Source organism: Salinivibrio sp. VGrn1 (assembly GCF_009377995.1).
GTDB lineage: Bacteria > Pseudomonadota > Gammaproteobacteria > Enterobacterales > Vibrionaceae > Salinivibrio > Salinivibrio siamensis.
On record NZ_SATA01000001.1, the window covers coordinates 459,893 to 517,563 of the forward strand.

Here is a 57,671-nt window from a genome sequence, read left to right on the forward strand (position 1 = left end):
GCCAGGACGAGATTGATACCTACTTCGCTGACATTTGGAAAACCATGCAGGCGTGTATGGCGCGCGGGATGGAAAACGAAGGCGTGTTACCCGGCCCGCTGCGTGTGCCGCGCCGTGCTGCCGCCTTACGTCATCAACTAAAAACCAGCGAAAAATATAACATTGATCCCATGGCCGTGGTCGATTGGGTGAACATGTTTGCCTTTGCCGTTAACGAAGAAAACGCTGCCGGTGGCCGCGTGGTGACCGCGCCCACCAATGGCGCATGTGGCATTATTCCTGCAGTGCTGGCCTACTACGACAAATTTATCGAGCCGGTTGATAAGTCAATCTACACCCGGTTTTTTGCCGCCTCCGGCGCGATTGGTGGTTTGTACAAGCAAAACGCCTCTATCTCAGGTGCCGAAGTCGGTTGCCAAGGCGAAGTGGGCGTCGCCTGCTCTATGGCCGCCGCTGGCCTCGCTGAGCTGATGGGCGGTAGCCCGCACCAAGTTTGTATGGCGGCCGAAATCGCTATGGAGCACAACTTAGGCCTCACTTGTGACCCGGTTGCCGGGCAAGTACAGGTGCCTTGCATTGAGCGCAACGGCATTGCGGCGGTGAAATCCATTAATGCCTCACGCATGGCACTTCAGCGTTCGTCCGAGCCGCGTGTATCACTGGATAAAGTGATTGAAACCATGATGGAAACCGGCAAAGACATGAACGCCAAATACCGCGAAACCTCACAAGGTGGGTTGGCCGTGAAAGTGATGTGTTAATCCTTCACTGTCAGGCTTAATCGCGGATAAAAAAAGCTCGGCCTCTGATGGCCGAGCTTTTTTAGATCTCAACAATGTACTAGGCGTTTAGTGTCAGGCGTTTACGCCGTTTGCGGCGCTAGCGCTGCTTTTTGCTCACCAACGGGCAACACAGTACGGCCGTACTCTTCGTTAAGCACCTGCGCCATCGCGAAGTAAATCGCACTCAAGCCACACACAATGCCCTCAAAGCCTGCAATGGTGCCAATCAGTGCACTGCCGGTAAAATCGCGCGCTGCCAGCAAGAAGAAAAGTACGGTCAAGCTAGCAAAGACAAACTGCTTAGCCAGGCAGTAACGGCGTGAACCGATGTACATAAAGCCGGTAAACACACCCCACATCACCAAGTACCAACCCATAAAGCCCGCTGGGCTCGGTTGAGCAATCCCCATTTCTGGCATGACGATTAGCCCTACTAGCGTCAGCCAAAACAGGCCATAAGAGGTGAATGCCGTGGTACCAAAGGTATTGCCCTTTTTGAATTCCATGATGCCGACAATCACTTGCGCCAAGCCACCATAAAAAATGCCCATCGCCAAGATCATGCTATCGATAGGGAAAAAACCCGCATTATGAATGTTCAATAATACCGTGGTCATTCCGAAACCCATCAACCCCAAAGGGGCAGGATTTGCCAGTTTGTTTTCCATCAGAGCCCTACTTCGTATAAAAACAATTTAATGTTGAAAATGAGCGCGGATAGTGTCAGATAAAAGTGATTATCACGCGCAAAAACGCGGCAATATTACGGTTTACAGGACAGATGTAAATAGGTTTTAGCGCTTAGAGGCAGGATTAGACAATAAATCCATCAAATCAGATAGCAAACTGGACAAAATGAGGCGATAAATAATAAAAAAGCAGCAAAACGCTGCTTTTTTATCCATCACGTTTAGGCGCTCTCTTAACGGATGCTAAACCCTTTGCTGTGCAGAAAGTCTTTCATAAACGGACGCGCTTCTTTTTCTAGCGTGGCGGAGATCTGCTCGCTCCAACTCATGTCTTTATTGCCGCCCGTGCGCGTTTGATAATACTCGCGCACTTGGTTGTCATAGTCGCTTAGCGCCGCCTCATCGATGGCTTGATAGCTGTTTTCGTGCACCAAAAGCTGTGCAGGTAATTTAGGCTTGGTTTCGGGGTCTTGCGCCGGCACACCCAAGCACATACCAAACAAAGGCATCACGTGATTCGGCATCGCCAACAACTCGGCCACCTTTTCCGGCTGATTGCGTAAGCCACCGATATACACGCCGCCAAGGCCCATCGATTCCGCTGCCACCATCGCATTTTGCGCCATAATCGCGCCATCAATCGCACCGATAAGCGTCTGCTCGGTAAAGCCCAATTTGGCATTAGGGTTGATTTGCTCGTGACGATGGAAGTCCGCACACCACACTAAGAACTCGGCACAATCGGCCACATACGCTTGGTTGCCCGCGTATTCTGCCAATAAGCGTCGTTTTTCTTTGTCCGTCACACGAATAATGCTGGTGCACTGCAAGAAACTTGAGCTGGATACCGCGCGTGCCGCATCAATAATCTGGGTTAATTGCTCGGGAGAAATGGCATCTTGAGTAAATTTGCGAATAGAGCGGTGAGAAAGAAGTGTCTCAATCGTTGGATTCATTGTGCTTCCTTATTTGACGTTGAGCCGTAAAAGCGGGACTTGATGGTTTTACACCTTTATACTCAGCGAAGCAATCACCCTGCTCTGGCGCTTTATGTCCCACTCACCCCACAAGCACGTGACCCCACGCACTGGCACGCCTTGACGCTTATCATCGGTTTTTCCTATTGGTGCGAGAGGGAAATTCATCTTTTCTAACGCGCGCCCATCAGGCATAGTAAGACCATTAACGCTAAAGGAGATGAATATGTTCGTCGTGATTTTTGGTCGCCCCGGCTGCCCATTCTGTGTTCGCGCTAAAGACCTCGCGGAAGAGCTAAAAACAAACCGTGACGATTTCAACTACCGTTATGTTGATATCCACGCAGAAGGCATCAGCAAAGCCGATCTAGAAAAAACCGTCGGCAAACCGGTTGAAACCGTGCCACAAATCTTTGTTGACCAAGAGCACGTTGGCGGCTTTACCGAGTTTGAAGCCTACGCCAAAGAAAACCTCGGCCTTTTCCAAGACTAATCTGCCGAGTGACCGATTTAAAAAAACCAGCTCATTGGCTGGTTTTTTTGATGATAGCCTTGTTATCAAACTTCGTCGTACACATTAATGATTGCGCACGTTATGTGTTTCAGTCACGTTTACAAACCATCGTTCAGCGTACTGGTTCATTGCTTGAACTTAACCGCTTACGCTTAACTCGCTTGCCGATGACATCAACTAACTTGCCCGTTGTCAGTCGTCTTTTCAGTAATACATCGTGAACGATATCATAACGGTCAGCGCCTACCTCTTCTCCCGTCAGTACAATGATCGACGCGGTCGGCTGTATCTTTTTTATCTGCGGGATTAAGTTCCAACCAACACCGTCGGGTAAACCAATATCCAATAAGATCGCATCATACGTATGTTGCGATATCAACGATTGAGCTTGGTCTAGTGTGAGCGCGTGATCGACGGTCATATAATCACTGACCATCGCATGAACGATTCGATGTAAATCCATATCATCTTCAACATGCAAAATAGTCGCATGTGTCGCGTTAAGCAACTGTTGTTGTATCAAGCTGATAAGGTGTTTGTGCTCGATGGGTTTAGCTAACCATTCAATATTTTCAACGTCACCATTGAGCGCTAGACGCCCCTCCTCCATTTTTGCAGACACCACGACGATGGGAATATCAGCCGTTTCAGCATGCTGTCTTATACGACGAATAATATCGAGCCCATCAATATCGGGCAGCATTAAATCGAGACTGATTAAATCATAATGCTTTGCTTCTAATGCGCTTAAAGCTGTTATGCCATCGTGACTGATCTCAACCCGATATCCCGAGTCTTCCAGCATGATTCTTAACAGGCTAGCGACGTCAGGATCATCCTCTACCACCAGGATATTATAAAAAGCATCCATATCTGGATCTGGCTTATCACCAACACTCGAGTCAGTCAGCCTATCCTGTACAGTCGGTTTCATGTTCGCCGTTTCATACAAAGGCAGCTGAAAGTAAAAACGTGACCCTTTGCCTTCTGTTGATTCAACGTTGATCGTTCCGCTCATATTCTCAATGAGTTCACGAGTAATCGCTAAGCCCAACCCCGTACCGCCTTTTTGACGAGTATCCGTACTGTCAGCTTGTGCGAACTTCTCAAACAGCTTGGGTCGGAAGTCTTCAGCAATCCCACAACCTTGGTCAGTGACACTGACGATAACTTGCTTTTCATTCACTGTGGAATCGATGACGACCGAGGCTCCATCAGGCGAGAACTTGATCGCATTGGATATCAGGTTAGCCATGACTTGCTTCAGCCTTTGTTTGTCTACCCGAACCTCGACATCCGCCGTTTCACTGTTCAAGATAATGTCGACTTGTCGCTCTGCACCGTATGCTTTATTTTCTTCTAAACATTGCTCAAGGATGGAATCAATAGGTTGAACGTGCATATCAAAATACAACTGGCCGGCCGCTATTTTTTCGATATCGAGTAAATCGTTGATCAGCAAGGTTAACCGCTCGCTATTACGATGTGCGGTGTCGAGTATTTTTTGGGCTTTATCAGGAATCTCACCCAGGCGTCCACTTCGCACCAAACTCAATGCCCCGGACACCGAGGTGAGTGGCGTGCGTAACTCATGACTGACCGTAGAGATGAACTCATTCTTCATTTGCTCATGGCGTTTACGTTCGGTTATATCTTGAGCAATACCGAGGAAGCCGGTAATCGTTTGACGATCGTCGTATATCGCCGTCACTGTCAACGTAACGGGAATATAATGGCCTTGTTTGTGGATGTAACACCATTCACATGTTTCTGCCCCCTCTAACGTCGGAATCGCCACGAAGGTATCGAACCCCTTTATCGGGCGATTCAACTGGTCTGTTAACGTCTGCGCCCTTTCTTCCACTTCTTCAGTCACATGGAACAGTGCAGGGCTAACTTTATCGACCACTTCTGAGGACTGGTAACCAAGCAGTCTTTCAGCACCCGTGTTGAATAAGGTAATCAGTCCTCTCTTATCGGTGGCGATAATCGCAATCTCAGTCGAAGCAGCCAATATATTGCTTAATAGATCAGAGGTTCTCGCCAGTTCTTGGGTGCGATTTTGTACTTCCTCCGTCAAATTCTCCTCAGCTTTCTCCAATTTACGGAAGTTATCGCTAAGCGCATGGCTCATATCTTGCAGCGATGTCGACAAGACAGCATATTCCGCCACTCGGCTTTGAGGCAGGACAACACTCGCTTGATAGCGTATTTTCTCCGGTAGGTGGCGACTTGCTTTATCCAGCCTAGATAGAGGCTGAATCAGGATACGGCTCAGTAAAAAAGCGGCAAGTATACTCAAAAAAGAAATACCCGATAGCACCATAAAGCTCTGATTTCGGGATTTTTCAATCTCGTTTATCAGTGGCGCAGCAGGCCGCTCTATAAGCAATGTGTTTGTATTTGGCTGGTCTGCTATAGGTAATTGATATCGATATAAACCCGCTTTCCAACGGTTAACTAAATTAGTCCCGGATTTGGGCAACCAAATAGACAGGTTATCGGCACTGGTCAGCGACTGAATTTCGCCTGGTAAAACAGAGTGCAAATCACCTACCTGCACTGTCGGTGTCCCGTTAAGGTTTAATATCGCCATACCAGACGCACCTTGAGACAGTGACCTTGATAAAGCCTCTTTTTGGCTTTCGAACGAACGATCAGGTTGTTGTTGGAGTCGCGCTACAGCGTCTTCAGCAACTAACTTAAGTTCGCCAGCGAGCCTTTGCTCGTTGTTTATTATATTATTTTGGTTGTTGATAATGATGGGTGCCATCCCCGCGATAAGGGTCAGGCACAACAGGGCATCAAAAAGCAGCTCCTGGAGCCGCACCTTTGCCGGTAACCAATTGATAGTGCCATTCTGGAAATACCAAATCAGCAGTTTCACCAATAGCCCTGCAATAAGCGCGTTGAATACGCCGTTCAACGCTTGCTTCAGAGCAATCATGATAGCGGAACTGGCCTCCATCCCGATGACTATGACGTCGAGTGGCATCAGCACTATCGGACTCACCACTACCCAAAAAGCGAGATCCGCGAGTACCAAGTTTTTTACGCCGCGGCGATATAATACACTGACCGCAAACGCTTCCAGTGCCAGTATTACTATCGCATAAGGGTGGCCCCAAAGTATCCAGGTGTAGGAACCGCCAGCTAGCGCCACTAACACCGCTGGCCATAGCCCGAGTAAATTTACGGCTAGCATCACAGCCACCGAGCCAAAGATAAAATGCACGCCAAAGAACAGCGGCAAACTGATCATGTTGCCGGCAAAGGCAACAACAGCTAATAACAGCGTTGCCATTGTCTGTTTAGCTAATACGCTCATTTTTCAACCTGCAACTGAATAAAAAACAACGCCCCACCACCCTCAGCATCGCGGTAACCCACATCGCCACCCATCTGTTGGCAGATTTCCCGAGTAATAGCCAGCCCTAGCCCTGTACCAGGTAACTTTCGATTATCACTGCTGTCAGCCTGACTAAAACGTTGGAACAGTCGGTTTTGAAATTCCTTGTCCACGCCGGATCCGTAATCTCGGATGCTAATTTCAACGCCTTTACGGCTTTTTGTAACAGATACGTCCACCTGCCCTTCTTCAGGGGAGAATTTGATCGCATTGGACAGTAAATTGGTTAATGCTTGAATCAATCTTGCTCCGTCAACATTGACCATCACCGTCGGCCAGTGATTTGGGGTGTGAATTCGTATCTGGTTTTGGTGCTGATAGGATTTAACAGACTCTATCGCGTCATTTAGTAGCGGGCCAAGCTCTTGTTTTTTTAATTGAATGAGCATTTTTCCTGCGACAAGCTTTTCCATATCTAACAAATCGTTTATCAGTAGGCTTAAACGTGTTGCATTCCGTTCAGCCGTATGCAATAGCTGATTCGCCTTCGGCGGTAAATCTCCAGTTGCACCGCCATTCAATAGCCCTAACGCGCCTTTGATCGACGTTAATGGTGTGCGCAGTTCATGGCTGACGGTGGCAATAAATTCATCTTTCATTTTGTCGAGTTTTTTACGCTCAGTAATGTCTTCGACAAGCGACCAGATCACCTTTCTTCCGTCCAACTCTGTGCTCAGCATGCCTTGTAGACGCACTGGATAACGACTGCCATCTTTACGGATGTACTCTTTTTCAAAGGGCCCGTAGCGACCTGTACTCTGCATACTTGCCAGTGCTTTTTGCTCCTCTGGCTCATATTCTTTAGGCGTGACATCCCAATAACTGAGGGAAACGAATTCTTCGCGGGTGTAACCCGTGGGGGCAATCAAAGCATCATTGAGATCAAGAAACTGTCCGGTGGCAAAATCGTTCAAAGCGATACCAATAGGGGAAAAGTCAAACAAGCTACGCAATCTCGCCTCGCTCTGCTCCAAAGCTAAACGCGCCTGATGCTGTTCGTGAACATCCTGCAAATAACCATGCCACAAGACACTGCCGTCAATCATTTTTTCTGGCTGCGCCTCACCCGAAATCCAACGGTACCCCTTTCCTGGACAATCACTCTGGTAGGTCGCTTGCCAATATTCTAACGTGTCTGCCGAATGCTCAATGGATTGCTGGATAGCCTCGATATCACCAGGATGGATACGTTCAAACGCGGGCGTGGCGTCTTCAGCGGCCTGCTCTGGTGTAATGCCGTACAAAGATTCTATTTGAGGGGAGCTATAGGGAAAAATCATCCGTCCATCGGGAAAGCGACGGAATTGGTACAGCGTTCCCGGTAGCAATGCCGCTAACTTGGTCAGCCGTTGCTGGCTCAGATTTTGGGTCAGTACATCAGATAACCAGTTGCCCAATAGACGCAGAAACAGCTTTTCACCATCATTGTAATCTTCCGAACGCGCACGAGAAGACGACACGTTCAATGTGCCCCAAGGGCGACCATAGACATAAATAACCACACCTGCATAACTGCCTAGCGGTGCCGCTTTATAGCACGGGTGTTGGTAGAATTCCGGACGGCAGGTGTCAGCGATAAACTGTTCCGTCACAGAGGTACGGGAATTTTCTGACATGAGCAGCTGGCACCACGTATCTTTTAACGCAAACTGCTGTCCTGCATCAATGACCGAGTCTGGAGGTCCGACTATCCAGTTAACTATATACACATCGTCTTTGGTTTCACTGACAATCGCCAGTTCAGCCCGCAAATACTGCTTGGCTTCTTCCAAAGCATGATTAATTCTATCATCCAAGCTACTATGGCTTGAAAAGGCAATGTCAGTCAGCACCGCTAACGCCTGATGATGCCGCTCCAGCTGCGTCAGGGCATTGCGCTCTCGAGTAATATCGATAATAAACCCTTCAAGCACCTGTGGATGCCTAGGGTCTGTGTCTATACATTTACCTCGTTCTTCTACCCAGCGAAAACCCAGCGTACGATGCCGAACACGGTACTCAATATGCCATCCTTCATTATTAGCCATGGCGTTAGTAACAGCGTCATCAACCAATGAAACATCATCAGGATGAATGAGATCTGCATAACAAACACGTTTATTGTTTATCAGATCGTCCGCGGCATAACCACTGATGGTGTCAACTTGGTTACTGATGTAAAGCATGGTCCAGCTTTTATCTGGCAAACAACGAAACGTGATACCTGGTATGTTATTAATCAGCGATGCCATTTCATCGTGGCTAGCCTGCAGTTGTTGCTGCAACGCTGTTGACTCACGCCGCTGATAGGTATCGCTCCAAATCAGATCCTCCACCATGCCAGCAAGGTTCTTTAGTTGCGCCACGTTTTCTTCACTAAACTGCCTTGGTTGGTTATCAATTAGGCATAGCGTGCCCAGTCGATAACCCTCGCTGCTGTGAATCGGCATACCCGCATAAAACCGAATATCTGGCGCCCCACAGACAAGTGGATTGTCACAAAAACGCATATCGTCTAGCACGTTTTCAATAATCAATGGTTCACTGCCCATAATGGCGTGCCCACAAAAAGAGATATCCCTTGAGGTTTCAAAGGCATCTAACCCCTGACGAGACTTAAAGTATTGTCGCTCACGATCGATCAGTGACACCAGCGTGATAGGCACAGAAAACAAGTCAAGGCATAAGCGAGTAATGCGATCAAAGCGAGGGTCGGCACTACCATTAAGCAGCTCCGTTTCGTCTAGTGCCTGTTGACGCTCGGTTTCGTTATCAGGGATAGGTGGCGTTCGCATACAAAAGCTCCCGTGTATTCGCGGTTAAGAAGTAATGACTGCTTGTACCACACAATTTCGACCATCATGTTTGGCGCGATATAAGGCTTGATCAGCGAGCGCTAATAGGGATTCACCTGTTTCTGCGGGAAAACGCTGATTGTCGGCAATACCGGCGGAAAGCGTGCAGGAAAAAGGTGTATCATTTGCTTTAAACTTGACCGCTGCAAAGTCTTCGCGTAACTGATTCACTAGTTTCTCAGCTTGGTGCATATCGCAATCGGGTAATACGAGTGCAAATTCTTCTCCGCCGTAACGGCCAAGCTTATCCGTATTTCTAAAGTGCTGACGTACCAGCGTGCCAATTGCCGCAATCACTTGATCGCCAATAGCATGACCGTAGGTGTCGTTGACGCCTTTAAAATGATCGATATCTAACATCACTACGCTAAAAACTTGTGACCGGCGCTGTGCCAATTGCCATTGCTTTTGCAACGCGTCTTTGATGCTCGCGTGTTTCAGTAAGCCGGTAAGCCCATCTTGATGTTGCGTGCGGTTAAACGCTCGAAATCGCTGTATTCTGCTTTGACACAGGCGCACCAAAAGGTCCGTGTCCACCGGTATCTCAAGAACGGCATCGCCATCTAGCAACAATGATTGGCGACGCAAATCTGCATTAGGGTCACGAGAAAGGAAAATAATCGGAAGGTGCGCCCAGTGTTCTGTCTGCGCCAGCAAAGTGGCCAATTCCGCACCAGTGACATGAGATAACCAGACACCAATGAGAATGACTTCAGGGTTGAACTCGCTGATACATTCAAAAATGTGTTCGGGATTAGGTACTACCTCGATGCTCATGTTTGCGTTTTCTAAAACAGATTGGCATTGCGAGACTAAAGCGGCGTCTTGATCAATAATCATAACCCGCCCAGGTTCTGTATCACTGTGCCCGAGGATATGCGCAAACTTCGACGCGAGCGTAGCCATGTCCAAAGGCTTTGTATAATAGCCAGAGCCTCCTGCACGCAATGCTTGCAACCTGGCTTTATAACTTTCCTCAGCGCCCATGAAAAAGACTGGGCATTGGAAGTCCCGCAGCTTGATTTTCCATAAATCCGCTAAATTGGTATCAGACGCGTCATTCTGAATGGCATGATGGTCCACCAGCATTAAGTTCAGTGCGTGGCTGGTTAATTGGTTTAGTTCGTTCGCATCTTTGACCCAATGCACCTGAAAACCAAAACGAGCGAACTGGGATTGGGCATATTGCGCTAAAATACTATCGCGCTCGACCAAGCCGATAACAGGCGCCCCTTCCATGACCAGTTGCTGGATTGTTGTGGTGCTCAGATTTGCTGATAGGCTATCTTTGTTATGCGCTGACTCCAGCGCTTTGATCCAATCATTCGGCAAACTGGCTTGCTGTTCAGCTTGAGATAAGCGGTTGGCAACCTGCCTCTCGAAATGACGAGCGGCCTCACCGAGACTAGGAAAGCCAAATGTTCCTGCCGCGCCTGCAATGGTGTGCAATCCAGCATGCAACGCTTTTAACGTTTCATGATCATCATTGCCTGATAACAACTTATCATTGATAGCATGAAGCCGTTTAAACTCTGAGGTCAGCCGTTTGGTATACGCTTCCTTTAGCTTCTCAAGGTGCTTTTCGGTGTCATTGTTCTTTTGATTATCGTCCATTGAATTCGTCCCAAAATGCCTTAATTTCGTCAGCTAATGTCATAGGGTCAAAAGGCTTAGAGATAACCTGACTCACTCCTAACGCTTTATAGCGGGCCACTTCTTCTGGATGAACTTTCGCAGTCATAAAAAGAACAGGTACCGAGTCATCAACAAATCCTCGTTCCCGCATCGCAGTGAGAGTTTCGGGTCCATCCATATTCGGCATCATGACGTCGAGTAGTATGAGCTGCGGCTTAAACTCTTCGACTTCCTGCAAGGCTCGTTCTCCTGACTCACAGGTTTTGAGTGTGAGTCCTCCCACGTCCTCGAGTGCTAAGGTAGCAATTTCGCGTATATCAGGGTCATCCTCGACATATAAAACTTTATCTAAAACAGACATATCCATTCCTTGCTCATTCGCTCAACGGTGTACAATAAATACGGCTACTCGCTCACTATTGCCAGCTAGATAAGGCTTTCTCTTTGAATTTTAGTACGTTGTACGTTTAGCGTAGTGCATACCGTCAGCTTCTGGTGGGAAAGACGGATCATTTTCGCGCGCCAAACATGGTGCCCAGTTCAAAGAACAACGCAATCAACAAGAGCAGCCAATAAATGCCTGTGCCAGTTACTGTTCATAATGGATCCAGAGCCTGAGCACTTTCACCACTTGTTCATTCTCGAGGACTTGATAGACCAAGCGGTGTTGAACATTAATACGGCGTGAATAGGCACCATTGATCACTGGCGAGCTTTTCAAATGATGGAGGTTTACGGTAGAGGTCTTCTTTGGAGAAGACTCAAAAAAACGACCAACCTCACACTTTAGGCTCTCTAATCGATAAAACACATCACCCTTTACAAAACCATTCAACTTCACGCAAGTATATATATTCAGGGTTGGGCCTTCCTACCCTATGAATTTTTATTTTATCTTTCGATGGGGTTAGCTCGTGTTTTCTATGCTTAGAAGTAACAAACCCTAATGGCTTTCCTCTTAGAGATTTAATAAAACCAAAAAGCTTATTCCGCGTCCACTTGCAGGAAAATCCGGTACTAGCCTCTAAATTCCTTAGCTCGTATTCCTTTCCTTCGATGTATAAAGAATATGCATCACCACGGATGATGCGCCCACCTTTTAGACAGATTTCATCCCAGGTTCTAAGTATCCCTATCTTATCTCCAATATTTCTGCAAACCTCTGAGTTAATACGCTTTGTCATTACAGACTCCCGGGCTGACTGTTTTTCCTCTTCACTCACCAAAAAGTGAATTAAGGCAGCGAAAAACTGATCTTCAACTCGTTTGAATATAGATACCTTAGGTATAAATGATTTTATCTGCTCATGAGTAACCACACGTGAGTCTCTAGATATCTCTGGAGATAGCATTAAATCTTTATAAAAAAGCACTCGTTGCTGAATGTATCCATCGGGTATTTTAAAGTCTTTTAAATAATAATTCAGGGCCTCGAGTTTCAGTTGATTCTTGTGTAAATTATCCTCATGTTCAACTTGCTCACCATTTCTGCGAGTCTGAACCCAATTAGAGCCCACCTTTGATAGAGAGCCACTATAATTTTTAACTTCGAGAACATATAAGTGTTGCCTAGTAAGAAGGATGATATCAATTTCATAGCGGCCAGTGCTGTCTGATCTTGGTACGCGTTTACCATTATAGATAAAAGACAATCCGTTTGCTGCTGATTTTATCTGTTTTGATATTAATCTTTCTGCTTCGTCACCGGCTATTTCATGGCCCATTGGCGAAAAATTACGTGCTGAACTAAGGCAGTTAAGCTCATGAAAATTCATAATAAATCTACTCTTCTATTCACCTAGATCAATCAGGTTTTTATATGGTGGCTTTTTTGTCTCATAAGCCTCCCACGATAATCTTTTATCCTTATAGCTTTTACTATTGATTTTCCTGACCATACCTTTATTAGACATTAGAAAATAACAAAGGAACACTGCCAAAACAAAACCTACTGGCCCACCTAAAAGTACTCCAAATAACACAATAAAGGGATAACGCACATCACACCTCGCGAGTAAAAATTCAAAAAACCTTTGTTTATCTTATCAAATTAATTATCTTTCGCATCTTTCAAGCTTTGTAGATTTTCGTTAATTTTAAAAATCACAATCATCAACTCACACCAAATCCTTGCCCCTACTGCACCGGCAACAATGGTAAACAGGCCAATAGCAACGTTTTCCAGCCGCATCCCGCCGTAGCTACCAAGCATAGTGCCCAGCCCAGAGAACAACGCAATCAGCAACAACAGCCAATACAGTCCGGTGACCAGTTTTGGCGTCAACATCGAATTAAAAAAGAAGATAGATTTCACAGTTTGTTCCTTAATAAAAATGAGAAAAGGCAATTCGAATTAGCCACTATTCATAATGGCTCCAAAGCCTGAGCACTTTCACCACTTGTTCATCCTCGAGGACTTGATAGACCAAGCGATGTTGAATATTAATACGGCGTGAATAGGCACCAGTGAGATCACCGACAAGCTTTTCAAACGGAGGAGGTTTACGGTGGGGATCGTCTTCAATCAGTGCTAACAGTTCTTGCGCTTTTGGTTTGAGGCCACTGGAAGCCAGCTTTTTTGCGTCTTTCTGGGCTTGTTTGGTGTAAACCAACTTCCATGTCACCAGTCCAACGCCTCATCGCATTCATCCGTCGGCGTGGCGATGCCTTCGCGAATTGACTCACGCATCCCTGGTACAGAAAGCAAATAGAGTGTTTCCTGAATTGCTGACCAATCTTCTTCTGAAATCAGCACCGCTTTGTTACGTTTGCCCGCAATAACAATGGGCTGATGTGATTCGGCGGTTTCATCAATGAGCCGATACAATTTGCTACGCGCTTCAGTGGCAGTGATCCCCGTCATAGCGCCTCTCCGGTGATTAACTTTTAAACAATTGTACGACATCGAGTACGTACGTCAAGACGAACGTAGTCGTTAATATCCGCTCACTCAAGCCGCCGCGTTGGCCGCTACCTGTGCAAATGCGGTTTCCAACACCGCTTTCGGCGGTTGCAATAAAAACACCTCATGAACCAACTGGGTTAATGCCTCGACGCTATCGATGCTTTTATCGGTAATAAGGTGCCCTGCCGCATCCCAGACCAAAAACTGCTGATTACGGATCAAATAGCGATGTGAAGCGGTGATCAACGACACCACAAGGTTATTGACGAAAACCGCATCGGAGTGTTGATGAGAATAGAAATGCGCCACTTCAAAGTCGGCTTCTACCACACCATAAAGCTCAACCTCGTACAGTGTTAATGGCGGTTGCTCGGGCTCGTGTAATACCACCGTCACTACATCGCCATTGCGCGTGATCTGATAGGTATCGTGCCCGATGGTGCAGGTGCGCTGATTGATATTGAGTAACCCGCGCGGGGTTTTATTGCCAAAACCCACATCAACTAAATAGGTTTCACCATCGAGCTCAAGCACATTCATACGGTGAGTGCGGGGATTGGTGGATTTACCATTAAGCATCACCCGCGCCAGCACACTGCGCACATCAAACCCCAAATGTTTCAGGGCAAGATAGGCAATTTTATTGTGCTCAAAGCAATAGCCGCCTTGTTGGTTCACCACCAACCGTTCAAACAAAGCATCCGTCTGTAAAGAAAGCGACTGCCCTGCCAAGACATTAAGGCTAGAAAACGCATACCGCGCCAAGTGCTTTTCAATAAGCTCAGTGACCAGTACCACGCCCTTCGCCTCACTCAACGCGAGGCGATGTAAATACTCTTCAATCATGGGTGCTGATGTCATCGTCGACTCCTTATGTGAATGGCACCAGATTAACACCTCAAGTTAGGTTGAGGTAAAGCCTCACGCAGGATTGCGACTAAAAGCAGAGCGCAGCAATCCTAATCCTGCCAGTGCAAAGATCCCAGACACTACTCGCTCGACCCAATGCGACACCTTCAGGTAGACGTTCATCACGCCGTTGATTGAAAACAACAGGGAGTACAACCTATTCACCAAAAAGCCGACCAGCATACAAGTCAGCACCGCAGCGACAAGAAACAGCCCATCACTGCTTGAGCCCATTCCAACCGACAAAGCCGCCATCCATGCCACCACGGTTTTAGGATTGGAGGAATTTAAAACCACGCCACGAACAAACCACTTTCGGTATCCCACTTCTTGGTTATACCGACCCTTGCAGCACCACCCCCAAGCCACTGGCGGCGACAATGCCCCAAAACAGCAGCCCAATGGATAACCCTGGGCCGTAAACAAGGCTGACTTTTCGCCCCTTACTCATGGCGACGGTTGCATTGGAGATGTTCGCCGGCCCCGGGGAGACCGCAACAACAAAAAATGCGAACCCTATTGATACGAGTGATAAAACGTCAGTCATCCTTGCTCCTTGTTATCGATACTGTGTTTAGAGTGGTTTTTCCATCGGCACGCAATCTAAACGGATCCCTTTTGGGGCGTGATACGTTGATATCTCATCGCCCACAAAGCCGCATGCGCGATAAAAAGGCGCTGCATTCAGCGTGGATTCGAGCGTTAGCAATCGCAAGCCCTGTTCTTTCGCTAGGTGCTCTAAAAACTGAAGCATCTTTTTCGCCGCGCCCCTGCCACTGTAATCTGGCTCTACGAAGATGGCATCAACCACACCAGTTTGTGTGTTGAGCTTACCGCTACCGATAACCTGCCCGTCTATTTCAGAGACGTAAAACGTATCAACCACGTCGGTAATAAAACGCTCAGACACGCTACCCTGCGCCCAAAGTGAAAGCTGCTCTTCCGTATAGTGTGCCGAACACTTAGCTAAAATAGCTCGGTTTCTTAAATCAAAAATAGCCTGCGCATCGTTTTGGTTGGCTTTTCTAATGGTGATCAAAGCGCATCCTTGTTTGTGTAAGCTGAGTAACTTTCTGTTATGTCGTGAAGGTAAAGAGTTTGTATTCTTGTCTGGCTAAGCGGAGTAAGTCTAGTGTCATCTTGATACCTTTGCTATGTTTGTAGCTAATTGAGGCTCCTGACCGTTTAAAAACTACGTCTACTAGATGAGACAAACTTCCTCAACTTAGATGCTGTAACACTTCAATTTGAATGCTTCGTAACAAGCTTTGAGTATGTTCTGACTGTAAATCGAGTTCGCACCAACCGTCAGTTCCCATGTATTCGGCAGAAATATATCTAATACTTTTAAGATCAATTTCATCGTTGATGACTCCAGTTAGCCTGAAAATACCTGACTTTGTATGGATTCTGCTAATTTTGAAATTTTCCATAAACCTCCGAGAACATAACGAATGACATGGACTCCCCCTCATTAAGATCTGCCACACACTTAGGTGCGGTCTTTAATACCGGAGGTAACCATGTCTACTCAATTCTTTTGTGGCGTTGATCTCTCCAAGTACCACTTTTCTCTCACGCGGTGAATGACCACGGAAAAGTCATTCTCCATAACACGATCCCACGCTCCTGCGTGGGAATGTATATGAATTTGAAGCATAGTCAGTGTTGGCCACAAGATCACCGAACTACACTTGATCGCTGTTCTAACAATAGCGGACAGCGTCAATACCTTTAGCGAACAAGCCAGATCAATGCCCTGGGCAGCATAATGTTATACTGGGTATGGTGCTGTTTGTGTTTGAATGATAGCAAGAGCTAGATATACATTCCCACGCAGGAGCGTGGGAACGAGAAAAAGCCAGAATAGTCTAGCCAAATCTATCTTATCACTTCCCTCAATACTTTTTTAAATATTGAAAAAAGACTTATGTCAAAACAATTAATAATTTCATGTCCATTATTTGTGGTTAACTCCACTCTTTCTTTGATGCATACCCCGACTTCCTTCTTCTTATAAGAAGTATGCCCATCCACAACATTTGACAAGTCAACATTGTAAATTAGATTATTAGCATTCTTCGGTATAGGCTTTGATCCAATTGGTATATTACTGAAAAGAGTTCCTATTTTATAAAGAAACTTTAAAACCCAATCATTAGTTGAATAACAATTTATAATCATTGACTCTGGATGGCTCGTACATGTCTCAGTCCATTTTTCAGTATTTGACATGGCACCGCCAAACAAATATATTGAGTGAATGCTATTCTTTCTTTCCAAATTAGATAATGCATTAAACGACACACTTGCCCCTAGCGAGTGCCCCATTAAAATAAACTGATTGGATTCTTGGTTATTGATATAATGAGCTAGCCATATGCCCGCATATTCAGCTCGGCGTATTGCCTTACTCCAATCAGAACCTATACTAGTTAGCACGGCACTTCCAGCTATTAAAATAGATACATTGGATGATAATATTTTAAATTCAATTGTTGGATCATTGCTAAACCCAAACATTTTTTTAAAATTACCGCTGGGCCAATCTAAATGAAGCACTCGCTGAAATGGATAAAGTTCATCAACTACAGAGAGCCAATCCTTAATATCTTCTTCAGACTCTGATAAAAAACCATTAATTACAATCACGGTAGGTTCTAATCCTTCTCGTATGTGCCTGATTTTATATTCACAACTCATCCAACTATCCGATATCGACTCAATATAATGCTTTAATATGGGACGCAAGTAGTGTGCGCGTCCCAACCTAACTTGTTGAACGAAGACGCTATGCGGCAGAATGCCGAATTATCGCCTATTTTTCTTCCTGCTCTGCAAGTGGCCAATGAACAGGAGGAATACCATGACCTCTCCACAACAAAAGGAATTCGTCATCCTTTATAACTCGTTCCCACGCTCCTGCGTGGGAATGTATATGAATTTGAATCATAGTCAGAGTTGGCCACAAGATCACTGAACTGTACTTGACCTCTGTTCTTACACTAGCGGACAGCGTCAATATCTGTAGCGAACAGCCAGTTCAATGCCCTAGGCAGCATTATGTTATAATGGGTATGTTGCTGTTTGCGTTTGAATGATAGCAAGAGCTAGATATGCATTCCCACGCAGGAGCGTGGGAACGAGAATAACATAAATATCAGCCACTCTCTATCAAGTAAAATTGAAACTAACGTGCGAAATGGAGTAGCTTTTGCATTTAAATGGAGCCCAGTAATGATGTTTATCACCTTCTAGATCAGAAACCAGTTTCTCCATCCATTGCTGCACTTCTCTTGACAATTCTTCTATTAGTTCTTGAGTATATCTAACTAGAGATGAGAACTTTCTGTAGCCTATATCATCAGTAAACTGCCCATGACTAAACTGATTACGATATCCAACAAGTTGATCTAGTTGACCTAGGTTCAATTTACTATAATCTAAGCCTACAACTTCCATATTCATTTCTGCAACAACCTTAACTCGTTCCCACGCTCCAGCGTGGGAACGAAACATAATGTCTAATGGTCCTCTCACAAAATTGGCAGGCAGCAGCGGTGAGACCGCAGTAAGAGATCTTCTATATGTGTTTGCCGTAAGCAATGACTTAATGGCGGAAATGACAGAGCGAAGTAGACGACTTTGTTGTTCGAGAGCATTGGCTGCTGCGCAGCCAAAAAAATGCTATTGCCTATTGACCGGAGAAGGGCTCATATGTGTTATGCCCGAATTTTTTCTACTATTTTTTCCGCTAACTCAGCCGGACCTAGTGAAGATTGCAAGCCAAACCGATCTAGTAAATCTGGAGAATAATTGTATACATCCTCTGCTGATACGTTATGCCAGATTGGCAAAATTACGTTATTTTTATCGAAGATTTCCCGCATGATGATTGAGTTGAACTCTTTCTTAGTCCAACCACTATTGCTTATGAAAGATGGCGATAAAACTAAAATACACTTCTTAGACTCTTTCAGCCCCTTCTCGATACTTTCTCGCAGACTATCACCTATTTTTAATGAGAACTCATCATACCAAACTGGGCAAAGTTTCTTGTTTAATTCGATAGCCAACTCACGAACCAAGTCGTCTTTGTCATTGAAGTCATGAGAGATAAATGCAAGTGGCTTTTCTAATTCTGCGCATTTTTTCACGTAGTTAATGTCCCGTATTTTGATATTAAACCCATAATTATCTCCAAGCTTGTGTATGGCTTGAATCTCGAAGTTAGAAAGTGCTTTATCGATGTAAATGTAAACTCTATTTGTAAAAAAAAATGCACTTAATTTTTGTCTCTCTGGTGTATGAACAAAACCGATTTCTTGTTCTAGTTCTCCATACTCAATCACACCCTCTGCTACATTAGGTTGAGACAAAATAAAGTCGATGCAACTAATGTCAGCTTTCGCAGGAAAGTAAAACGACCAATACTTAGAATTTTCTTCAATACTGTGTGAAAGCTTGCCATAAATGCTGATTCTAGATACCCCATTATCATCGCTTAACTCCCACTCTCTATTTGCATTAAGAGCTTTAGCAGTAACGTCAAAGTACTCTCTTACTGTCGCCATTTTAATACTCCATACTCAGTGGCATAACATTGTATTAGCGCGCACACTCACTTCCCCAAAACCGTTATACGCGCCTTTTCTTTCTTAACTGACTGTTATTAATAGTATCTATCGCTTTTACTATCTGCCTCTTCCCCGCGATAGCGTGCATCCGATTCGGCTTCTATCTCGATAAGCTAGTTAACTATCCAGCCATTCCCACGCTACCGCCCGCCAGTTTTGGGCACCCGATAGGCCATTTCCCTTTTTGTAGTAAGGATTAGCCTAACAGAGGCGTGATAACGTTTTCATTCCCTAATGTCCAAAATGTTAGCTAGCGCTAATTCTGTGAGATTGCTTCGAGGATTTGGCCGAGATCTTGCGGGCGTGTTGGTTGGGTCTAAAAAGCCAGTCGGGGCTGCCATTTTTTGTGGATGCTTCCAAAAAACGTGCAACTGGTGTTTTTTTACGCAAAATTAATCTTTATTTCACTAAATTTGTACAACAAAGTGTGATTAAGGTTGGTATAATTTTCACCACATTAACCCCCTGCACGCTCTGTCGGACATTTGTGCTGTGAATATAGACGTCAATAACCTCCTGCTCCAAAACGATATTTTACTCCTTTTTGTGGTTCTCGCCCTCGGCCTCGCGGTCGGAAAGATCAAAATTGGTAGTGTGCAACTCGGCGGATCCATCGGCGTGTTGTTCACTGCGATCATTTTTGGCAACGCGGGGTTCACCTTCTCGCCTGACACCCTCAGCATCGGCTTTATGCTGTTTATCTACTGCGTGGGCATTGAGGCGGGGCCGAACTTTTTTGGCGTCTTTTTCCGTGACGGAAAATCATACCTATTGCTTGCCTTGGCGGTGCTACTCAGTGCCATTGGCTTAACCCTGTTCTTCCAAAACCATTTGGGGTTGGATATCAGCATTGCCACCGGCATGATGGCCGGCGCGCTTACTGCCACCCCGGTATTGGTGGGCGCGAAAGATGCGCTTAACTCCGGCTTAACCGGCGCGGAAGGCGAACAGCTGGGGATGATGATTGATAACCTCAGTGTCGGCTATGCCATGGCTTACCTCACCGGCCTGGTGAGCTTGATTGTGCTGGCCAAATTGATGCCGAAGTTGCAGCGCCATAACCTTGAGCACTCCGCCCAACAAATTGCGATTGAGCGCGGCTTGGGCAGTGAATCACAGCGTAAGGTCTATTTACCCATTATTCGTGCCTATCGGGTCGGGCCTGAATTGATCGATTGGATTGATGGCCGCAACCTGCGTGAGCTGGGTATTTATCGCCAAACCGGCTGTTATATCGAGCGTATTCGCCGTAACGGCATTTTGGCTAACCCCGATGGGGATGCCATTTTGCAGCAAGGCGACGAGATTGCCTTAGTGGGCTATCCAGACAGCCATGCACGGCTGGACCCGAGCTTTCGTAACGGTAAAGAAGTGTTTGACCGCGATCTGCTCGACTTGCGCATTGTCGAGGAAGAAATCGTGGTGAAAAATGACAGCGTGGCGCAGAAAAAGCTGTCAGATTTAAACTTGTCTGAATACGGCTGCTTTTTAAACCGAGTGGTGCGCGCTCAGGTTGAGATGCCGATGGACCAAGGGATCATTCTTAACAAAGGCGATGTGCTGCAAATCAGTGGTGAGAAAAGCCGCGTAAAAGGCTTGGCCGACCGCATCGGCTTTATTTCGATTCATAGCCAGATGTCGGATTTGCTCGCCTTTTGCTGCTTCTTTATTTTGGGGCTGGGCTTAGGGATGATCACCCTCACCTTCGGTCAAGTGACCTTTGGCCTAGGTAATGCCGCTGGCTTGCTGTTGGCGGGGATCAGCCTCGGCTTTTTACGTGCCAACCACCCCACTTTCGGCTATGTGCCCCAAGGGGCGCTGAATATGGTGAAAGATCTTGGCCTCATGACCTTTATGGCTGGCATTGGACTGAGCGCCGGTAGCCGGCTATTTGATTACATCGCAGACATGGGCTTTTCGGTGATCTTGGCCAGCATTGTGATCAGTGTTATTCCAGTGATTGTCGCCTATTTGATTGGCGCGTATGTGCTGAAGATGAACCGCGCGCTCTTGTTTGGCGCGATCATCGGGGCAAGAACCTGTGCGCCGGCGATGGATATGATCAATGAGCATGCCCGCAGTACTATTCCTGCCTTGGGCTACGCGGGCACTTATGCGATTGCCAACGTTATTTTGACCTTAGCCGGCACCTTGATGATTATTTTGGTGTAACGTCACGCTGGAGACGGTCGCTGAGTCAGCCAAAATTCAGTTTATTAAACCTATAATAAAGGCGTCCACCTCGGGCGCTTTTTTGTTTTACAGGGGCTTTTATGCAGGTTCTTATTATTGAAGATGACTCGATTTTAAGTCATCACCTGAACACCGAACTCAGTGAACTCGGCCACCATGTTCGCTGTGCCAGCACTGCCAGCGAAGGGCTTTATTACGCTGACCAATACCCCAATGATATTGCCATTGTTGACCTTGGTTTGCCCGATCAAGATGGCATTAGCCTAATTCGTGATATTCGCGCCAAAGGGCTGCGCCTGCCGATTTTGGTGCTCACGGCGCGCGCCAATTGGCAAGATAAAGTCACGGGGTTAGATGCCGGCGCGGATGATTATTTGGTAAAGCCGTTTCAAAAGCCGGAACTGGTGGCGCGATTAAACGCATTGGTGCGTCGCAGTGCTGGTTTTGTGAAGCCCACTATCACCGCTGGCGATATCGAGTTAGATTTGTTGGCGAAATCGGTCACCGTCAACGGACAAGCGCTAGAGCTCACCGCCTTTGAGTATGATTTGTTTGAGTACCTGATTCGTCACAGTCGCGAAGTGATCTCGAAGCAACGCTTGCTCGATGTGCTGTATCATGACCAAGATGGCGACCCTAACACCATTGAGGTGATGATCAGTCGTCTGCGTAAAAAGCTGATCCAAACCGGACACGACAACCCCATCTCGACCGTGCGTGGCCAAGGCTACCTGTTCGAGATCCAAGCTGAGTAAACCATGAAACTAGGCCAACTTACCCTTTGCCAATGTCGCCCCCGACTGCGTACCCGCGTACTCGCCACCTCGATTGGCATTATTCTCCTTTTCTCGATTGCGCTCGCGGCCTTGATTAATAAGCTGTATCAGCAAAATTCAATGGCGGCTTACTCGCGCGATCTGGCCTCACAAATTCCGATGGTGATGGCGCAGCTCAGTAAAGACGGGCTGATCCGCGCTGACCAGCTGACAGCTTGGATTCAATCGCTTGACCCGTCCAGCAGCGATTATATGTCGGTGCTATGTACACCCGATAACCACACGCTATGGACCTCGCGCGATGTGCAAGCGTTTAATATCGACGATATCTGCACACATATTCCTAACGAAGCGAAAAAGCCGCAGTACCTTTCCATTGCTGGCTTTAACGTGGTGGCGCAACGGCTTTCATCAGAAAAGCAACCCGGTGATAGCGAAAACCGGCTGTTTGTGCTGCGCAACGTCGACAAACAAAAACAACAGTTAGCCGATTTAGAAGCAGAGACCTGGTTTTACATCAGCCTGCTGTTTGTCTCGGCGTCGGCACTCGTGGTTGCCGCGTGTCATTGGAGCTTTTCCCCACTGCGCCGCTTGGCCAGAGAGCTAATCGCGATTACTGAATCACGCCAGCAAACACTGGATAACGATTACCCTGACGAGCTGCAAGATGTCACCCAAGCGCTTAATCGGATGATCACCCAGCGGGAAAAGCAAAAATCCCGTTATCGCCACGCCATGGATGATTTGGCACACAGCTTAAAAACGCGTTTATCCGCCACCAATGCCCTGCTCGATGATAATCATCTGTCGCGCGAGCAGCTGAATAAGCGGATTTTGGAGCAGGTCAGCCAAATGGATGACATGGTGCAATATCAGCTCAAACGCGCATTGGTGGGGCAATGTGGACTGAAACGCGAAGATAGCCCACTGACCGCACCGATTGATAGCCTGACCGGCATGTTAGATAAGGCCTATCGCGATAAACCCGTGAAAGTAGTGCGAGCGTTTGATGAAAGTGCCTCTTTACCGGTGCACCGCAGTGATTTGATGGAGTTACTCGGTAACTTGCTGGAAAACGCCTATCGCTTTTGCCTTGAAACGGTGCAAATCCGGCTCGACGATCACGGCGAAGTGTGGCAATTGGCGATTGAAGACGATGGCCCCGGGGTGCCAGAGCAATATCGGGAAAGCATATTCCAGCGTGGGGTGCGTGCCGATCAGCTCAATCCTGGCACTGGCATCGGGTTAGCGGTGTGCGATGAAATCATTGCCAGTTACGATGGCAACATCCACGCCAGCGACTCCCCGCTGCAAGGGGCGGCCTTTGTGCTGACCATTCCTAAGCGCTAAGCCAGGCGGTCAGCTTAAGCGCGACGCCAACAAACACACCGGTGCTTTCGCGCTGCCACCAGCAGCAAACAAAAAACGCAGCCAAATCGTGGCTGCGTTTTTATGAGCAAGTAACAGGCGTAAATGCGTTTGCTGAGTGCCCGGTTTATTCTTCTTCCGGGTCGGCGAGCAAGTCGTCTTTGGCCGCCATCATGTACTGATACATCGACCAATAGGTCAGGCCTGCGGCGGCGTACAGCGCAATGTAACCTAACCATTCAATCCAAGGAGCGCCATGCCAAAGCAGCATGGTCAATGCAAACATTTGCGAGCCGGTTTTAAATTTACCCACCCATGAGACCGCGACGCTGGCACGTTTGCCGATTTCTGCCATCCACTCGCGCAGGGCTGAAATAATCACCTCACGCGCAATCATGGTTGCCGCCGGAATCGTGATCCAAATAGAGGCGTAGTGCTCAACAATCAGCACCATGGCAATCGCCACCATCACTTTGTCGGCGACGGGATCGAGAAAGGCACCAAAACGGGTCGATTGCTTTAAGCGACGCGCTAAATAGCCATCCAGCCAATCGGTGGCGCCAGCAATCACAAAAATCAATGCTGCCGCAAATGGCGCCCAAGCATAAGGTAGATAGTAGGCAACAACAAAGACCGGAATAAGCGCAATGCGCAAAAAGGTCAAAATGGTAGGTATATTTAGACGCATGCTCAGCTTTTTATTTTAGGATTAACTGGGTTATGGTGCCCCATTGCCACTAACCTTGCAATGAGGAATGAATTTTCTCTGCCAATGTAGCGCTGATCCCGGGCACCTTGGCGATTTCTTCAACACTGGCGTTTTTCAGCTCTTGAATACCGCCCAAGTATTTCAGCAAGGCCTGGCGACGTTTAGGGCCTACGCCATCAATTTGGGTGAGCACACTTTGCTTGCGCGCTTTGCCCCGTGCCGCGCGGTGTCCGGCAATGGCATGATCGTGGCTTTCATCTCGAATATGTTGGATAAGGTGCAATGCCGGTGAGTCGGCGGGCAGCGAAAACTCCTCGCCCGAGACCTTAATCAAGGTTTCAAGCCCCGGCTTACGGCTGGTGCCTTTGGCCACCCCTAAAATGAGTGGGTTAACCGGCCAATCAGCAATCAGCGGCTTAAGCACCTCCCAAGCACGGCTAAGCTGGCCCTTACCCCCATCAATCACGATGATATCGGGGATTTTTTCTGGCTCGACTTGTTTGCTATAACGGCGCGTCAGTACCTGTGCCATCGCGGCATAATCATCACCGCCGGTGATCCCTTCAATGTTGTAACGGCGATACTCTTTTTTCAGCGGCCCGTCTTGGTTGAACACCACGCAGGAGGCGACCGTTTTCTCGCCCATGGTGTGGCTGATATCAAAGCACTCCATCCGCTTAACCGGCTCTAAGCCCAGGGTTTCTTGCAGCGCTTGGTAACGATTCTGGATGGTCATCCGATGGTTGATCTTGCTGGTCAAAGCGGTACGCGCATTGGTGTTGGCCAGCTTCAAAAAGCGGGCTCTAGCCCCGCGCGGGCGGCTTTGTAGGCGCACATTGCGACCGGCTATTTCACTCAAGGTATTCGATAGCCAACCCAGATCATCACCGATATCGTCAGAAATCAGAATATGGCTGGGAATGGTTCGCCCTTCCGCTTGCGCCAGGTAAAACTGGCTGACAAAACTTGAAACCACTTCACCAGGGTCAGTTTCTGCTGGCATCTTGGGAAAATGGCTACGACTGCCCAGCACTTTACCCTGGCGCAGGAAGAGCACGTGAATGCACGCCACCCCGTTTTCTAATGCAAAGCCGATAACGTCGATATCATCATCGCTGTCTTGCGAGACAAACTGCTGCTCTTGTACCCGGCGCAACGCTTGGATTTGGTCGCGGTATTCCGCCGCCTTTTCAAATTGCAGCTGCTGGCTAGCGGTTTCCATTTTGGCGACCAAGCTGTCGATCACTTCGCGGTCTTTGCCTTGTAAAAACATACGGGCAAAATTGACTTGCTCGGCGTAGTCATCATCACTAATCAGCCCTGGCACACAAGGGCCAGAGCAGCGACCAATTTGATACATCAAGCAAGGCCGGCTGCGGTTGGCATACACCGAGTCTTCACACTGGCGAACCGGGAATATTTTCTGCAATAGGTGCAGGCTTTTGCGCACTGCATTGGCATCAGGAAAGGGACCAAAGTATTCGCCCTTTTTCTTTTTCGCGCCGCGGTGGATCGCTAGCCGCGGATGCTCGTGAGCACTGAGGTAGATGTAAGGGTAAGATTTATCGTCTCGCAGCAATACATTGTATTTGGGGCGATGCTGCTTAATCAGATTGTGCTCAAGGATCAGCGCTTCGGTTTCGGTGTGGGTCACCGTCACCTCTACATCGGCGATGTTACGCACCAAGGCTTTGGTTTTCTCACTGGAAACCTGGACCCGAAAGTAACTGGCTAGGCGTTTGCTGAGATCTTTGGCCTTACCCACATAGATAATCTCACCCGCGGCGTTCATCATGCGATAAACGCCGGGCTGGTGAGGAACGGTTTTCAGAAAACTTTTGGCATCGAAGGTGTTCGGCACTGCGCGGTCTCGTACTACATTACTTCGCGTTACAAGGTTTCGGTATCTAACATACCGTGCCTGATGGCAAGGTGGGTCAATTCCACATCACCATTAATGCCCAACTTGCTGAATAAGCGATAACGGTAGCTGTTCACCGTTTTCGGGCTCAGGCTAAGCTGCTCGGATATGTCGGTGACTTTTTGCCCTTTGGTGATCATTAGCATGATCTGCAATTCACGCTCTGACAGCTCTTTGAAAGGATTATCTGAAGAGGCAGAGAACTGACTAAGCGCCATTTGCTGGGCAATGTCCGGTGAGATATAACGCTGGCCACTGTTGACCATACGGATCGCGTTCACCACTTCATCGGCACCGGCTCCTTTGGTTAGGTAACCCGCGGCTCCCGCTTGCATGACCTTGGTGGGGAACGGGTTTTCTGTATGGATCGTGAGCACGATAATCTTGGCGTCCGGCGAGTAACGAAGCAACTTGCGTGTCGCTTCCAACCCACCGATGCCTGGCATATTCATGTCCATTAGGACAATATCGGCGTGATTTTGCCGGCACCACTTGAGTGCAGCTTCACCGCTGTCGGCTTCCCCTACCACTTTTATGCCACGAACGTCTTCTAAAAGACGTCGAATCCCTGTGCGAACCAGCTCGTGATCATCTACAAGGAACACATTGATCAATCTTGTATCTCCACTTGGTTTGGTTCGCCAACATGCTGCCACAAGGCAACGGTTGGACTTCTCTTACGCATAGTACTTGAGTTTTACCACGGATGAAAAGCCAACAACAGAGCGGATGTGGGCAAATGCAAATATTCATACACTAAGCCGCCAAAAAACAGTCAACCTGACTGAATTATCACCAATTTGGTGACGTTCGAGGCAAGTTGACTGCAATAAACAGCGTAAAACCCGCTTTACGTGTCAGTAATTTTTAACACTTAGCGGCTTAAACCGTCTAGATTACGACAGACCCAAACACAAGTACTTCATTTCTAGGTATTCATCGAGTCCCCAGTGTGAGCCCTCACGACCAAGGCCCGATTGCTTCACCCCACCAAAGGGCGCGACCGCGGTCGAAATCAGGCCGGTGTTGATCCCTACCATGCCGTATTCCAGTGCTTCGGCAACACGGTGCACCCGGCTAATGTCTTTGGCATAAAAGTAAGACGCTAACCCAAATTCGGTATCATTGGCCATGGCGATGGCATCCGCCTCTTCTTCAAAAGAAAACAGCGGTGCCACGGGGCCGAAGGTCTCTTCTTTGGCTATCCGCATCGCTGGGGTCGCGTATTTAATCACCGCCGGTTGGGTGTAGTTTTCTCCCAGCTCAGGGCACGCGCCACCCAGCTCAATCGCGGCGCCTTTTTGCTTGGCATCGTCCAGGTGGGCATTCACTTTGTCCATTGCCCCCTTATTGATGAGTGGGCCGATGTCCACGCCGTCGTCGGTGCCTTTACCCACCTGCAATTGACTCACCGCCTGGATAAACTTTTCTGCAAAGGCTTCATACACGCCCGATTGCACGTAGATGCGGTTCACACAGACACAGGTTTGCCCTGCGTTACGAAACTTCGCCGCAATGGCCCCTTCAACCGCGGCGTCAATATCGGCGTCATTAAACACAATGAAAGGCGCATTGCCGCCCAGCTCCAGCGAGAGCTTTTTAATGGTTGGGGCGCATTTTTCCATCAACTGTGCGCCGATTTCGGTCGAGCCGGTAAACGAGAGCTTACGGACACGTCTGTCAGCACATAAGGTATCACCGATGGGGCCCGACGCTCCGGTCACCACACTGATCACCCCAGCTGGCAGCCCGGCTCGTAACGCGAGCTCACCGAGGGCCAGGGCCGATAGCGGCGTGTCACTGGCAGGCTTCACCACCATGGTACAACCCGCCGCCAATGCTGCGGCCGCTTTACGGGTAATCATCGCCGCTGGAAAGTTCCACGGGGTAATCGCCGCGGTCACGCCAATCGGCTGCTTGATCACTGAAATGCGTTTATCCGCTTGCTCCGCGGGAATGGTCGCGCCATACACTCGCTTCGCTTCTTCTGCAAACCACTGTAAAAACGACGCGGCGTATTGGATCTCGCCCGCGGCTTCTTTTAGCGGCTTGCCTTGCTCAGCCGTCATGATTGCGGCTAAATCATCTTTGTGCTCGAGCATCAGCTCGTACCAGCGATAAAGCACGTCAGCCCGCGCTTTGGCGGTTAAATCTCGCCATTCGGGTAGCGCAGCATCCGCGGCATCAATGGCGCGGCTGGTTTCCTCCGTCCCCATATTAGGTACCGTCGCCAAGTGCTCTCCGTTCGCAGGATTGGTCACTGCGCGGGTTCGTTGGCTGTCGGCATCGACCCACTTCCCATTGATCAGTGCCTGTGTTTTTAAAAGCTCAGGATCCTGCAAATGCATAGTGGCTCCTTATTGGTTGAAGAAAAGATAATCTTTGAGGAAAAAGATGGTCATAGCGTGATAAGGGCACCTTGCCAGCTAAGACACAGTACGACAAGATAAGGCACAATACTGTTAATAATAAGCCAGTAAAGCCATCTTGCCTACGTGATTAGATAGTCAGTGGCGAGCTCGTCAGTGAAGACAATGAGTGACTCGGTTCGTTGCTAATCAGACAGTCACGCTCGGTTTTACAACATAAGGCTTACCTTCAGGTGCAAACACAGCTGGCCTCTCAAACCGATAAAGGATGCTCTATGCGTATTTTTAGCCAGTTCGACAGCGGGAATATTCGCGTTGTTAACGATGACGACATCAACAACATTCAACTTGCCATTCACCACGACAATCAGTCTGAGTTTTATCAGTGGTTCCACTTTCGCTTAGAGGCGCAAGTGAATCAGGCTCACACACTGCATATTCAGCAACTGGCAGGCTCAGCCTACCCTGAAGGCTGGAAAGATTATCAGGCGGTCGCCTCTTACGATCGCGATACCTGGTTCCGCGTCCCCACCGAATTTGACGGCGATACACTGACCATTAACGTAACGCCGCAACATGGCTCGATGTATTTCGCCTACTTCGCGCCGTATAGCTATGAGCGCCACCTGGATTTAATTCACCAAGCGCAGACCTATCCACAATGTCAGCTAGAAACCCTCGGCCAGACCTTGGATGGGCGCGATATTAGCCTACTGAAAATCCGTGCCGATTTAGGTGAATCCGTCCAACCGAAAACACCGATTTGGCTGATTGCTCGCCAACACCCAGGCGAAACCATGGCGGAATGGTTTATCGAGGGGCTGCTCGACCGATTGCTTGACGACACCGACACCACTGCCCGTGCGCTGTTGGAAAAGGCCGACGTTTACGTGGTGCCCAATATGAACCCCGACGGCAGCGTGCGCGGCCACTTGCGTACCAATGCGGTGGGCGCCAACTTGAACCGAGAATGGCAAGCCCCTACGCTTGAGCGCAGCCCCGAGGTGTATCATGTTCGTGCGCGTATGGAGCAAACAGGGGTGAAAATGTGCCTCGATATCCACGGTGATGAGGCCATCCCATATAACTTTTTTGCCGGTTGCGAGGGGATCCCTTCTTACGATGCGCGTATGGCGGATTTAGAGGACAGGTTTAAGCGTGCCCTGCTCACCGTGACGCCAGAGTTCCAAGACGAGCACGGCTATGACAAAGACGCACCTGGCAAGGCCAATCTGACCGTGGGCTCAAACTGGATTGGTGAGCGCTTTAAATGCTTGTCGTACACAGTTGAAATGCCATTTAAAGATCATAACGACCAACCGGACCCGGATTTTGGTTGGTCACCTGCGCGCAGCCAAGCCTTCGGTCGCGATATGCTCAGTGCCATCCTCAATGTGGTGGATGCACTCTAGCGCGCACTGAATCAATAACACCTCATGAAAGCCGGTGCCGTGTCATCGGCTTTTTCTATTTGAGTGATTGATAAATTCAACTTGGGCGAGCGACGTCACCCGCTTATATTAGACACAAATAATTCAACGAGGAAACCCAATGACAACCTTAACCTCACGCTGCCCTCACTGCCAAGCCATGAACCGCATTCCAAACGAGCGGGTGAATGACGCGCCCAAATGTGGCAAGTGTCAGTCTGATGTGCTGGACGGTAAACCGATTGAGGGCACCAGCGAAAACTTTAACGCATTGCTAAATAGCGATGTGCCTGTTGTGGTCGATTTTTGGGCCCCATGGTGTGGCCCATGCCAAAGCTTCGCGCCTGCCTTTGCGGCAGTGGCCGAGCAAGAAGAAGGCCGCGCACGTTTTGTTAAAATCGATACCGAAGCGCAGCAAGCATTGGCGGCTCAATATCGTATTCGTAGCATTCCGACGCTAATGGTATTTAAAAATGGCGAGCGCGTTGACGTACTCAACGGTGCCCTGCCACAAAATGCCTTTAGCGACTGGCTAAGCCAGCACCTTAGCTAATCGCCATTCGCTAACCACTATTTCACATTAATAGCGCGGCGCTACACCTTCAGCGCCGCGCCCTGTTTTACCGCGCGGATCGCCACATTGGTATTGATGTCTTTGACCATCGCCAAGGTTTGTAGCTGGCGCATAAAGGCTTCATAGTGCGGTAAATCTCGCGTCACCACTTCCAATAAATAGTCATAAGTACCTGAGATCACGTGGCCGTTGATGACTTCATCCATTTCCACCAATGCGTGCTCGAAGGTAACAATCGCCTCTTCTCGGTGATTGCTCAAACTCACGTTGACAAAAAAGGTCATGTTAAGCCCAATTCGCTGGCGGTCGAGCGTAACCTGATAGGACGCTATCACCCCATCGGCCTCCAGCTTTTTGATTCGTCTTGCACAAGGCGAAAACGACAACCCAACGGCATCAGCGATTTCCGCCGTGGTGCGGCGCGCATCGTCTTGTAACAGCGCCAGAATGGCTTTGTCTTTACTGTCCAAACCCTCTCCTTGGTAATTTTCATCAATTATTCACTAATAGCCGATGATAAACACTAATAGAGGATGAAACTACCCATTAATTTGCCACCAATCCCTCCCTTGACGCTGCCACACTAACTGCATCCATTATCAAGGAAGTGATCAACCATGCCTGCCACCTCTCAACGTTTATTAGGCCTCGCCGCCATGCTTGTCACCGTGACCATTTGGGCGAGCCTGTTTATATCCTTGCGTCAGGCCAGCCAGTCGGTATTAACCAGTGGCGATATTGCTCTACTGCGCTTTTTGCCTGCGGCGCTGCTATTTGGTTGGCTGAGCCGTCATCGTGTGCGCCATATTTTTGCCGTGCCCAAACGTTATCTGTTTGCGATTGCCTTCGGGGCAGGTTTACCGTTTTATCTGCTCGCCGCCACAGGTATGCAGTTTGCCCCTGTCGCCGATGGCGCCTCGTTAATTCCTGGGATCTTGCCACTGTTTGTCTCCGCCATTGCTTGGGGCGTGTATGGCGAGTCGCTCTCGGTGGGACGACGATTAGGGATTGGGTTGATCGTGATCGGCATTGGCGCATTTTTGTGGCATTCGCTGTTCTTCTCACCGTGGAGCGTCACCCAAGGTCATTTGATTTTGCTCGCAGCCAGCATCAGTTGGGCGTGGTTTACCATTGGCGTGCGTGTCACGGGCTTAAATGCCGCAGAAGCCGGAGCGGTATTAGCGATGTCAGCCGTCTTGCTGCTACCCGTGGGCGCGATGAGCGGGCTTATCTCGTTTAATCTGCTCCAAGCGCCTTTCGGTGAGCTGGGCTACCATGTACTGGCGCAAGGCTTGGGCGTGGGGATCATTGCCAATTACAGCTATGCGTTTGCGATTCGCCGTTTGGGCGCAGAAATGAGTGCCGCAATAGGCGCATTCACTCCTGTGGTGGCTGCGCTGATCGCGATCCCCGTCTTCTCAGAAACCGTCAGTGCGCTTACCGTGGTAGCGATGGCGTTGATTGTATTGGGTGCGGTGCTCGCCAGTGAGGGAATAAAGTGGCGTCGCACACAAACAAAAAGCGGCCCGCAGGCCGCTTAATCGATGACTCGGCGTAAACGCTATCCGATTATAGATAGTCGCCACGACGCAAGGCATCGATACGTTTTTCTAGCGGTGGGTGAGTCATAAATAGCTCACTCAGCGTTTTCTTACCGTTGATGCCAAATGCCATCATTGAGCCTTCTAGTTTCGGCTCGTGGCTGACTTTCAAACGCTCCAGCGCAGCAATCATTTTCTGCTTGCCTACCAGCTGCGCCGAGCCTGCATCCGCGCGGAACTCGCGATGACGGCTAAACCACATGGTGAGGATGCTGGCCAGGATACCAAACACGATTTCTAACACTGACGAGACGAGGAAATACATCATCCAGTTGCCGCCGCCTTCGCCTTCTTCGTCACTGTTCATGCCACTCACCGCACCGGCGATAACGCGGGCAATAAAGATCACGAAGGTGTTCACTACCCCTTGCATCAAGGTCATGGTGACCATGTCGCCATTGGCAATGTGGCTGATTTCGTGCGCCAGCACGGCTTCGGCCTCATCACGGGTCATGTTTTGTAGCAGGCCACTTGATACCGCCACCACAGAATCGTTGCGTTTCGCCCCCGTCGCAAAGGCGTTGATGTCAGGCGAGTTATATACCGCCACGGTTGGCATACCAATGCCGGCGCGCTGCGCCTGTTGACTGACAGTATTCATTAGCCAGTGCTCGGTTTCATTGCGTGGATGCTCAATCACTTGCGCCCCCACCGAGCGCAATGCCATTGATTTTGACATCAGCAACGATATGAGCGAGCCGCCAAAACCAAATACCGCTGCCAGTACCAGCAACCCAGATAAGCTCCCCGGTTGCATGCCTGTCACGGCATAAATGATATTCAGCACAATGCTAAATACGACCAGTACCGCAAGGTTGGTAGCGAGAAATAATCCTAAGCGTTTCATGGTGTGTCTCCGTCGCTTAAACCCAGTGTTTAGCGCTTATTTGTTGTAATGATAAAAATAGTATGGGCATTAATGATAAAAACAATCCTTTGATGCAATTTGTTACGAATAAATCCCAGTCGTCGCTTGTGGCGCCCGTACCATCCAGCTCTCTGCACCGACCAGTTAGTGTGGCACGTTATTTCGATCTGATCTAAACAAATTGTGATATCGCGCAACTCTTAATTTTTAACAATCCATTCAAACATTTAACAAGAATCGAGGCAGAAAAGCCCAATAAAAAAGACAAAAACAACCCAATATAGACTTTGGTCGAGTTGTCATCGCGGTTTACTCAGGCTAATTTATGCGCAGCTGTTTAAAACTATGACGCTGATGCACTGCGTAAGACAACAAAGTAATGGGCAGTCGGCGGTCATATCAACCATTAAGTTTATAACCACCCAGTGTGGACAACCTAACCTTAACAACGCAACGCGTTATCAATGGAGTGAGACCATGGCAGAGCAAGAAAACTACCGAGTCGCTATCGACATCTTAACCTGTCATCTCGGCATGAGCTTCGATGAAGCCTGCTCAGAGCTTGGGTTAGCGTCGGATGACGCGACAGCGGCGCGCCAAATGGCCGAGGTTCAGCAAAGCCTAATGGGTGTTCGAGACGACCAGAAGTAATTGTCTACCCGCATTGACTACCTGAATAGACAAAAAGCCAGCACAGCGCTGGCTTTTTTGATCGCTACATTCTCGCAATATGTTTACAACGGCTTAATATCTAAGTGGCTCGCGCATTGTGCTGGCGAGGCATCGGCAGCAAACGGCAAGCGCCCCAGACAAGGCGCATCTAAATGCGCGTCAAGATAGCGCACCATTTCGTCACTGTGCTGCGCCTTGGGATCAACAGCGTTTGCCACCCATCCGGCTAACGTAAGCCCACGTGCGCGAATGGCCTCTGCGGTGAGTAAAGCATGGTTTAAACAGCCAAGTTTAATCCCCACCACCATGATCACTGGCAGTTGGTGGGCAACCACCCAATCGGCCAGCGTTTCAGTCTCACTGAGTGGCACTTGCCAACCGCCGGCGCCCTCTACCAATACCGGACTGGCCTGCTGTTTTAAATGCGCGAGCCCATCGCTCAGCACCTGGGTGTCGATGGGCTTGTTGGCTAACACCGCCGCCCAGTGGGGCGAGCACGGCGTTTCCAACAACACTGGATTGATAGCGGCATACGGCAATGCGATCGCACTGGCGCGCTGTAAAGTGACAGCGTCACTATTTAGTTGGTGATCAGGCGCTAAATCGGCACCAGCAGCGACAGGTTTATAGCCCACCGCTTGATAACCTTGTTTGATAAAAGCGTGCAACAGCGCCGCCGTGGTATAGGTTTTCCCCACTTCCGTGTCGGTGCCGGTAATAAAATAACTGTCATGCATGGTGGTTAATCACTATGTAGCCAATCTGATAGGTCGCCGGTAAGGTGTTGGCGGCGAGTGCAAAACGCTGATACGCCTTTTCTACCGCGCTAAACTGCGCTCTTGTCGCCAGCCCTTGCTGCCCCGTACCTTGCGGGCGATAGGTGGCGCCAATGCCTTTTAAGCTTTTCATCACCGCATGGGCATTAGCAAACGTCAGCTGTTCGCTTTCTTGCAACACGGTTGCGTGCATCAGCCCAGCGCGTTGGGTCGCCTGCTGTAATCCAGATAACGTGATAAAGCGGTTCACCCGTGATGTGCCGCATGCTTGTTGCCACGCGCTGTCGAGTTCACACAGTGATCCGGTGAGCAGTGTCGAGACAAGAATTTTCCCGCCAGGTTTGACGACCCGACTCAGCTCCGCCAATGGCACATGCAAATCGTCACACCATTGCAGCGCTAACGAGCTAAATGCCAGATCGACACTATTATCAGCCAGCGGCAAATGCTCCGCATCAGCTTGTACGCCTAGCATGGCATCACCACAACGCGCTTTTGCCGTCGCAAGCATAGGGGCACTGAGATCCAGTCCAATTACCGTCTTGGCGTGAGTCATCCACTGCAGGGTGAAATAGCCGGTGCCACAGCCGACATCTAAGACGGTACCGAGACGGACAGCCTTTTGCTCTGACTCAGCCAATGCCATCAACCGATGGCCGACACGGCGTTGCAGCGTCGCACTGTCATCATAATGGGGAGCGGCTCGGCCAAACGCTCTGGCAATCGCTTGTTTATCGGCGACGGTCATGCTGTCACCCCACACGCTTTGTCGCTCGCTAATACCAGCTTAAGCGCCTCAATCAGTGCGGTGATATCTGTCTTTTGATGCTGTGCAGACAGGCTGATCCGCAGGCGTGCAGTGTTAGCGGGGACAGTCGGTGGCCGAATCGCCCCGACCCGAATATGCGCCTTCATCAAGGCGTGATTCACCTGCTGTAACGCTGCCAAATCACCGATAATCAGCGGTTTTATCGGGCTAGGCGTCGCGAGCAGTTGCGGGAAGGGCTGCCTATTACCAACGTGCTGTTCGCAAGCAGACGTCGTCTCTAACCAGTCGTGGAGCCCTTGCGTTAACTGTTCGGCATGAGCGCTGAGTGTTTCTCGCCGCCAGTGCTCTGTTCGTGCCAACCTAATCGCATCCTCAATGAGTGCCGCTTGCGCAGGTGGCATGGCGGTCGAATACACATAATGGCGCGCGAACTGACGCAAATAATCAATAATGGAGGGAGAAGCCAGCACTGCCGCCCCAGCCACGCCCAAGGCTTTTCCAAACGTCACAACTAATATATCCGGCCGTGCGCCACGACTGATACTGCCCTCGCCTTCTAGCCCCAACACACCAATCCCATGCGCATCATCCAGTGCCCAGAGCGCCCCCGATTGGTTGGCAATCGCGGCAAGGCTTTCGGTTGGCGACACATCACCATCCATGCTGAATACCCCTTCCGAGACAATCAGCGATGCGGAAGGCTGGATTTGCTTTGCGAGCAGTTGGCAAAGGTGTGCCATGTCGTTATGACGAAAACGCCGCTGCGTGGCAGGGCTCAATAAACCCGCCTCAATCAAGGAGGCATGGTTGAGCTTGTCTTGAAACAAGGCATCGTCTTTACCTAACAGTGTAAAGAGCAAGGCTTGGTTGGCGGCAAAACCACTGTTAAACAGTAGCGCTTGCGGGTAACCGAGCCAGTCACACAGCTGATCACAAAGGGATTGATGCGCCGCGGTAAAACCGGATACCACCGGCGAGGCCGTTGCACCCACCCCCCAGCGTTCAAGGTGCTGCTGCGCCCTTTTCACCAGTCGCGGGTCTTGCGCAAGGCCCAAGTAATCATTCCCCGCAAAGTTGCGCCATGACTCGGCGACGGTATTGTCACCACTTTGCCGCCATAAGCCTTGTTGCTGGCGTGCGGCCAGCTCGCCTTGGTAACGACGGATCAGCGCTGATGTTGTATCAGTCATGGGGACTTAGACACTGGCGTCGTAGAACAAATCGCCCTCTTGCGGGCGCGCTGCCACTCGCTCGGCCACTTGCTCAAGTAAGTCGTGCTCAGTGACTTGATCGGGTTTTTGGCTGACCGCTTCGCGATTAATACCCAGCTTTTTAAATAGCTGCATATCCGCGTCTTCATCCGGGTTTGGTGTGGTCAACAGCTTGCAGCCGTAGAAGATCGAGTTCGCGCCAGCCATAAAGCACAAGGTTTGCATTTGCTCGTTCATGTCTTCACGTCCAGCAGACAGCCGCACTGCCGATTTGGGCATCATGATCCGCGCCACCGCAATAATGCGGACAAAATCGAACGGGTCGACGTCATCGACGTTCTCAAGCGGTGTGCCTTTCACTTTGACCAGCATGTTGATTGGCACGCTTTCTGGGTGAGCCGGCATGTTGGCGAGTTCAACCAGCAAACCCGCGCGATCGCGAGCACTTTCGCCCAGCCCAATAATGCCGCCGGAACACACCTTCATTCCCGCGTCTCGCACGTTGGATAAGGTATCGAGGCGTTCTTGATACGTCCGCGTGGTAATAATGTTGCCGTAAAACTCTGGCGAGGTATCGAGGTTGTGGTTGTAGTAGTCCAAACCCGCCTCAGACAAGGTCTTGGCTTGCTCCGCATCCAACATGCCCAGAGTCATGCAGGTTTCTAACCCTAATCCTTTGACGCCTTGGATCATATCGAGCAAATACGGCATATCGCGTTGCTTGGGGTTTTTCCACGCCGCCCCCATGCAAAAGCGCGTCGCGCCTGAAGCTTTGGCTTTTTCTGCCGCTTCGAGCACGCGTTCCACTTCCATTAACCGCTCTTTCTCAACATCGGTGCGATACCGCGCACTTTGCGGACAATACTTGCAATCTTCTGGACACGCGCCGGTTTTGATCGATAACAGCGTGCTGACTTGCACTTGGTTGGCAGGATGGTATTCACGATGCACTTGCTGCGCTTCAAACAGCAAATCCATGAAGGGTTTATCGAACAATGCTTGCACTTCCTGTGCGGTCCAGTTGTGTCTTATTTCCACGCGGTTTTCCCCGTTGTTGTCGTTTTAATGCTTGGCTAGTCTACCCACAGACGTTAACCTGTCAACACAACAAGATCACACTGGTTTACATCTGATTTATTTATGAGCACAAGCACCCATTTTGACCGCGAGCATATCTGGCACCCCTACACCTCAACGCTCGACCCTTTGCCTTGCTTGCCCGTCTCACACGCAAGCGGCGCCGAGCTCCATCTTGAAGATGGCACTGTTCTGATTGATGGTATGTCATCGTGGTGGGCAGCCATTCACGGCTACAACCACCCTGCTTTGAACACCGCAGCGCATCAGCAAATCGATAAAATGTCGCATGTGATGTTTGGCGGCCTCACCCACCAGCCCGCTGTATCGCTTTGTGAGCGCTTGGTCGCGCATTCTCCCGCCCCGCTCACGCAAGTGTTTTTGGCCGATTCAGGATCTGTGTCAGTAGAAGTCGCGCTTAAAATGGCGATGCAATATTGGCAGGGACGCGGCGAATCGCGCGCACAGTTTTTGACCTTGCGTCATGGCTATCATGGCGACACGTTCGCCGCCATGTCGGTGACAGATCCTGATAATTCGATGCACAAACTCTACAAAGGGTTTCTGCCCCAGCATCATTTTGTGCCGTCGCCACAAAGCCGCTTTGACGGTGAGTGGGATCCTAGCGACATACAGCCTATGCGCGAAGCACTCGCCACGCATCACGGCCAACTCGCTGCCGTGATCTTAGAGCCCATCGTGCAAGGCGCAGGCGGTATGCGCTTTTATCACCCTGAATACCTACGTCAAGTGCGCGCTCTGTGCGACGAATTTGATGTGCTGCTGATTGTGGATGAAATCGCGACTGGCTTTGGCCGAACAGGAAAACTATTTGCCTGCGACCACGCGGGGATCAGCCCAGATATACTCTGCGTCGGTAAAGCACTGACCGGTGGCTACATGACCTTGGCCGCCACGCTAACCACCCGCCATGTGGCCGATACGGTCTGTAGCGGTGATGCAGGCTGTTTTATGCACGGCCCCACCTTTATGGGCAATCCACTCGCCTGCGCCGTGGCCTGCGCCAGCATTGATACCTTGCTGGAAAGTAACTGGCCGCAGACCGTCGCGCACATCGAGAAGCAGCTAAAAACCGGCTTAGCGCCTGCTCGCGCCCTCGAGTGTGTGGCGGACGTGCGTGTGCTTGGCGCAATTGGCGTGATAGAGCTGACCGATCCGGTGAGCCTGGCCGATATTCAGCCCTTAATGACCGCCCAAGGTATTTGGGTCCGCCCCTTCGGCAAACTGGTGTATGTAATGCCACCCTATTGCATCCGCGACGACCAACTCCACCAACTCACTCAAGGCATGATCACCGCAATTAAGCAGTTTTTTGGTGAGTAGATAGGGCGTCAGTCACGATCGGTGCCAAATTTAACCCCGATGTCGGATGGCGCGCGGCACACATCGTGATAATGATTGGCATCGTGCTGGCGCTTATGCCGACCTACGCGTACTTTAACGTCGGTGGCGCCATTGGCGTAGGTGACACAAGCCCCGGCATAGTGTTGGGTATGTGCAAATTTCCAACGGGCGCCTGTCACGTTCGATGCCAAAGTTAACCCCGATGTCGGGTGGCGCGCGGCCCAAATTGTGATACTTATTGGCATCGTGGTAGCGCTTATGCCGACCTACGCGCTATTTAGAATTTTTGAATACAGAGCGCTTCGCTTACGGAATACAGAAGAGAACAAATCGCGCTCGTATCAGCTCTTTCCGCATTCCGTATTCCGTATTCCGTATTCCGTATTCCGTATTCCGTATTCCGTCAAATTGTGTCATTAACGGCGATGGCGCTAGCGATGGTTGTCATCCTTTTCGGACCATGTATTTGTCATGATGCCTCACTCGGGGTACTGGCCACGTTGACTTTCGGTGCCGCAAAACCGCGGAAGATATTGTGTACGGAAAGCAGCGCGCACACACCCACTACCACACCAAGGTGCCATGCTTCGCTAACGCCCAAGCTCAATAGCGCCATACTCATCAACGCAGAAATAATCATCTGTCCACCACCGGAGAGCGCAGCGACGGTGCCGGCTTGGTTAGAGTAAGGTTGCATCACCTGCGATTGGGCGCACGGCAGCGCAATCCCGTTGCCAAACACCATAAAGAACTGCCCAATCATCAGCAGTAACGGGTCCATCGGGGTGAGCCATAACCAAACCGCAGAAATGAGCTGCATCACCGGTGCCATCAACAGCATACGCTTGGTGCCCAAACGCGGACGAATGCGCGAAACTAGCGCACTCCCCAACAATAAGCCACAGGTCGGAATAAGCGCCCACAGCGCATATTGATCCGAGGTCATACCGATGCGCTCTTGCATTAAAAATGGCATCAGCGACACCGTGGTGATCACCAAGGTAAAATTCACCCAGCTAATACTGGCGAAATAGAGAAAGTATGGCGTTTTTAGTAGTGCGCCATAACGGCCGAGGATCACCTTCACATTGGGCAACGGTGAACGAGTATGCATGCTTTCTTTAAACAGGAAAAACAGTACGCACCACACCAAGCTGGTGTACACCATCAGCAAAATAAAGATCGCCAGCCAGCCTAGATTGTGGTTAACAAACCCGCCAATAACGGGCGCCACAATCGGGGTCAACGACGCCACCATGATCAAATATGACATGGCTTGCGGTAGTTGATCCCCAGAATAAGAGTCACGGGTAAAGGCACGCGAAAGCACGGCACAGCAGCCGGTCCCCATTCCTTGGATGCAGCGGCCAATGACTAGGCCAGTGAAGCTGGCGCTAAAACTCACCATCACGGTTAAGCCAATCAGTGAAAGCAACACACCGGCTAACAACACGCGGCGACGGCCAAGCGCATCTGAGATAGGCCCATAGATAAACTGTGATGGTCCAAAGCCAAGTAGATAGGCAGAGATAAGCAGTTGGACATTGTCCATACTGAGGTTGAAATCTCGGGCGATCCAGGGCAAAGACGGAAATACTAAGCCCATGCTGAATTGCCCAATACTGACGGTCAGGCATGCCAGCAATACGGGCGACCAATTAAATGGGCGACTAGCCGATTGCATCCAGTTTCCTATGCGTTTTATTGATGTGGGGAGGTAGACGTCGCGATCCTAGCACATTGTGGATCACCGATAGATCACTATGGTAACAGTAATAACTGTATGAGTGGTAAACAAATAGTGACGTTTGGCTATCGGCCAGCATTGCACTGGCCGATTTCACTGGGTGACAATAAATTAAAACGCAGGCTCTATGGTGCCATTAAAGGTATCTTGCAAAAACTGACGTGTTTTGTCGGACTGGAATAACGCGAGTAGTCGCTGATACGTCGGGTTATCTTGATCGTCTTTGCGTACGGCCACCACCATAACGGCGAGAGGCGCATCTTTAGATTCCAAGAAAATGCCCTGCTCGCTCGGATCGAGCCCTGATGACATCACATAATTCATGGTAATCGCCGCGGCATCGACATCTTGCAAACTGCGAGGCAGCTGTGCCGCTTCTACTTCCACAAATTCGAGCTGTTTAGGGTTGGATTGAACATCTTGCAGCGTGGCTTTAAAGCCAACATTGTCAGCCAACGTAATCAATCCTGCGTCTTCCAGCAATAACAGCGCGCGACCCGCATTTGTGGGATCATTGGGGATCGCAATTTGTGCGCCATTCGCTAACGCCTCGACCTTGTCGACTTTGTCAGAATAAATCCCCATCCGCATTAAGATTGAGCGACCAATCGCTACCAACTCGCTATCGTGGTTTTGATTGAAATTGTCGAGAAACGGCTGATGCTGATAACTATTTAAATCCAAACTACCATCCGCTAACCCTGCATTAGGCGAGATGTAATCAGAGAACTCTACGACTTCAACATCAATCCCTTCCTCTTTCGCTTGCTCAGCCACCGATTCAACCACTTGCGCGTGGGGACCGACCGTTGCGCCAATTTTAATGGTTTCAGTTTGGTCGGAACACCCTGAGAGGAATACCGCCGCGAGAAGTATCGCGAGACTTGCGCTGAGTTGTTTTATCTTCATTCCCTTTACCTTGCTAATTGGCCATTTAGACATCCAGAGTGCCATATAGATGATTAATGTCAATACGATTAGCTTGATACAAGGGCCGGCTTGATCGCATCCATTGTCCTACGCGTAATGGAGGGCATGTTAAATCGATATAAGGAGGCATGAGTATGACTAAGCTGTTTCCTTTGCCCCTGTTTTTGTTACCGGGAGGCAGAGCCAAACTGCGCATTTTTGAACCTCGTTATTTACGCCTCGTCCGTGAGTGCTCAGCGAATCAAGAAGGATTTGTGCTGGCAATGATGCAGGGAAAGCGTCTTTACAAGTACGGCACCTTAGTCGACATCGTCGATTTCGAAACACTGCCCGACGGCTTGCTGGGGATCACGATCGCCGGTCGCCAGCGGGTAGAAATTATGTCGACGGACCAAGAAGCGGATAAACTTTGGGTAGGCGATGTGCGCGCCCTCAATGATTGGCCTCATGATGAGCATTTGGGTGAGGCGCAAGCCGACGACAAAGCGCGTATCGCCTCAGGGCTCAAACACGTCTTTGCCGCTCACCCTGAACACGCAGAACAATATGAAGCGCCTCATTTCGAAGATTTAACCTGGAGCTGTCAGCGCTGGCTCGAAATTTTGCCGCTTTCTAATGCGCAAAAACAATGGTTTATTGCTCAAGAGTCAGCAGAAGAAGCGAAACAATTTATCAGTCAGCTGCTCGAAGAGGAAGTCGAGTGATCCAATCACTGCTACCCACGTATTGGTAGCCAAATGGACGGCTACGACAGATAGGACTCAACTATGACTGCGCCACAAACCATGTATACTGAGACCACCATTTCCAGACGGGACACGCGTGCCAACATGACTGACGTGACGAAGGAAGAGTTGTCTGCATTATTATTAAAAGTCTCGGAAGACCGTGACCGTGTTGCTTTCGAGCGCCTGTTTCGGTTTTTTGGCCCTAAGATTCGCTCTTACGGCTCCAAGCATCTCCGTGCTGACGGGCAAGCGATGGAGCTTGTGCAGGAAACCATGTTGGTTGTGTGGCGAAAAGCGCATTTGTACAACGCCGATAAAGGCGCAGCGACGACGTGGGTCTTTACCATCATGCGTAACATTAGCTTTGACATGTTGCGTAAGGTGCAATCGAACCGGGAAGACAACTTCAGTGATGATATTTGGCCCGTGCTCGAATCTGGCCAGCAGGACAATGAGTCGGATGCTGGTGCGCAATATATGATGGATCAAGAGTTGCTGTCGTTCATTGATGAGTTACCCGACGTGCAACAACAAGTGGTGAGAGGCGTGTACCTGAAACAACTTACTCACCAAGAGTTGTCAGAACAGTTAAACGTGCCGTTGGGCACCGTAAAATCCCGATTGCGTTTAGGTCTGGAAAAGCTCCGCAATCACCTGGAGGTTAAACAATGATTAAATATCACCCATCGACCGACTTACTTGACGCGTTTGCCGCTGGCAAACTGCCCACCTCGATGGCGATTGCGTTGTCAGCACATGTTGAGCTTTGCCAGGAATGCCAGGCATATGTCGCCGCTGCAGAAGCCTCGCTTGCAGATTCAGCGTTCGACGAGGAAGAAATAACCGTTGCTGATTGGGATTATGCGGCTGAAGACGAAATGCTTGCTGCCATTTTCGAAGATGCAGCGGCCAATGATGGTGCCGTCGATGCGCAAACACCAGTCCGTTTAACACAAATCAGTGTGAGTAACAAGACCTACACGTTGCCACGCGCGCTACAGCGCTTTAGTGATTCTAACTGGTCATCTTTTGGCAAAGTGCAGCGCGCCCGGTTGAACCTTGATGAAGGGGCAACACGTGCCAGCTTCCTCCATATTGATGAGGGCGGCTCGGTGCCTGCGCACACGCACAAAGGCTATGAGTTAACTCTTTTGCTTGATGGTACGTTCGAGGATGAAAGTGGCGAATACGTACCGGGTGATTTTATTTTGCTCGATAGTCGCCATCATCATACGCCATTCACCAAACAAGGGTGTTTGTGCTACACGGTGGCCGATGCACCGCTTTATTTCACCAAAGGTGTGAGCAAACTACTCAATACCGTGGGACATGCGATTTACTAAAAAATTCTGTGTTAGTTGTTATCCTTCTGGCGGCTGCGAAGCCGCCTTTTTTTATGCTAAAGAGCCAACGGAATGCGTGCATTTGCTCGGCGATGCTCTCCATTATCGCCATTAATCTCGTGGCGGTAACAGAATAATTACACCTGGTAAACCTTTACTTAATGACAACTCTCCGGCTCAGTCCTACATAACTAGTGCAAAGTAGTAATTTTCCCTTTACATCGGGTGAATCAAACTGGTTTAATTCGTCACTTCTAACGATTCATTAACAGCCATTGATAATAAACACAGTGAAGTGAGAGTCACATGAGTCAAACACAACTCGCCAGTGTCAGCCGAGGCAACTCGTTGGTACTTCAAATCCTTGTCGGTATTCTTGCCGGTGGTGTCCTTGCATACCTGTCTCCTGAGTGGGCAGCGAATGCAGGACTGTTCGGACAACTCTTTGTCAGCGCGTTGAAAGCCGTTGCCCCCATTTTGGTCTTCGTTTTAGTGGCGGCTTCCATTGCTAACCAAAAACAAGGGCAGCGCGCCAATATGCGCCCTATTATTGGTCTGTACCTTGTCGGTACGCTTGCTGCCTCGCTGACGGCAGTCACCATGAGCTTCTTGTTCCCCACGACCCTGGAATTTGCGACCACAGATGCCAGCATCACACCACCTGAAGGGATTGGCCAGGTATTGAATACGCTGCTTTTCAATATCGTGGATAATCCCGTTAGCGCATTGATGAACGGCAACTATATCGGGATCCTAGCCTGGGCGATTGGTTTAGGGATTGCCCTACACCATGCATCAAACGAAACCAAACGCGTGTTTTCCGACGTGTCAGAAGGCGTGTCGATGATCGTGCGCTTTGTGATCCGTTTTGCACCTTTGGGTATCTTCGGCTTGGTCGCGAGCACACTGGCTAAAAGTGGTTTTGATGCCCTCGCGGGCTATGTGCACCTTCTCGGTGTGCTATTGGGTAGTATGTTCACCATCGCACTCGTGGTTAACCCAGCGATTGTGTACTTCAAAACAGGTCAAAACCCATACCCACTGGTTTTAAAATGCCTACGTGAAAGTGGCATAACCGCCTTCTTTACCCGTAGTTCAGCGGCTAACATCCCGGTGAATATGCAACTGTGCCGCCGTCTTGATTTGGATGAAGACACCTACTCAGTGTCTATTCCACTGGGTGCAACCATCAACATGGGCGGTGCGGCGATCACCATTACGGTATTAACGTTAGCGGCGGTCCATACGCTGGGCATTGAGGTGGACATCGCCACTGCGGTGCTACTAAGTATTGTCGCGGCGGTATCGGCCTGTGGTGCATCCGGTGTGGCCGGCGGATCACTGCTGCTGATCCCACTGGCCTGTAACTTGTTTGGGATCCCACAAGAGATTGCCATGCAAGTCGTGGGAATTGGCTTTACCATTGGCGTCTTGCAAGATTCCGCAGAAACAGGGCTCAACAGCTCAACGGATGTGGTATTTACCGCGGCAGCTTGCATGGCCGAAGAAAGAAAAAATAGTTAACATGGCTATTTAAAGAAACACTTTCAAAAAAGCAGGTGCACGTCACCTGCTTTTTTTATCGCTGGCCTAGGCGCTTAGGCCGTTATTGACTGTCGTCTTTCCAGTGTCCCAATCTCGCGATCTACCCCTCCAGAACCTTCATCAGTAAGTTGCCATCGTACATGGCTTGTTTGACCATCGCGGCGCCCGGCATGGTGGCCTGGGTATAAAAATAGCTTTCTTCCAACACGAGGTGCTTACTATACAGTGGGATGGTTTGCGTCTTTAAGCACTCCATAATCGCCGGATAAAGCACGCTCTTGGCACGATTAAACTCGCCGCCGAAGAGTATTTTTTCTGGGTTGAATAAATTCACCACAATCGCAATAGCCGTACCCAGATGATGCCCCAACTCCGTAATCACCTGATGTGCGAGTCCATCGCCTGCCACTGCCGCATCACAGATTGCTTCTATGGTTAACGGTTTCCCCTGTAACTGGCTCGCGTGCCCCTCATCGAGCAGCGTCTGTACCTGTTCATACACGGCAGAAAGACTGGCGACCGTTTCCAGGCAACCATAGTTACCACAAAAACAGCGTTTACCAAAAGGCTTAACCTGAATATGACCAAGCTCGCCCACATTGCCAACACGCCCCTGGAGTACCTTTCCCTCCAGCATGATCCCCGCGCCGACGCCATTGTGAACCGCAACCAGTACCGCGCTATCGGATTCTTTTGCGTTGCCAAATAACTTCTCTGCCAGCGCCCACGAGCGTGTATCATTGCCCACAAATACGGGCAGCCCGGTCTCACGATGCAACACGGGCCCCAGCGGCATATGGTCAACCTCAAAATGCGGCATTTGGATCACTGTACCTTGGGCGCTGTTCACCAAGCCCGGGAGCGAGACCGCAATGCTGGTAACACGATCAACCGTTTGTTGGTGGCGTGAGAAAAAGGCTTTTACGTATTCAACCACCGTGGAAAGCAAGGCATCCTGCGCCATGACATCAATTTCATGGCGTTCTTGAATAAGGATTTCACTACTCAGTGAGTGCAATGCCATAGTGAGATAACCACGGCCAAGGCGCATCGATAAGAACTGCCAGCCTTCATTGTCCAGCACCAGACCAACAGCGGGCCGGCCACGCATGCTGGTGCCCTGTATTTGTGTTTCTTTGACCAAGTGCGCATCCATCAACTCTCGGACAATTTTGGTAATACTGGCAGGCGCCAATTGACTGCGCTTCGAAAGCTCAATCCGAGAAATCGGCGCAAAGCGGTCGATCAAATTATAAATCGTGCCCGCATTTTTACGCTTAATGTGGTCGATATGTCCCGGCTGCCCAATAATCATGCCTTGTCCTATAACTGCTTGGCCATGGTGATACCCCTGATATCACCTATCTCCGTGAATTTTTTTACTTCGCGAACTAATTGTGAAGCAGCAAGCTGCTACCCCGTGATGTGGGTCACTTTAGATCGATGAAATCGCGCACAAACTCACAAAACCCGCTTAAACAGTAACGCTGTTCAAAGGCTAATCACGCGTGAAAAAACAAGATCTCAGTCGTATTCATTGGCATAATGTGGCGCTTTATATCTATCGCTATAAACCATCATGTACCGAGTCAACGAAATATTTGAAACCATTCAGGGTGAAGGCACGTTTACAGGGGTTCCCTCTGTCTTTGTTCGCTTACAAGGGTGTCCTGTCGGTTGCGCCTGGTGCGATACCAAGCAAACTTGGGAAACCGATGAGAAAGATCAGAAAGACAAAATTTTTATTATTGATAAATCTGAGGATTCTCCCGCTTGGTGCTGGCTTGATGGCAATGCGATTACCGCCGACATTTTAAGCCGCTACCACGCGCGCCATATTGTGATTACCGGTGGCGAACCTTGTCTTTATGACTTAAGGCCGTTAACCCATGCGCTAGAAGCGGCAGGGTGCCAATGCCAAATAGAAACGAGCGGCACCTACCCTATCCACGCATCCGCCAATACGTGGGTCACTGTGTCTCCGAAAATCAATATGCGAGGGAAGTTGCCAGTGCTTAAGGAAGCGATGGCGCGGGCGAATGAGGTAAAGCACCCGGTCGGCACAGAAAAAGACATCGATCAGCTTGATGCGCTACTCGCCGCCTGCCCACCGGCTGATACAGCAACGATTGCATTACAGCCCGTGAGCCAAAAAGCGCGCGCGACCCAGCTGTGCATTGATACTTGCATTCAACGAGGCTGGCGCCTATCGATACAGACACATAAGTATCTGTCGATTGCCTGAGCATGGAGAGCAACGGCTTGGGTCGCCGTTACTCAAAACCGCGTGACTCGCGCAGCGCCACGACACTCAGTCACCGTAATAGGTACAGCCGGCGGTGCAGGTCTCTTTCACCATCACTTTACTGAGTAAGGGTAAATTTGGCTTAACTTGTTGCCAAATCCACTGTGCGAGTACTTCGCTGGTCGGATTCTCTAGCCCTTCAATCTCATTGAGATAATAATGATCAAGGCGGTTATAGATAGGCTTAAACGCCGCTTTGATTTCCGCAAAATCAATTACCCAACCTGTGTGAGGATCCACCTCACCTTCTACGTACAAACGCACGATAAAAGAGTGTCCATGTAAGCGACCACACTTATGTCCCTCAGGGACATTAGGAAGGTGGTGTGCCGCTTCAAAGGTGAACTCTTTAAACAACTCGGTGGTCATTTTATCTCTTCCAACAACAATAAGAGGCCGCATGCTACTCAAATTAGCCGGATGACTCAATCGCATTCCTCACTGGCTAAGCGCACGTAACATTCCAACCTAGCATTCAGCCAACAATGCGGACTCGTGTCTCACTAACGGGACGATTTACGTCGATGAAATCACACATTTTATATGGGGACTCCCTTACTTGCGCACTCTGGGTTTAACATAGTGGCTACAGGCTATAACTGATAACTCTATAACTTAATAACAAATGGTTGACTCATGCGCATGACCCTTGCGAGCAAAATTCTTCTTGCTCTTTTTCTTGTTTTCGCTCTGGTGCTCGTCACGTCCTTGGCCTACCAATCTCATCAGCAAAAGGCACTGATGACATCGATTGTTAGTCAGCAAACGCTCGATAAAGCCTCTAACTACTTTGATAGCCTTAACATGTTGATGTTGACGGGCACCATTAGCCAACGAAATACCTTACGAGAAAAAATGCTTTCTCATGAAGGTATTGAAGAGGCGCGTGTGATCCGCTCCGACGCTATTACTCGCTTTTTTGGCCCCGGTAACCCCGAACAATCGCCGCAAGATGCGATTGATCAGCGTGCCCTAGACGGTGAAACCATCGTTGAAACCGTCGACAGCAATGGCGAAAAAGGACTCGTGGTTGCCCTACCAATGAAAGCAAGCAGCGACTACCGCGGTACTAACTGTCTGCAGTGCCACGTGGCGGAAGAAGGGACGGTGCTGGGGGTGATTCGCCTTGAGTACGATCTCGAGCCGCTTTACGGCACCATAGATAAAGAAATGCTCATTACTGCCGGGATCATGGGAAGCATTGCTGTGATCGGTTTTCTGATCTCATTAACGGTGATCCGTCGGTGGGTAGTGTCTCCGCTCAAGCGGGTCTCTGCGTTCATGAAACGTACCAGCCATGATAAAAATCTGGCCGAGCGTCTCAACGATACCCGAGGCGATGAAATCGGTGAACTATGTGATAGCTGTGACCAGCTACTTGATAACTTCTCTGCCAGCTTGCAACAAGTTCAGCGTACCTCTGAGACGCTTTCAGCCGAGGCGATGAACTTGATTCGCGTCTCTAGCCATACCGACCAATTAGCGGATAGCCAGCGTCACGAAACCAATGATATGTCATCAGCGATCGATAATGTTCAACAACACCAACATGATATCCAAAACCGCACCCAAGAGGCCGCGCAGCTGAGTGAATCAGCGGCCACCAGCGCCAACCAAGGCAGTGATCTCGCTAACGTTGCCGCCAATGATATTCGCAAGTTAGTCGAAGATATAAGCCAGGTGCGCAGCCAAATTTTGGATGTGAATCAACAAAGCCAGCAAGTGACCACTATTCTGGGGGTGATTCGTGAAATTGCCGAACAAACCAACTTGCTCGCGTTAAATGCCGCTATCGAAGCCGCGCGTGCTGGCGAACAAGGCCGTGGTTTTGCGGTGGTTGCTGAAGAAGTGCGTAACCTTGCCAGCCGCAGCCACGACGCAACCGGAGAAATCCAGACCATTATCGAAAACCTATGTGCAGGTAGCGAAGCCTCAGCACAAGCGGTGGAAGCGACCAGTGACAGTGCTAATCAGCGCGGCGAAACCGTTATGGCTCTCTCTGAGGCGCTGGGCAATATCGCCGAGCAAGTCACCACCGTGAATAACAACGCGGACGATATTAGCCAACAAAGCGAACACCAAGCGCAAATGACCGATGCCCTACTCTCTCAAGTTGGCCGAATCCAAAGCCATGCTAACGATACCGCCAGCAATGCCAATGAGGTCAAAGCTATCAGCGCGAATCTTGAGCAACTGGTTGAGCAGTTAGAGGGATTAATTGGTCAATTTAAGCTCTCAGACTCGCTCAAGTCTTGAAGCTATACAGGATACAGGTAAACTTGCTAGCCTAACTTGCAAAATGACTGATGCGGTTGTCACTGAATAACCGCGTTACCCTAAACGGAGATAGAAGCGAATTATGACATACGCGCCTGTAGTAGACGTCCTGCGCGGCAAGGCGGCAGTCGACACTGAAGTGACTGTGCGTGGATGGGTCCGGTCACGCCGAGATTCCAAAGCCGGTATTTCTTTTCTTGCCATTTACGATGGCTCTTGTTTTGACCCTATTCAGGCCGTGGTCCCTAATGAGCTGGATAATTATCAGCAAGACGTTCTTCGCTTGACCGCTGGCTGCTCAGTTGAAGTCACGGGTAACGTGGTAGAGTCGCCAGGAAAAGGCCAAGCCTATGAGCTGCAAGCCACAGCCGTAAAAGTCGTCGGTTGGGTAGATGACCCTGATACCTATCCAATGGCGAAAACACGTCATTCTATCGAATACTTGCGTGAAGTGGCCCATTTGCGCCCACGCTCAAACGTGATTGGTGCGGTGGCGCGGGTTCGCCACACCTTGTCACAAGCGATCCACCGCTTTTTCCATGAGCAAGGCTATTACTGGATGTCTGCGCCATTGATCACCGCCTCAGACTGTGAAGGTGCTGGCGAGATGTTCCGCGTCTCTACCTTAGACTTGGCCAATGTGCCCAAAACCGAGCAAGGCGACGTCGACTTTGACCAAGACTTTTTTGGCAAAGAAGCCTTCTTGACCGTATCGGGTCAGTTAAACGCTGAAACCTATGCCTGTGCGTTGAGCAAAGTCTACACCTTCGGTCCAACCTTCCGCGCGGAGAATTCAAACACCAGCCGTCACTTGGCGGAGTTTTGGATGGTTGAGCCAGAAGTGGCCTTTGCCGACCTGGATGATTCGGCGGCCTTGGCAGAAGCCATGCTTAAGTACGTGTTCAAAGCTGTGCTTGAAGAGCGCCAAGACGACATGAAATTCTTTGAGCAACGCATTAACAAAGACGTGCTCACGCGTCTGGAAAAATTTGTTAATGCAGATTTTGCCCAAGTGGATTACACCGATGCGGTCACCATCTTGCAAAACAGCGGCCAAACATTCGAATTCCCAGTTGAATGGGGAATCGATTTAGCGTCTGAACACGAGCGCTATCTTGCAGAAGAGCACTTTAATGCGCCGGTGGTCGTTAAAAACTACCCGAAAGACATTAAAGCCTTCTACATGCGCATGAACGATGACGGCAAAACCGTTGCCGCGATGGACGTGTTAGCACCGGGTATTGGCGAAATTATCGGTGGTTCTCAACGTGAAGAACGTCTTGATGTACTTGACCAACGCTTAGAAGAAATGGGCCTTGAGAAAGAAGATTTCTGGTGGTACCGCGATCTGCGCCGCTATGGCACAGTCCCTCATTCAGGCTTTGGTTTGGGCTTTGAGCGCCTCGTTTCCTACGTAACCGGAATGAGCAACATTCGCGATGTGATCCCTTTCCCTCGCTCGCCACGCAATGCCAACTTCTAAATCGGTTTGCTATTCAAAAGGCTGCATATTGCAGCCTTTTTCTTGTGTTTTTTCCGCGTAAAAACTGCTTTTACAGCATAAACCAATGCAAAACACATGACTGGTCCGCTTGTCCTTCGGTTTCTATTCTTCTCGACAAGTGTTATAAAAAAGCCAGTTTGACTTTCATTCATCATAACCATGGACGACACCAATGTTTGAGAAAATCTCTGCCGCTCCCGCTGATCCTATTCTAGGACTGACTGAAGAATATAAAGCTGACCCCCGTGAAGACAAAATCAATCTCGGGGTAGGCGTCTACAAAAACGAGCATGGCGAAACGCCGGTACTCCCTTCTGTCAAAAAAGCCGAAGCGTTACTTCTCGACAGAGAAAGCACCAAGTCTTACTTAAGCATTCCTGGCACGGCCGAATATGGCCTCGCGGTGCAACAACTGCTGTTCGGTGAGCAAGCTGACGTTATCAACGACAAACGCGCGCAAACCGCACACTCACCAGGTGGAACCGGTGCGCTTCGCTTGGCTGGCGAGTTTATTAAACGTCATCTTGGCGATGTCACGGTTTGGATCAGCAATCCAACTTGGGCAAATCATAAGGGCGTATTTACTGCCGCTGGCCTTCCTTTAGCTGAATACAGCTATTACGATGCGGCGAAAAACGATAAAGACTTTGCAGCAATGGTCGCTGACCTTGAGAAAGCAAACTCAGGTGATGTTGTTCTCCTTCATGGCTGCTGCCATAACCCGACTGGCATCGACCCTACCGAGCAAGAGTGGCAAACCCTCGCGGAACTCTGTCAGCGTAAAGGCCTGCTGCCGATGTTCGACTTTGCTTATCAAGGCTTTGCCACTGGTGTCGAAGAGGATGCTGCCGGCTTACGTATTTTTACTCAGGTATGTCCTGAGCTGCTTATCGCGAGCTCATTTTCGAAAAACTTTGGTTTGTATAATGAGCGAGTGGGTGCCTTTACGCTCGTTGGCCGTAATCAAGAAGAAGCCACCAAAGCGTTTAGTCAGGTGAAAACCATTGCCCGCGTTATTTACTCTAACCCACCCGCTCACGGCGCCGCCGTAGTGACCACCATCTTGAACGACGCGACGCTCAAGGCGCAGTGGTTGCAAGAGCTAGCAGACATGCGCGATCGCATCAAAACCATGCGTACCGAATTTGTCAAAACATTGAAAGCGCAAGGTGTGTCGCGTGACTTTAGCTTTATCGAGCAGCAAAACGGCATGTTCTCGTTCTCTGGGCTCAATAAAGACCAAGTCAATGCACTAAAAGCCGATCATGGCGTGTATATCGTCGGCTCAGGCCGTTTAAATGTGGCAGGCATGACGCACACCAACATGGTGCCACTTTGCACTGCCATCGCAAAGGTTATAGACTAAGCACCGCTGTCTTAAAACTGAAACAAAGGGCCGCAAGGCCCTTTTTTTATGGGCCACGCCCAGAAAGAAACAATTTAGTAACATAATTATTAATAGAAAGCCTGAAACCACTACACTAAAACCAACAAGGCTTTTATCAACTGTGACCAAAAAAGATAAAGACTATGAGCAATAATGAAGTTGTATTTGGTGACGATGAGCGCCTCGTCTCGACCACTGATAAGCGCGGGGTGATTACCTACTGTAACCCGGAGTTTATTCGCATCGCTGGCTACGATGAAGAGGAACTGACGGGCGCGCCTCACAATATTATTCGTCACGCCGATATGCCCAAAGCGGCATTTGCAGATATGTGGCGCGCCTTAAAAGCCAACCAACCTTGGCGCGGCATGGTTAAAAACCGTTGTAAAAACGGCGATTACTATTGGGTAGACGCCTATGTCACTCCCATTTATGACCGAGGCCAAGTCACTGGCTATCAGTCCGTCAGGGTGAAGCCTGATCCTGCCGTCAAACATCGCGCCGCGCAAATCTACCAAACCCTGTGTCGGGCAGAGAAAAACGGCAAGTCGATGAAGCAGTTGTCGGTTGCCGATATTCCTGCGGCATTGAAGTACACATTAATGGGGTTGGGACTGGTCGCCGCCCCTGTGTCGCTTATTTTCGATAACGCCATATCGGGCTGGGATGTGGCGGGCGCCATTGCGATGCCTTTGGTGCTTGGTACCCTCTTCCGTGACGAGCTCTTTACCTTGCCAACCCTCGCGCGCGGCGTGCAAGCCAATTACGACAGTATCAGCCGCTATATTTACTCGGGGACTGGGCTCAGTTCGGTGGTTGACTACAAGGTGAAAATGCTCAATGCCCGCATACGTACTATTCTTGGACGTATGCTCGATGCTTCACTGTCACTGAATCAATTTTCGGATGAGTTGAGTGCATTATCAACACGCGTGTCTAATGCTATCAATAAGCAAAGCCACCAGATTTCCTCGATTGCCAGTAACATTGATCATGCCTCTGAATCGGCAAACAGGGTATCTGATAACGCCCAGCAAAGTGTTGAACTATTGCACTCGGTCCAGCAGCAAAGCAAAGAAACCGAATCCTTGTTACAGCAGACAGGCGAGCAATTAAAAAGCCTCTCTCAACAATCTGAAAACTCCCTCACCGCGACGCAACAGCTGTCTGCCACCGCAGATCGAGTGACCGAGTCAATGAGTGAGATCAGTGGGATTGCCGAGCAGACTAACTTGCTAGCGCTGAATGCGGCAATTGAAGCGGCACGCGCCGGAGAGCAAGGCCGAGGCTTCGCCGTTGTTGCCGATGAAGTGCGGGCGCTTTCCAGTCGGACGCAAACAGCCACGGAGCAAATCCAGTCTTCAATCCAAGACATGCACAACACTATTTCGCATTGGCAAAACCAGATTCACGAAAGCCACGAACAGACACAAGCGTGTGTTGATACCACGGACCACAGTATTGCGAGCCTGCACTCGGTCAGAAATGCGATAGAGGATGTGGTCGGCCGCACGAATGAAACACACCACTCTGCCCAAGCGCAATTAGAGAGTTTCACCGCCGTTAGCAAAGAGATCCATGATATCGAATCGGTTTCTCAGCAAAACCTCAACGAGGTCAATGATGTTTCCGAGGCAAGCCGTCAGCTGCGAGATAAAGTGCGTCAGTTCCACGATATTGCGAGGCAGTTTGAGTAAACCAAACCGCTAACGCCTCCACGCTAACCGCCCTAAAAAAGCCCCAGCCTGTTACCAGAGTGGGGCTTTTTGAACATCTGCCGTCTGAGCATGGGCGTTATTGAATCCCGTGCAAAAACTCAGCCCGTGTTGCGGCATTCTTCTTAAACAAGCCACCGAGTGCGGTGGTGGTCGTCTCACTATTGGCATCCATGACACCTCGAGATTTTACGCAATAATGCGTCGCTTCAATACGCACCGCTACGTCCTCGGTTTCCAGCAGCGTTTGCAATGCCACCAACACCTGACGTGTTAGTCGCTCTTGCACTTGCGGACGTTGAGAGAAGAAACGCACAATCCGGTTTATCTTGGACAGACCAAGCACTTTGTGGTTAGGAAGGTAGGCGACGGTTGCCCGACCATCAATGGTAACAAGGTGATGCTCGCAGGTGCTGGTCACTGAAATGTCCTTAACGCGCACCATCTCATCGCAACCCATCTTGTTCTCAATCATGGTGACTTTGGGGAATTGCGCGTAATCCAAGCCTGAGAAAATCTCATCGACATACATCTTCGCAATTCGCGCCGGTGTCTCGGCCAAACTATCATCGGTAAGGTCTAAATCGATCGACTGCAGAATTTCACGCATATGAAATTCAATTTTTTCTTTTCGTTCTTCAGAAGACATCGGAGATGTCGCCGTCATTGGGGTTTCAATACCGCGAGCAACCAACGCTTCCTGAACTTTCTTTGCAGCATCGCTCAATGCCATGATGGATTCCTTTTTTGGGTCTGCCCTAGCCGTTCTTTTACTTACACACTGTAGCCAGTGTAGGATCAGTGCTGTCACTAAATAGAAGCATAACGTTAATATCCAAAAAATACACCTCGCGAATGCTGTGGTTTTACTGCCTGATGCCTTAGTGGACAGCCTCAATGGCAAAATTGTCAAGGAAAATGAACATGTTCGCTCAGAAATGATGTCGTCATGTGCGACCTACGCTGTCGTCAAGATGTCATCCTTCGTTATCTCGTCTTCTGAGTGAAACTAAACTGTCATTTTTATTTGGTAATCTCATTAGTTGATTTCCTGCGACTAACCAACCGTGGCGTCAGCCATACTCGCTCAGTGAATTGTGCTGGTGCAATAAACACCACCAAGACAAGATTTCAATAATAATAAGACACGCGATGGTATATCTTGCCCCCTCTACCGGGGGCGTTTTTTATCGCCCAACATAAAAGACATTGGCTTGACATAAACTCACATTTTTATTGGCATACTTGTTACTAACTTGGCTACGCTTGAATTGAAACCCACTGTTAGTGACTAAGGAGTCATTATGAAAAAACACGTGTTGATGGCAGTCATGCTCACTGCCGGGGTGACCGCTTGTAGTAACGGCCAGTATGCCGGCGGTGACGATGGCAGCGTGACAAGCTCTGGCGTTGCCCAGCAATGGCAACTGACCATGGTCGATCAACAGGCTATCAGTGCGGAAGGAACCCCAACGCTTACCATTAATAAGGACATGGGTGTCAGCGGCTTTAGTGGCTGTAACCGTTATTTTGGTAACGCTGAACTGAATAGTAATCGCTTCAAAGTGGCGCCAATGGCCAGTACTAAGATGGCGTGTTCGTCCAGTGCGATGGAACTCGAACAAACCATGAGTCAGGTTCTAAGCCAATGGAGTGATGCAACAATACGTGATAATCATCTTATGCTCAGTAACGAGACGCATACGTTATTATTCACCGCGGCTAACACGCAAAACACTGAGGAAGATCCCCTACTCAAAAGCCCTGTAGTTGATTCCCGCTTCAATAAAGGTGAAGAGTACTAACCTCGCGTCAGCGTTTATACCTTAGAAGCACGTAAGGGCGGTGCGTCTGTACCGCTCTGGTTTTTTAAGGGTCAATGCTTTTATTGTCCTGCACTGGCGCGCTGATTTCCATCCAGTGCCACCCAGTATCATTGTCCGCTTTCGCACGGGTCAAGCCAATTTCACCATAAGCATGTAATCGCGAGGCAGTCATTTCTTTTTGATCGCTGACCGTTACCCCGCCAACAAATACCCTGACCCGATCTTCCGGCTCTCCTTCAAACTCTACCTTTAATCGTTTCACCGCTTTTACACACTCATCAGCCAATCGCTCTGCGCCTTCTGTGCGCGGCAAGATGGCAACAAACTGGCTACCGGTAAACCGACATACCAAATCACCGGGCCGTTTAAGCATCTCATCCAGTACCTGTGCAATTTGTCGGATCAACTGATCACCAGCAATGCGTCCATACTGGTTGTTGTAATTAGACAGGTGTTGGATCTCTACCACCATCAGGCTCAAAGGCGCTTCATCACGAAGTGCACGCTGGATCTCACGTTCGAGCTCCTGCTCAAACTGAGTGCGATTATGTAATCCCGTCAACCCATCACACTTGGTCATCGACTCCAGTCGACTATTGGCTTCTTTCAATGCGTGTGTTTTTTGATCAACTTGTACCTGAACACTGTAGGCGCGAGACTGCAGGCGATAAAGCAGGTAGCAAATCACCAAAAATATGCCACTGCCAATGAGAAACGTCCACAACGGCACCCAGCTTTGCCTTGCCTGCATGTAGCTGACGGTCGGATAGCCAATAAGTTCCCACTCGCGACCCGCGAAGAAAATAGGCTTGGCGGGCTGTTGCGCCAGTGAGTCTTTCATTTGTGCCAATTCCACCCGCTGCGTATGAAGTACTTGGCGATGACTCGGGTCGGTCGCATCAATCAGGGTATAATTAATCCCATCATTAATGACGGTGTCTATCGCCAAATTAACCAAGGTATTCACATCAATCACCGCCACCAGAAACCCGCGTAAATCTCGCGTGTCTTCTCCACCCAGCTGCTCTGGATCTAATAAGATAGGCATGATCAACAAAAAGCCGCGTACATTGCCATAGGCGCGCTCGATAGTGGTAGCAGGGGTGGCGACAGGCACGCCGGTATTAAAGCTGGTTTTCAATGCCTGACGGGTGACTGGCGTGGAACCAAGATCGTAACCAATAACAGACGCTTCGCTGTTCTCGCCAGAGGTGAATCTCAGCGGAAAATACATGTCACGCCGCTTAGCAGGGATCAGCTGATTGTTTGGGCTTAGTTCGACAATATTAAACCCTGACGACGGGTCACCCCTCTCTTCCATTCCCTGAACATAATGCCGACGCTGATGGTGCATCACGATATCCACCCACTCTATCGACTTAAAGCTTGGGTGG

Annotated in this window: 54 protein-coding genes (2 of these 54 running past the window's edge); 20 read left to right on the plus strand and 34 right to left on the minus strand. The window is 49.4% G+C overall.

The annotated features are described in order from the left end of the window. Positions 1-761, plus strand: the 3' portion of a protein-coding gene (locus tag EHW56_RS02000) for an L-serine ammonia-lyase (RefSeq protein ID WP_077577728.1). Its footprint begins 601 nt before the window's first position; 761 of the gene's 1,362 nt are visible here — the last part of the coding sequence; its start codon lies beyond the left edge, outside the window; the stop codon is at positions 759-761. A 101-nt stretch (positions 762-862) separates the two neighbouring features. On the opposite strand, the gene EHW56_RS02005 is transcribed toward EHW56_RS02000, so the two are convergent. Beyond that, positions 863-1,450, minus strand: a complete 588-nt coding sequence (locus EHW56_RS02005; RefSeq protein WP_077666173.1) for a GPR1/FUN34/YaaH family transporter — start codon at positions 1,448-1,450, stop codon at positions 863-865. Positions 1,451-1,704: 254 nt separating this feature from the next. Next, entirely contained in the window at positions 1,705-2,427 is a 723-nt protein-coding gene (gene nfsA, locus EHW56_RS02010; protein ID WP_077668285.1) for an oxygen-insensitive NADPH nitroreductase, read from the minus strand. 247 nt (positions 2,428-2,674) lie between these two features. On the opposite strand from nfsA, the gene EHW56_RS02015 reads away from it, so the two are divergent. Then, positions 2,675-2,941, plus strand: a complete 267-nt coding sequence (locus EHW56_RS02015; protein ID WP_077577726.1) for a GrxA family glutaredoxin — start codon at positions 2,675-2,677, stop codon at positions 2,939-2,941. Between the two features lie 133 nt (positions 2,942-3,074). Here the strand turns inward: EHW56_RS02015 and EHW56_RS02020 are convergent, their stop codons facing one another. The 15 genes from EHW56_RS02020 to EHW56_RS02090 all read right to left on the minus strand — a co-directional run bounded on the left by EHW56_RS02020 (position 3,075) and on the right by EHW56_RS02090 (position 19,228). Further along, a complete protein-coding gene (locus EHW56_RS02020) occupies positions 3,075-6,290 on the minus strand; it encodes a response regulator (RefSeq protein WP_152799082.1) in 3,216 nt (1,071 codons plus the stop codon). Beyond that, entirely contained in the window at positions 6,287-9,145 is a 2,859-nt protein-coding gene (locus EHW56_RS02025) for a PAS domain-containing protein (protein WP_152799084.1), read from the minus strand. The genes EHW56_RS02020 and EHW56_RS02025 overlap by 4 nt, the downstream gene beginning before the upstream one ends. A gap of 24 nt (positions 9,146-9,169) precedes the next feature. Further along, complete coding sequence (locus EHW56_RS02030) at positions 9,170-10,819, minus strand: diguanylate cyclase (RefSeq protein WP_152799087.1); 1,650 nt, start codon at positions 10,817-10,819, stop codon at positions 9,170-9,172. Further along, entirely contained in the window at positions 10,809-11,201 is a 393-nt protein-coding gene (locus tag EHW56_RS02035; protein ID WP_152799090.1) for a response regulator, read from the minus strand. The genes EHW56_RS02030 and EHW56_RS02035 overlap by 11 nt, the downstream gene beginning before the upstream one ends. Before the next feature lie 451 nt (positions 11,202-11,652). Further along, on the minus strand, positions 11,653-12,615 hold the full coding sequence (locus EHW56_RS02045; RefSeq protein ID WP_152799092.1) for a nuclease-related domain-containing protein: 963 nt from the start codon (positions 12,613-12,615) through the stop codon (positions 11,653-11,655). Between the two features lie 275 nt (positions 12,616-12,890). Next, on the minus strand, positions 12,891-13,154 hold the full coding sequence (locus EHW56_RS02050; protein WP_172969954.1) for a DUF4282 domain-containing protein: 264 nt from the start codon (positions 13,152-13,154) through the stop codon (positions 12,891-12,893). Positions 13,155-13,200: 46 nt separating this feature from the next. Next, positions 13,201-13,464 (minus strand): Txe/YoeB family addiction module toxin, encoded by a 264-nt coding sequence (locus tag EHW56_RS02055; protein WP_172969955.1) that lies wholly within the window; start codon positions 13,462-13,464, stop codon positions 13,201-13,203. After that, positions 13,461-13,703 (minus strand): type II toxin-antitoxin system Phd/YefM family antitoxin, encoded by a 243-nt coding sequence (locus EHW56_RS02060; RefSeq protein ID WP_077577721.1) that lies wholly within the window; start codon positions 13,701-13,703, stop codon positions 13,461-13,463. The genes EHW56_RS02055 and EHW56_RS02060 overlap by 4 nt, the downstream gene beginning before the upstream one ends. Positions 13,704-13,790: 87 nt before the next feature. Continuing rightward, positions 13,791-14,606: an arylamine N-acetyltransferase gene (locus EHW56_RS02065; RefSeq protein ID WP_152799096.1), complete on the minus strand. Its 816-nt coding sequence runs from the start codon at positions 14,604-14,606 to the stop codon at positions 13,791-13,793. 60 nt (positions 14,607-14,666) lie between these two features. Beyond that, a complete protein-coding gene (locus EHW56_RS15370) occupies positions 14,667-15,023 on the minus strand; it encodes a LysE family translocator (protein WP_371416078.1) in 357 nt (118 codons plus the stop codon). Beyond that, positions 14,989-15,201: a hypothetical protein gene (locus tag EHW56_RS15375; RefSeq protein WP_216644437.1), complete on the minus strand. Its 213-nt coding sequence runs from the start codon at positions 15,199-15,201 to the stop codon at positions 14,989-14,991. The genes EHW56_RS15370 and EHW56_RS15375 overlap by 35 nt, the downstream gene beginning before the upstream one ends. Before the next feature lie 27 nt (positions 15,202-15,228). Next, the gene (locus EHW56_RS02075; protein ID WP_152799098.1) at positions 15,229-15,693 is read right to left on the minus strand and encodes a GNAT family N-acetyltransferase; all 465 of its coding nucleotides are present in this window, start codon (positions 15,691-15,693) and stop codon (positions 15,229-15,231) included. An 842-nt stretch (positions 15,694-16,535) separates the two neighbouring features. Then, entirely contained in the window at positions 16,536-17,306 is a 771-nt protein-coding gene (locus tag EHW56_RS02085) for a DUF726 domain-containing protein (protein WP_172969956.1), read from the minus strand. A gap of 522 nt (positions 17,307-17,828) precedes the next feature. Beyond that, a complete protein-coding gene (locus tag EHW56_RS15640) occupies positions 17,829-18,173 on the minus strand; it encodes a HEPN domain-containing protein (protein WP_172969957.1) in 345 nt (114 codons plus the stop codon). A gap of 203 nt (positions 18,174-18,376) precedes the next feature. Beyond that, on the minus strand, positions 18,377-19,228 hold the full coding sequence (locus EHW56_RS02090; protein ID WP_152799101.1) for a toll/interleukin-1 receptor domain-containing protein: 852 nt from the start codon (positions 19,226-19,228) through the stop codon (positions 18,377-18,379). Positions 19,229-19,783: 555 nt separating this feature from the next. Here EHW56_RS02090 and EHW56_RS02095 point away from each other — a divergent pair. The 3 genes from EHW56_RS02095 (at position 19,784) to EHW56_RS02105 (ending at position 23,610) form a co-directional block, all read left to right on the plus strand. Beyond that, positions 19,784-21,463 (plus strand): aspartate:alanine antiporter, encoded by a 1,680-nt coding sequence (locus EHW56_RS02095; protein WP_046073105.1) that lies wholly within the window; start codon positions 19,784-19,786, stop codon positions 21,461-21,463. Between the two features lie 101 nt (positions 21,464-21,564). Further along, complete coding sequence (locus EHW56_RS02100; RefSeq protein WP_046073104.1) at positions 21,565-22,239, plus strand: response regulator; 675 nt, start codon at positions 21,565-21,567, stop codon at positions 22,237-22,239. A gap of 3 nt (positions 22,240-22,242) precedes the next feature. After that, a complete protein-coding gene (locus EHW56_RS02105) occupies positions 22,243-23,610 on the plus strand; it encodes an ATP-binding protein (RefSeq protein WP_046073103.1) in 1,368 nt (455 codons plus the stop codon). 145 nt (positions 23,611-23,755) lie between these two features. Here the strand turns inward: EHW56_RS02105 and pgsA are convergent, their stop codons facing one another. The 4 genes from pgsA to EHW56_RS02125 all read right to left on the minus strand — a co-directional run bounded on the left by pgsA (position 23,756) and on the right by EHW56_RS02125 (position 28,606). Then, a complete protein-coding gene (gene pgsA / locus EHW56_RS02110) occupies positions 23,756-24,316 on the minus strand; it encodes a CDP-diacylglycerol--glycerol-3-phosphate 3-phosphatidyltransferase (protein ID WP_046073102.1) in 561 nt (186 codons plus the stop codon). Positions 24,317-24,365: 49 nt separating this feature from the next. Beyond that, entirely contained in the window at positions 24,366-26,198 is a 1,833-nt protein-coding gene (uvrC, locus tag EHW56_RS02115) for an excinuclease ABC subunit UvrC (RefSeq protein ID WP_172969958.1), read from the minus strand. Between the two features lie 29 nt (positions 26,199-26,227). Continuing rightward, a complete protein-coding gene (gene uvrY / locus EHW56_RS02120) occupies positions 26,228-26,872 on the minus strand; it encodes a UvrY/SirA/GacA family response regulator transcription factor (protein WP_046073101.1) in 645 nt (214 codons plus the stop codon). A gap of 282 nt (positions 26,873-27,154) precedes the next feature. Continuing rightward, positions 27,155-28,606: an NAD-dependent succinate-semialdehyde dehydrogenase gene (locus EHW56_RS02125; protein ID WP_152799103.1), complete on the minus strand. Its 1,452-nt coding sequence runs from the start codon at positions 28,604-28,606 to the stop codon at positions 27,155-27,157. A gap of 296 nt (positions 28,607-28,902) precedes the next feature. On the opposite strand from EHW56_RS02125, the gene EHW56_RS02130 reads away from it, so the two are divergent. Together EHW56_RS02130 and trxC are read left to right on the plus strand one after the other, a co-directional pair. Further along, complete coding sequence (locus EHW56_RS02130) at positions 28,903-30,039, plus strand: M14-type cytosolic carboxypeptidase (protein ID WP_152799105.1); 1,137 nt, start codon at positions 28,903-28,905, stop codon at positions 30,037-30,039. A 139-nt stretch (positions 30,040-30,178) separates the two neighbouring features. Continuing rightward, a complete protein-coding gene (trxC, locus tag EHW56_RS02135; RefSeq protein ID WP_046073098.1) occupies positions 30,179-30,610 on the plus strand; it encodes a thioredoxin TrxC in 432 nt (143 codons plus the stop codon). Positions 30,611-30,651: 41 nt separating this feature from the next. Here the strand turns inward: trxC and EHW56_RS02140 are convergent, their stop codons facing one another. Next, positions 30,652-31,101 carry an Lrp/AsnC family transcriptional regulator gene (locus EHW56_RS02140; protein WP_074212533.1) on the minus strand — a complete coding sequence of 150 codons (450 nt, stop codon included), beginning with the start codon at positions 31,099-31,101 and terminating at the stop codon, positions 30,652-30,654. Between the two features lie 147 nt (positions 31,102-31,248). On the opposite strand from EHW56_RS02140, the gene EHW56_RS02145 reads away from it, so the two are divergent. Next, positions 31,249-32,172, plus strand: a complete 924-nt coding sequence (locus EHW56_RS02145) for a DMT family transporter (RefSeq protein ID WP_152799108.1) — start codon at positions 31,249-31,251, stop codon at positions 32,170-32,172. 28 nt (positions 32,173-32,200) lie between these two features. On the opposite strand, the gene htpX is transcribed toward EHW56_RS02145, so the two are convergent. Further along, positions 32,201-33,079 (minus strand): protease HtpX, encoded by an 879-nt coding sequence (htpX, locus tag EHW56_RS02150; protein ID WP_152799111.1) that lies wholly within the window; start codon positions 33,077-33,079, stop codon positions 32,201-32,203. A 498-nt stretch (positions 33,080-33,577) separates the two neighbouring features. Between htpX and EHW56_RS15275 the strand changes: the two genes are divergently transcribed. Then, positions 33,578-33,751, plus strand: a complete 174-nt coding sequence (locus EHW56_RS15275) for a hypothetical protein (RefSeq protein ID WP_046073094.1) — start codon at positions 33,578-33,580, stop codon at positions 33,749-33,751. 83 nt (positions 33,752-33,834) lie between these two features. On the opposite strand, the gene bioD is transcribed toward EHW56_RS15275, so the two are convergent. The 4 genes from bioD to bioB are packed head-to-tail and all read right to left on the minus strand — an operon-like array spanning position 33,835 to position 37,566. Then, a complete protein-coding gene (gene bioD / locus EHW56_RS02155) occupies positions 33,835-34,509 on the minus strand; it encodes a dethiobiotin synthase (RefSeq protein ID WP_152799113.1) in 675 nt (224 codons plus the stop codon). After that, complete coding sequence (gene bioC / locus EHW56_RS02160; protein WP_152799115.1) at positions 34,502-35,296, minus strand: malonyl-ACP O-methyltransferase BioC; 795 nt, start codon at positions 35,294-35,296, stop codon at positions 34,502-34,504. Before bioC ends, bioD begins: the two co-directional genes overlap by 8 nt. Further along, positions 35,293-36,507: an 8-amino-7-oxononanoate synthase gene (locus EHW56_RS02165; RefSeq protein ID WP_152799116.1), complete on the minus strand. Its 1,215-nt coding sequence runs from the start codon at positions 36,505-36,507 to the stop codon at positions 35,293-35,295. Before EHW56_RS02165 ends, bioC begins: the two co-directional genes overlap by 4 nt. Before the next feature lie 6 nt (positions 36,508-36,513). Then, a complete protein-coding gene (gene bioB / locus EHW56_RS02170) occupies positions 36,514-37,566 on the minus strand; it encodes a biotin synthase BioB (protein WP_077639099.1) in 1,053 nt (350 codons plus the stop codon). A gap of 102 nt (positions 37,567-37,668) precedes the next feature. Between bioB and bioA the strand changes: the two genes are divergently transcribed. Then, positions 37,669-38,949 (plus strand): adenosylmethionine--8-amino-7-oxononanoate transaminase, encoded by a 1,281-nt coding sequence (gene bioA, locus EHW56_RS02175; RefSeq protein ID WP_152799118.1) that lies wholly within the window; start codon positions 37,669-37,671, stop codon positions 38,947-38,949. A gap of 8 nt (positions 38,950-38,957) precedes the next feature. Here the strand turns inward: bioA and EHW56_RS02180 are convergent, their stop codons facing one another. The 3 genes from EHW56_RS02180 to EHW56_RS02190 all read right to left on the minus strand — a co-directional run bounded on the left by EHW56_RS02180 (position 38,958) and on the right by EHW56_RS02190 (position 41,626). Further along, positions 38,958-39,215: a hypothetical protein gene (locus EHW56_RS02180; protein ID WP_152795523.1), complete on the minus strand. Its 258-nt coding sequence runs from the start codon at positions 39,213-39,215 to the stop codon at positions 38,958-38,960. A 224-nt stretch (positions 39,216-39,439) separates the two neighbouring features. Continuing rightward, complete coding sequence (locus tag EHW56_RS02185) at positions 39,440-40,654, minus strand: multidrug effflux MFS transporter (RefSeq protein ID WP_046073087.1); 1,215 nt, start codon at positions 40,652-40,654, stop codon at positions 39,440-39,442. A gap of 174 nt (positions 40,655-40,828) precedes the next feature. Then, positions 40,829-41,626, minus strand: a complete 798-nt coding sequence (locus EHW56_RS02190; RefSeq protein ID WP_152799119.1) for a MetQ/NlpA family ABC transporter substrate-binding protein — start codon at positions 41,624-41,626, stop codon at positions 40,829-40,831. Positions 41,627-41,781: 155 nt separating this feature from the next. Between EHW56_RS02190 and EHW56_RS02195 the strand changes: the two genes are divergently transcribed. The 4 genes from EHW56_RS02195 (at position 41,782) to sstT (ending at position 45,242) form a co-directional block, all read left to right on the plus strand. Continuing rightward, entirely contained in the window at positions 41,782-42,351 is a 570-nt protein-coding gene (locus tag EHW56_RS02195; protein ID WP_046073085.1) for an LON peptidase substrate-binding domain-containing protein, read from the plus strand. A gap of 126 nt (positions 42,352-42,477) precedes the next feature. Further along, a complete protein-coding gene (locus EHW56_RS02200) occupies positions 42,478-43,047 on the plus strand; it encodes a sigma-70 family RNA polymerase sigma factor (RefSeq protein WP_108743076.1) in 570 nt (189 codons plus the stop codon). Further along, a complete protein-coding gene (locus EHW56_RS02205) occupies positions 43,044-43,718 on the plus strand; it encodes a ChrR family anti-sigma-E factor (protein ID WP_152799122.1) in 675 nt (224 codons plus the stop codon). Before EHW56_RS02200 ends, EHW56_RS02205 begins: the two co-directional genes overlap by 4 nt. A 306-nt stretch (positions 43,719-44,024) precedes the next feature. Continuing rightward, positions 44,025-45,242, plus strand: a complete 1,218-nt coding sequence (gene sstT / locus EHW56_RS02210; RefSeq protein WP_046073082.1) for a serine/threonine transporter SstT — start codon at positions 44,025-44,027, stop codon at positions 45,240-45,242. A gap of 121 nt (positions 45,243-45,363) precedes the next feature. Here sstT and EHW56_RS02215 read toward each other — a convergent pair whose 3' ends face one another. Beyond that, positions 45,364-46,578: an ROK family transcriptional regulator gene (locus EHW56_RS02215; RefSeq protein WP_077579053.1), complete on the minus strand. Its 1,215-nt coding sequence runs from the start codon at positions 46,576-46,578 to the stop codon at positions 45,364-45,366. Between the two features lie 264 nt (positions 46,579-46,842). On the opposite strand from EHW56_RS02215, the gene queE reads away from it, so the two are divergent. Next, positions 46,843-47,508, plus strand: coding sequence for a 7-carboxy-7-deazaguanine synthase QueE (queE, locus tag EHW56_RS02220; protein ID WP_152799125.1), 666 nt, complete (start codon positions 46,843-46,845; stop codon positions 47,506-47,508). Positions 47,509-47,574: 66 nt separating this feature from the next. Here the strand turns inward: queE and queD are convergent, their stop codons facing one another. Beyond that, the gene (gene queD / locus EHW56_RS02225; protein WP_046073079.1) at positions 47,575-47,937 is read right to left on the minus strand and encodes a 6-carboxytetrahydropterin synthase QueD; all 363 of its coding nucleotides are present in this window, start codon (positions 47,935-47,937) and stop codon (positions 47,575-47,577) included. Positions 47,938-48,204: 267 nt separating this feature from the next. Here queD and EHW56_RS02230 point away from each other — a divergent pair, with 267 nt between their 5' ends. The 4 genes from EHW56_RS02230 to EHW56_RS02245 all read left to right on the plus strand — a co-directional run bounded on the left by EHW56_RS02230 (position 48,205) and on the right by EHW56_RS02245 (position 54,433). Further along, entirely contained in the window at positions 48,205-49,824 is a 1,620-nt protein-coding gene (locus EHW56_RS02230; RefSeq protein WP_046073078.1) for a methyl-accepting chemotaxis protein, read from the plus strand. A 103-nt stretch (positions 49,825-49,927) separates the two neighbouring features. Then, entirely contained in the window at positions 49,928-51,328 is a 1,401-nt protein-coding gene (gene asnS, locus EHW56_RS02235) for an asparagine--tRNA ligase (protein ID WP_046073077.1), read from the plus strand. A gap of 193 nt (positions 51,329-51,521) precedes the next feature. After that, positions 51,522-52,715, plus strand: a complete 1,194-nt coding sequence (locus tag EHW56_RS02240) for an amino acid aminotransferase (RefSeq protein ID WP_152799127.1) — start codon at positions 51,522-51,524, stop codon at positions 52,713-52,715. A gap of 164 nt (positions 52,716-52,879) precedes the next feature. Beyond that, positions 52,880-54,433: a PAS domain-containing methyl-accepting chemotaxis protein gene (locus EHW56_RS02245; protein ID WP_152800397.1), complete on the plus strand. Its 1,554-nt coding sequence runs from the start codon at positions 52,880-52,882 to the stop codon at positions 54,431-54,433. 97 nt (positions 54,434-54,530) lie between these two features. Here EHW56_RS02245 and folE read toward each other — a convergent pair whose 3' ends face one another. Beyond that, positions 54,531-55,187: a GTP cyclohydrolase I FolE gene (gene folE, locus EHW56_RS02250; protein ID WP_046073073.1), complete on the minus strand. Its 657-nt coding sequence runs from the start codon at positions 55,185-55,187 to the stop codon at positions 54,531-54,533. Between the two features lie 568 nt (positions 55,188-55,755). On the opposite strand from folE, the gene EHW56_RS02255 reads away from it, so the two are divergent. Continuing rightward, positions 55,756-56,256 carry an META domain-containing protein gene (locus EHW56_RS02255; protein ID WP_152795539.1) on the plus strand — a complete coding sequence of 167 codons (501 nt, stop codon included), beginning with the start codon at positions 55,756-55,758 and terminating at the stop codon, positions 56,254-56,256. A gap of 64 nt (positions 56,257-56,320) precedes the next feature. Here the strand turns inward: EHW56_RS02255 and EHW56_RS02260 are convergent, their stop codons facing one another. Further along, positions 56,321-57,671, minus strand: the 3' portion of a protein-coding gene (locus EHW56_RS02260) for a diguanylate cyclase domain-containing protein (protein WP_046073072.1). It continues 266 nt past the right edge of the window; only the last 1,351 of its 1,617 coding nucleotides appear in the window; the start codon falls outside the window, past its right edge; its stop codon occupies positions 56,321-56,323.

What these genes read in the sequence shown, in the direction of transcription:
- EHW56_RS02005 (WP_077666173.1), bottom strand. Translation starts at nt 1,450, where the DNA reads ATGGAAAACAAACTGGCAAATCCTGCCCCTTTGGGGTTGATGGGTTTC.
- nfsA (WP_077668285.1), bottom strand. Translation starts at nt 2,427, where the DNA reads ATGAATCCAACGATTGAGACACTTCTTTCTCACCGCTCTATTCGCAAA.
- EHW56_RS02015 (WP_077577726.1), top strand. Translation starts at nt 2,675, where the DNA reads ATGTTCGTCGTGATTTTTGGTCGCCCCGGCTGCCCATTCTGTGTTCGC.
- EHW56_RS02020 (WP_152799082.1), bottom strand. Translation starts at nt 6,290, where the DNA reads ATGAGCGTATTAGCTAAACAGACAATGGCAACGCTGTTATTAGCTGTT.
- EHW56_RS02025 (WP_152799084.1), bottom strand. Translation starts at nt 9,145, where the DNA reads ATGCGAACGCCACCTATCCCTGATAACGAAACCGAGCGTCAACAGGCA.
- EHW56_RS02030 (WP_152799087.1), bottom strand. Translation starts at nt 10,819, where the DNA reads ATGGACGATAATCAAAAGAACAATGACACCGAAAAGCACCTTGAGAAG.
- EHW56_RS02035 (WP_152799090.1), bottom strand. Translation starts at nt 11,201, where the DNA reads ATGTCTGTTTTAGATAAAGTTTTATATGTCGAGGATGACCCTGATATA.
- EHW56_RS02045 (WP_152799092.1), bottom strand. Translation starts at nt 12,615, where the DNA reads ATGAATTTTCATGAGCTTAACTGCCTTAGTTCAGCACGTAATTTTTCG.
- EHW56_RS02060 (WP_077577721.1), bottom strand. Translation starts at nt 13,703, where the DNA reads ATGACGGGGATCACTGCCACTGAAGCGCGTAGCAAATTGTATCGGCTC.
- EHW56_RS02065 (WP_152799096.1), bottom strand. Translation starts at nt 14,606, where the DNA reads ATGACATCAGCACCCATGATTGAAGAGTATTTACATCGCCTCGCGTTG.
- EHW56_RS15375 (WP_216644437.1), bottom strand. Translation starts at nt 15,201, where the DNA reads ATGACTGACGTTTTATCACTCGTATCAATAGGGTTCGCATTTTTTGTT.
- EHW56_RS15640 (WP_172969957.1), bottom strand. Translation starts at nt 18,173, where the DNA reads ATGTTTCGTTCCCACGCTGGAGCGTGGGAACGAGTTAAGGTTGTTGCA.
- EHW56_RS02090 (WP_152799101.1), bottom strand. Translation starts at nt 19,228, where the DNA reads ATGGCGACAGTAAGAGAGTACTTTGACGTTACTGCTAAAGCTCTTAAT.
- EHW56_RS02100 (WP_046073104.1), top strand. Translation starts at nt 21,565, where the DNA reads ATGCAGGTTCTTATTATTGAAGATGACTCGATTTTAAGTCATCACCTG.
- EHW56_RS02105 (WP_046073103.1), top strand. Translation starts at nt 22,243, where the DNA reads ATGAAACTAGGCCAACTTACCCTTTGCCAATGTCGCCCCCGACTGCGT.
- pgsA (WP_046073102.1), bottom strand. Translation starts at nt 24,316, where the DNA reads ATGCGTCTAAATATACCTACCATTTTGACCTTTTTGCGCATTGCGCTT.
- EHW56_RS02125 (WP_152799103.1), bottom strand. Translation starts at nt 28,606, where the DNA reads ATGCATTTGCAGGATCCTGAGCTTTTAAAAACACAGGCACTGATCAAT.
- EHW56_RS02130 (WP_152799105.1), top strand. Translation starts at nt 28,903, where the DNA reads ATGCGTATTTTTAGCCAGTTCGACAGCGGGAATATTCGCGTTGTTAAC.
- trxC (WP_046073098.1), top strand. Translation starts at nt 30,179, where the DNA reads ATGACAACCTTAACCTCACGCTGCCCTCACTGCCAAGCCATGAACCGC.
- EHW56_RS02145 (WP_152799108.1), top strand. Translation starts at nt 31,249, where the DNA reads ATGCCTGCCACCTCTCAACGTTTATTAGGCCTCGCCGCCATGCTTGTC.
- htpX (WP_152799111.1), bottom strand. Translation starts at nt 33,079, where the DNA reads ATGAAACGCTTAGGATTATTTCTCGCTACCAACCTTGCGGTACTGGTC.
- EHW56_RS15275 (WP_046073094.1), top strand. Translation starts at nt 33,578, where the DNA reads ATGGCAGAGCAAGAAAACTACCGAGTCGCTATCGACATCTTAACCTGT.
- bioD (WP_152799113.1), bottom strand. Translation starts at nt 34,509, where the DNA reads ATGCATGACAGTTATTTTATTACCGGCACCGACACGGAAGTGGGGAAA.
- bioC (WP_152799115.1), bottom strand. Translation starts at nt 35,296, where the DNA reads ATGACCGTCGCCGATAAACAAGCGATTGCCAGAGCGTTTGGCCGAGCC.
- EHW56_RS02165 (WP_152799116.1), bottom strand. Translation starts at nt 36,507, where the DNA reads ATGACTGATACAACATCAGCGCTGATCCGTCGTTACCAAGGCGAGCTG.
- bioA (WP_152799118.1), top strand. Translation starts at nt 37,669, where the DNA reads ATGAGCACAAGCACCCATTTTGACCGCGAGCATATCTGGCACCCCTAC.
- EHW56_RS02180 (WP_152795523.1), bottom strand. Translation starts at nt 39,215, where the DNA reads ATGCCAATAAGTATCACAATTTGGGCCGCGCGCCACCCGACATCGGGG.
- EHW56_RS02185 (WP_046073087.1), bottom strand. Translation starts at nt 40,654, where the DNA reads ATGCAATCGGCTAGTCGCCCATTTAATTGGTCGCCCGTATTGCTGGCA.
- EHW56_RS02190 (WP_152799119.1), bottom strand. Translation starts at nt 41,626, where the DNA reads ATGAAGATAAAACAACTCAGCGCAAGTCTCGCGATACTTCTCGCGGCG.
- EHW56_RS02195 (WP_046073085.1), top strand. Translation starts at nt 41,782, where the DNA reads ATGACTAAGCTGTTTCCTTTGCCCCTGTTTTTGTTACCGGGAGGCAGA.
- EHW56_RS02200 (WP_108743076.1), top strand. Translation starts at nt 42,478, where the DNA reads ATGACTGACGTGACGAAGGAAGAGTTGTCTGCATTATTATTAAAAGTC.
- EHW56_RS02205 (WP_152799122.1), top strand. Translation starts at nt 43,044, where the DNA reads ATGATTAAATATCACCCATCGACCGACTTACTTGACGCGTTTGCCGCT.
- sstT (WP_046073082.1), top strand. Translation starts at nt 44,025, where the DNA reads ATGAGTCAAACACAACTCGCCAGTGTCAGCCGAGGCAACTCGTTGGTA.
- EHW56_RS02215 (WP_077579053.1), bottom strand. Translation starts at nt 46,578, where the DNA reads ATGATTATTGGGCAGCCGGGACATATCGACCACATTAAGCGTAAAAAT.
- queE (WP_152799125.1), top strand. Translation starts at nt 46,843, where the DNA reads ATGTACCGAGTCAACGAAATATTTGAAACCATTCAGGGTGAAGGCACG.
- queD (WP_046073079.1), bottom strand. Translation starts at nt 47,937, where the DNA reads ATGACCACCGAGTTGTTTAAAGAGTTCACCTTTGAAGCGGCACACCAC.
- EHW56_RS02230 (WP_046073078.1), top strand. Translation starts at nt 48,205, where the DNA reads ATGCGCATGACCCTTGCGAGCAAAATTCTTCTTGCTCTTTTTCTTGTT.
- asnS (WP_046073077.1), top strand. Translation starts at nt 49,928, where the DNA reads ATGACATACGCGCCTGTAGTAGACGTCCTGCGCGGCAAGGCGGCAGTC.
- EHW56_RS02240 (WP_152799127.1), top strand. Translation starts at nt 51,522, where the DNA reads ATGTTTGAGAAAATCTCTGCCGCTCCCGCTGATCCTATTCTAGGACTG.
- EHW56_RS02245 (WP_152800397.1), top strand. Translation starts at nt 52,880, where the DNA reads ATGAGCAATAATGAAGTTGTATTTGGTGACGATGAGCGCCTCGTCTCG.
- EHW56_RS02255 (WP_152795539.1), top strand. Translation starts at nt 55,756, where the DNA reads ATGAAAAAACACGTGTTGATGGCAGTCATGCTCACTGCCGGGGTGACC.